The sequence below is a fragment of the Bacillus sp. FSL R5-0523 genome, assembly GCF_037975295.1.
In the GTDB taxonomy this organism is placed as follows: domain Bacteria; phylum Bacillota; class Bacilli; order Bacillales; family Bacillaceae; genus Bacillus; species Bacillus subtilis.
Map to the genome: position 1 here is coordinate 1,573,674 of NZ_CP150251.1, position 57,671 is coordinate 1,631,344.

Below are 57,671 nucleotides of genomic sequence, written 5' to 3' on the forward strand. Positions count from 1 at the left end.
TAATACGTAAATGCTAAATTGGGTGTGACATCATGAAAATTGGAATTATCGGCGGAGGCTCCGTCGGTCTTTTATGCGCCTATTATTTGTCACTTTATCACGACGTGACTGTTGTGACGAGGCGGCAAGAACAGGCTGCGGCCATTCAGTCTGAAGGAATCCGGCTTTATAAAGGCGGGGAGGAATTCAGGGCTGATTGCAGTGCGGACACGAGTATCAATTCGGACTTTGACCTGCTTGTCGTGACAGTGAAGCAGCATCAGCTTCAATCTGTTTTTTCGTCGCTTGAACGGATCGGGAAGACGAATATATTATTTTTGCAAAACGGCATGGGGCATATCCACGACCTAAAAGACTGGCACGTTGGCCATTCCATTTATGTTGGAATCGTTGAGCACGGAGCTGTAAGAAAATCGGATACAGCTGTTGATCATACAGGCCTAGGTGCGATAAAATGGAGCGCGTTCGACGATGCTGAACCAGACCGGCTGAACATCTTGTTTCAGCATAACCATTCGGATTTTCCGATTTATTATGAGACGGATTGGTACCGTCTGCTGACGGGCAAGCTGATTGTAAATGCGTGTGTTAATCCTTTAACTGCGTTATTGCAGGTAAAAAATGGAGAACTGCTGACAACGCCAGCTTATCTGGCTTTTATGAAGCTGGTATTTCAGGAGGCATGCCGCATTTTAAAACTTGAAAACGAAGAAAAGGCTTGGGAGCGGGTTCAGGCCGTTTGTGGGCAAACGAAAGAGAATCGTTCATCAATGCTGGTTGACGTCATTGGAGGCCGGCAGACGGAAGCTGATGCCATTATCGGATACTTATTGAAGGAAGCAAGTCTTCAAGGTCTTGATGCCGTCCACCTAGAGTTTTTATATGGCAGCATCAAAGCATTGGAGCGAAATACAAACAAAGTCTTTTGAGCTTTTTCGGTAACATGCTATACTCATTTCGGATCACTAACTATTTATTGGAGAAAGGAAGTTCTAGAAGATGCAGCTAACTGAACTTTCCATCAAAAATCAGAATGTGTTTGTACAGCACTATATAGATGGCAAAGAAGAAATGTCTTCTTTTTTTGATTACAGTATTCATCATAAGGACATGTGGCGAGAAAGACTGGAAGACTTATCTTCCCGGTTTTTCGCAAGAGAGGAATTGGCGGCGTACTTAACCTCTTACCATAATAAATTCGGTTCAAGTGCGATGCAGTTTGCTATTGAGAAGCTGAAGGACCCGTCAAGTGCCGCTGTAGTCGGCGGACAGCAGGCAGGACTTTTAACAGGACCGCTTTACACCATACATAAAATCATTTCAATCATTGTTTTAGCAAAGCAACAAGAAAAGGAACTGCAAGTGCCTGTCATACCAATCTTCTGGGTGGCTGGAGAAGACCACGATTTGGATGAGATTAATTTTGTTCACACATCTGAAGAGAATGGGCCTGTGAAAAAAAAGCTGCCTCAGTCTTATTGGAAGAAATCATCAGCAGCGAGTACATCGCTTGATCAGGAAAAGTGTGCCGCGTGGATAGATGATGTTTTTGCCGCTTTTGAAGAAACAGACCATACGAATACACTTCTCGACAATGTGAAACGATGTTTAAGGGAATCTGTTACGTTTACTGACTTCTTTGAACTGCTGATCGCGGATTTGTTCCAAGAAGAGGGCTTAGTTTTATTAAATTCTGGAGATCCGGGGATTAAAAAGCTGGAAACGGCCATGTTCCAAAAGATTCTTCGAGAAAATGATGAACTCGCCCGGGCTGTATCAGATCAGCAGGCCTTCATGCGTCAAGCAGGCTACAAACCGATTATCGAGTCCGGAAAAGAGCAGGCGAATCTGTTTTATGAATACGAAGAAGAGCGTTTTTTAATTGAAAAAGATAACGGCCGATTTGTCATCAAAGAGCTTGATCTAGGATGGACGATGGATGAACTTCATACACATATGGAAGAACATCCAGAGCGTTTCAGCAACAATGTTGTAACGAGGCCGTTAATGCAGGAATTTCTCATTCCGACTTTAGCATTTATTGCAGGGCCTGGAGAAATCAATTATTGGGGCGAGCTCAAACAGGCTTTTGCGGTGATGGGCTTCAAAATGCCTCCTGTCATGCCAAGGCTGAACATTACGATACTTGAGCGGCATATTGAGAAAAAACTGGCTGAACGGAATATCTCGTTACAAGACGCGATTGAACGCGGTACGGAGAATCAAAGAGAGACATACTTCGAGCGCCAGATTCCGGAAGAGTTTACGGCGGTGATGGATCAGGCGAAAAGCCAAATTGAAGCGATTCACAAGACGGTCAGGCAGGAGGCGTTAAAGGTTGATCAAAGCATGGAACCTTTACTCCTGAAAAATGCCGCTTTTATTCAGGATCAGCTTCAATTCTTAGAGCGCACGGTGACGAAGCGAATTGAAGAAAAAGAAGGCTACGTCTTGAAGGATTATGAAAGAATTCAAAATAGCATTAAGCCGCTTCTTGCGCCGCAAGAACGGATTTGGAATATCATGTATTATTTGAACAGGTACGGTCCAAAATTCTTCACGACATTCAAGAATCTGCCATTTTCTTTTCAAAATCAACATCAAGTTGTCAAACTTTGAAATAAAGTTTTAAAGAACCCTGACTAGTTCAGGGTTTTTTTTTATGGGTAAACAGTGTAAAATGAAGTTGTGGAGCGAAGTGGTGAATAGTGGTGAGTTAAGGAGAGAAAGTGGGGCAAGAGATCATGTTTATGGGTGAATATCAGCATACCATCGATGCGAAAGGCCGCATGATCGTACCCGCTAAATTCAGAGAAGGCCTAGGTGAGCAATTTGTGCTGACTAGAGGACTTGACCAATGTCTCTTCGGCTACCCTATGCACGAATGGAAACAAATTGAAGAAAAACTAAAAGCTCTTCCTCTCACAAAGAAAGATGCCCGCGCGTTTACCCGTTTCTTCTTTTCAGGGGCGACTGAATGCGAGCTGGACAAGCAAGGCAGGGTAAATATCGCATCATCTCTATTGAATTACGCCAAACTGGAAAAAGAATGTGTTGTTATCGGGGTTTCTAATCGAATTGAATTGTGGAGTAAAGTAATTTGGGAACAATACACAGAAGAGCAAGAAGATTCATTTGCTGAAATTGCTGAAAACATGATTGGGTTTGATATATAATGATTCTTCGTGTATAACACTCTAAAAACAATTTCAATTCATCCTGATAAAAGGTGGGACCAACACAATATGTTTCAACACAAGACAGTACTTCTTCGTGAAACCGTAGACGGACTTAATATTAAACCAGACGGTACATATGTAGACTGCACACTCGGCGGAGCTGGGCATAGTACATACTTATTGCAGCAGTTATCCGAGAAGGGGCGTTTAATCGCTTTTGACCAAGATGATACGGCATTACAGCATGCTAAAGAAGTGTTGTCCGATTATAAAGGACAGCTCATTCTGATTAAAAGCAATTTCAGGTATTTAAAAGAATGTTTGAATGAACAAGGCATTACAGAAGTAGACGGCATTTTATTTGATTTAGGGGTGTCCTCTCCGCAGCTGGATACACCGGAGCGCGGATTCAGTTACCATCATGACGCACCGTTGGACATGAGGATGGACCAGTCGGCTACGCTTTCGGCGAAAGAAGTCGTTAATGAGTGGCGCTATGAGGATCTCGTCCGTATTTTCTTTAAATACGGAGAAGAGAAGTTCAGTAAACAGATCGCCAGAAAAATTGAGGAGGCAAGAATGAAGTCTCCTATTCAAACTACGGGCCAACTGGTCGATCTAATAAAAGACGCGATTCCCGCTCCAGCGAGAAGGAGCGGCGGACATCCCGCTAAACGCGTGTTTCAGGCAATCAGAATTGCCGTAAACGATGAACTTAGGGTGTTTGAAGAAGCTTTGGAGCAGGCAATTGAGGTTCTGAAGCCAGGGGGCAGGGTATCGGTCATTACCTTCCACTCGCTAGAAGACAGAATTTGCAAAACCACTTTTAAAGAAAAGTCGTCGCTTCCGGAACTTCCTCCGGGGCTTCCTGTTATACCGGAAGAGTTTGAACCGGAGCTGAAGCTCATCACACGAAAACCGATTACGGCATCTCAAGAAGAGCTTGAAGAGAACAACCGGGCTCGTTCTGCCAAGCTTCGGATTGCTGAAAAAAGAAAATAACGAAACGCGAACGCAAAATTAAAAGGAGGTCATCAGCCTATGAGCAATTTAGCTTACCAACCAGAGAAACAGCAGCGGCATGCGATCAGTCCTGAGAAAAAAGTGATTGTCAAGAAAAGGGCTTCCATTACTCTCGGAGAAAAAGTGCTTCTTGTCCTCTTTGCTGCGGCGGTGCTCAGCGTATCGCTTTTGATCGTATCGAAGGCGTATGCGGCATATCAAACCAATATTGAGGTGCAAAAGCTTGAGGAGCAAATTTCATCCGAAAATAAGCAAATTGGTGACCTCGAAAAAAGCGTTGCTGATTTAAGCAAACCGCAGCGCATTATGGACATTGCGAAAAAGAACGGCTTGAATTTAAAAGATAAAAAAGTGAAAAACATACAGGAATGATTCAAATGCCAAAAAAGAATAAATTTATGAATAGAGGAGCAGCGATTCTAAGTATTTGTTTCGCTCTCTTTTTCTTTGTCATCCTGGGGAGAATGGCATATATTCAAATAACCGGAAAAGCGAATGGCGAAGTGCTTGCGACGAAAGCGACAGAGCAGCATGAAAAGAAACGGACCATCGAAGCGAGCCGCGGCTCGATTTTAGACCGAAAAGGAAAAGTCATTGCAGAGGACACAGCGACGTATAAACTGATTGCGATTCTCGATAAAAAAATGACCACTGATGTCAAGCATCCTCAGCATGTTGTAAACAAAGAAAAAACGGCGGAAGCATTGTCTAAAGTGATAAACTTGGACAAGGCCGACATCCTTGATATCTTAAATAAAGATGCAAAACAAGTCGAGTTTGGCTCAGCTGGCCGGGATATTACGTATTCACAAAAGCAAAAAATTGAAAAAATGAAACTCCCGGGCATTTCATTTTTGCGGGATACAAAACGCTACTATCCAAATGGTATTTTCGCATCCAATTTAATCGGCTATGCCGAGGTTGATCAAGAAACAAATGAAATTTCCGGCGCGATGGGATTAGAAAAAGTGCTGGATAAGTATTTGAAGGAGCGCGACGGATATGTGACATATGAAAGCGACAAATCCGGCTGGGAGCTCCCGAACAGCAAAAATAAAATTACAGCGCCAAAAAATGGTGACAATGTATATTTAACCATTGACCAGAAAATTCAAACCTTTTTGGAAGACAGCATGACAAAAGTGGCGCAAAAGTATAATCCGAAAAAAATCATGGCCGCAGTCGTCGATCCGAAAACAGGCAAAGTCCTTGCCATGGGACAGCGACCAAGCTTTGATCCGAACAAGCGCGATGTGACAAACTACTATAATGATTTGATTTCATATGCGTATGAACCCGGATCCACGATGAAGATCTTTACACTCGCTGCTGCGATGCAGGAAAACGTGTTTAATGCGAACGAACAATATAAGTCAGGGACATTTGAAGTTGGCGGAGCACCTGTTAGGGACCACAATAACGGTGTTGGCTGGGGTCCGACAACCTATCATGACGGCGTCCTAAGATCGTCGAATGTCGCTTTTGCGAAACTTGCGAAAGAAAAGCTGGGATATGACCGCCTCAATCAATATTTGCACAAATTCAATTTTTACCAGAAAACAGGTATTGATTTGCCAGGAGAAGTCTCCAGTAAAATCAACTTTAAATATGAATTTGATAAGGCGTCAACTGCATACGGACAAGCGTCTGCGGTCACACCAATTCAGCAGCTTCAGGCCGCGACGGCAATTGCGAATGACGGCAAAATGATGAAACCTTATGTCATTGACCATATCGTTGATCCCGATAAAGATAAAACCGTCTATCAAAATAAGCCAGAATCAGCCGGAACTCCGATTTCTGCAAGCACTGCGAAAAAGGTGCGGGATATATTGGGAGAAGTCGTTACATCGAAGATCGGAACAGGGCAAGCTTATAAAATCGAAGGTTTTGATGTTGCGGGGAAAACAGGTACTGCGCAAATAGCCGGTAAAGGCGGATATTTAGACGGCACAGATAACTATATCTTTTCGTTTATGGGTATGGCACCAAAAGATGATCCTGAGCTTTTAATTTATGTTGCTGTACAGCAGCCGCAGTTAAAAGCAGGACAGAGCAGTTCAGAACCAGTATCTGAAATCTTCAACCCAACAATGAAAAACAGCCTGCACTACCTGAACATTGAACCAACTGAAAAATCTGACTCAGATAAGGAAGAAACAAAAGCGCAGACAATGCCTGATTTAACAGATCAAACGGTAGCTGCTGCTCAAAAGAAAGCAAAAGAGGAGAATCTCACACCAATTGTCATCGGCAGTGATGTCGCTGTAAAAGAACAGTATCCGAAAGCGGATGAGGAAGTTCTCACCAATCAAAAGGTCTTCCTGAAAACGGGCGGCAAAATCAAAATGCCTGATATGACAGGCTGGTCGAGAAGAGAGGTTCTTCAGTACGGTGAGCTCGCGGGAATTCATATTGAAGTAAACGGGCAAGGCTACGCTGTCAGCCAAAGTGTTAAGAAAGACAAAGAAATCAAAGACAAAACCGTAATCAAGGTTAAGTTTAAAAATCCTGATTAAAAAGAAAGCCTGCGTTATGCAGGCTTTCTTTTTTTATGCCTTCAGAGGAGCATCGTTCTACCTGTCCAATTTCAGGCATAAAATGAAACAAGCCTAAATAAGGAGTGAACGGTCTCTTGCGCGTCTCGAATGTAACGGTTAGAAAACGTTTATTATTTGTTTTGCTTTTTGGCGTGATCGTGTTTCTGATCATTGATACAAGGCTGGGGTATGTTCAGTTTGTGATGGGCGAAAAACTGACTTCGCTGGCGAAAGATTCCTGGAGCCGGAACTTGCCGTTTGAGCCGGAGAGAGGCGAGATACTGGATCGGAATGGTGTGAAGCTCGCAACAAACAAAAGTGCGCCGACCGTATTCGTCGTGCCGCGCCAAGTTCAGAATCCGATGAAAACGAGCAAGCAGCTTGCGGCGGTGCTCAATATGTCAGAAGAAAAAGTATATAAACATGTGACAAAAAAAGCGTCAATCGAAAAGATCACTCCTGAAGGGAGAAAAATTTCAAATGAGAAGGCGAAAGAAATCAAAGCGCTTGATTTAAAAGGTGTGTATGTTGCGGAGGACAGTATCCGTCATTACCCGTTCGGCAGCTTTTTATCTCATGTGCTTGGATTTGCAGGAATTGACAACCAAGGGCTCCTTGGACTTGAAGCCTATTACGACGATGATTTAAAAGGGGAAAAAGGTTCTGTCAAGTTTTATACAGATGCCAAGGGGAAGAAGATGCCTGATGAAGCGGATGACTATACGCCGCCTAAGGATGGGCTTGATATGAAGCTGACAGTTGATTCAAAGGTTCAGACGATAATGGAAAGAGAGCTTGATAACGCTGAGGCCAAATATCATCCGGACGGCATGATTGCCGTAGCCATGAATCCGAAAAACGGAGAAATTTTGGGGATGTCTAGCAGGCCTGATTTCGACCCTGCTGATTACCAATCTGTTGATCCGTCCGTCTACAATCGAAATCTGCCAGTATGGAGCACGTATGAACCGGGATCTACCTTTAAAATTATTACACTTGCAGCAGCCCTTGAAGAGCAAAAAGTAAATTTGAAACGGGATCAATTTTATGATAAAGGTCATGCGGAAGTGGACGGAGCGAGACTGCGGTGCTGGAAAAGAGGCGGGCACGGGCTGCAGACGTATCTGGAAGTTGTGCAGAACTCCTGCAACCCAGGGTTTGTTGAATTAGGCGAGCGCTTAGGAAAGGAAAAGCTTTTCAAATATATCAAAGACTTTGGTTTTGGACAAAAAACGGGGATTGATCTCCAAGGCGAGGGAACAGGCATCTTATTCCCGCTTGAGAGAGTGGGCCCGGTGGAGCAAGCAACTACGGCTTTCGGACAGGGAGTATCCGTCACGCCGATTCAGCAGGTTGCAGCAGTATCCGCCGCTGTAAACGGAGGAACGCTCTACACACCTTATATTGCAAAGGAATGGATCGATCCTGTTACGAAGAAAACGGTCAAAAAACAATCACCAATCGCAAAGAAACAAGTCATTTCTGAGGAAACATCCAAACAAATCCGCTATGCTCTAGAAAGCGTCGTCGCAGAAGGAACCGGCCGCAATGCATTTGTAGAAGGATATCGTGTCGGAGGAAAAACGGGAACTGCACAAAAGGTTAAAGATGGAAAATACCTTGAAAACAACCATATTGTATCATTTATCGGTTTCGCGCCAGCTGATGATCCGAGTCTAGTCGTCTACGTTGCGGTGGATAACCCGAAAGGCACGATTCAATTTGGGGGAACGGTTGCAGCGCCTATTGTCGGAAATATTATGAGAGACAGTCTGCCGGAACTTGGTGTGAAGCCCCGGAAAAATCAAATCGAGAAAAAATACCAATGGAACGACACAAAAACAATAGAAGTTCCGAATGTTGTAGGGATGTCTGTCTCAGATCTTGAGTCACTATTGGTGAATCTCAATGTGGATGCTTCCGGGAAAGGGAGCAAAATCGTTAAACAATCGCCAGCTGCCGGAACGAAAGTAAAAGAAGGCTCAAAGATACGCGTGTATTTGACTGAAGAAGATGAAAAGGAGGCAGCCGATTGATTCGGGCTGCCTATTCTTTTATTGCAGAAAAAATGCTGATAACTTTCAAGATTAGCTGGATGTATCCTTTTATTTACGCTAAAATATGAACTGTATGCTTAAAATCATTACCACATCATTTGATGTGACTTCAATGATAAAAAGAACGAATTAGAATGTTGAGAGGTTTGATACGATGAAACTTACAAAGCTGCTTACATACTTAACAACCGAACCTTCTGTAAACGACTCACAAGACCCTGAAATAACTTCAATTGAGATGGACTCCAGAGAAGTAAAGAAAGGGAGTCTTTTTGTATGTGTAAAAGGGTATACGGTGGATGGCCACGATTTTGCGCAAAAAGCAGTAGAAAACGGCGCAGCGGCTATTGTGGCAGAAAGAGAGGTCGATGTGAATGTTCCTGTTATTATTGTCCGGCAGTCACTTCGCGCGCTCAGCGTTTTGTCTGATGCGTTTTACGGACAGCCGACGAAGAAGCTTCAGCTGATTGGGATAACAGGGACAAACGGCAAAACATCAACGACCCACATGGTCGATGAGATTCTGAAAAAAGCGGGAAAACGCACAGGCTTGATCGGTACAATGTACATGAAAATCGGAGACGAAACACTTCCTGTTAAAAACACGACTCCGGAAAGCGTCACGCTGCAGAAAACGTTTAAGAAAATGAATGACAAGCACGTTGACACTGCAATCATGGAGGTTTCTTCCCACGCTTTGTCTTTAGGACGCGTCCATGGCTGTGATTATGATATTGCCGTGTTTACGAATTTAACACAGGACCATCTGGACTATCATAAAACGATGGATGAGTACCGGCATGCAAAAAGCTTGCTCTTTTCCCAGCTTGGCGGAGCTTTCAACCACGAACATCCAAAGCGTGCCGTCCTGAATGCTGACGATGAGGCGAGCGCTTATTTTGAAAAGGTAACAGCGGCGCATATCTCTACATATGGAATTAAAAACGATGCTGATGTGATGGCGAAGAACATCAGTATCACTGCACAGGGCACAAGCTTTGATCTCGTGACAAACAAAGGCACGAAGCACATCACGATGTCTCTCGTCGGACAATTTAATGTGTATAACGTGCTGGCCGCTGTTGCGACATGTATTGCAGCAGGCATACCGTTTGAAATCATCACTGAGGCTGTTGAAGAATTGCATGGTGTAAGGGGACGTTTTGAATTGGTCAATCAGCAGCAGGAGTTTCCTGTCATTGTAGACTACGCGCACACACCGGACAGCCTTGAAAATGTGCTGGAGACATGTAGAGATATGACGGAAGGAAAGCTATTTGTCGTTGTCGGCTGCGGAGGAGACAGAGATAAGACGAAGCGCCCGAAAATGGCTAAAATTGCTGTGGAGCTGGCTGACGAGCCGATTTTCACGTCAGATAACCCGAGAAGCGAAGATCCTCGCGCGATTTTAAGAGATATGGAAGCTGGAGTAGAGAACGCATACTATCACAGTATTGCAAACCGCGAGCAGGCGATCTTTTTCGCAATTGCCAATGCCAAAAAAGGCGACGTTGTCCTCATTGCCGGAAAAGGACATGAAACCTATCAGCAGATCGGAAATGAAACTTTCGATTTTGATGATGCTGAAGTAGCGGCGAGAGCCATTGTTGAACTCAATAAGAATAAGACGAATTCATAGGAAAGAGATGTTACTGAATAATGGAGCTTGAAAAGATTTTTCATATGGAAAAAAATCATGAATATGATAACTACGTATGTCGTTTGAAAGAAACAGGAGGAGAAAAGGACAATGCTTGAGCAAGTCATTCTGTTTACAATTTTAATGGGGTTTTTAATTAGTGTTCTGCTCTCTCCGATTCTTATTCCGTTTTTAAGAAGATTAAAATTCGGCCAGAGTATTAGAGAAGAAGGACCGAAATCACATCAGAAAAAATCAGGGACACCGACAATGGGCGGGGTCATGATCATACTTTCTATCATAGTGACAACAATTGTTATGACACAGAAGTTTTCAGAAATAAGCCCCGAAATGGTGCTGCTTTTGTTTGTTACGCTAGGCTACGGTTTGCTTGGCTTTTTAGATGATTACATCAAGGTTGTCATGAAGCGCAATCTTGGGTTGACATCAAAGCAAAAGCTGATCGGACAAATTATTATTGCAGTTGTATTTTACGCCGTGTACCATTACTACAATTTTGCGACTGATATTCGCATTCCTGGAACTGACTTATCATTTGATCTTGGCTGGGCTTACTTTATCCTTGTGCTCTTTATGCTAGTCGGCGGATCAAACGCAGTTAACCTGACTGACGGCCTTGACGGGTTATTATCCGGTACTGCGGCGATTGCCTTTGGCGCCTTTGCCATTCTGGCATGGAATCAGTCTCAATATGACGTAGCGATTTTCTCAGTTGCCGTTGTCGGTGCAGTTCTGGGCTTCCTTGTATTTAATGCTCATCCGGCCAAAGTTTTTATGGGAGATACGGGATCGCTTGCATTGGGAGGAGCCATCGTTACCATTGCCATTTTAACGAAATTAGAGATCCTGCTGGTTATCATCGGCGGTGTATTCGTTATCGAGACATTATCTGTTATTTTGCAGGTCATCAGCTTTAAAACGACAGGTAAACGAATCTTTAAAATGAGTCCGCTTCATCACCATTATGAGCTTGTCGGCTGGTCTGAATGGAGAGTAGTCGTGACGTTTTGGGCTGCGGGACTTTTGCTTGCCGTTTTAGGAATTTACATCGAGGTGTGGTTATAAGTGGAAAATGATCAATTTTTACAGAAACAGCATTTTTTAATCCTTGGGCTTGCGAAAAGCGGATATGCGGCGGCCTCCATTCTTCATGAAAAAGGCATTTATGTTGCAGTCAATGATCAAAAGCCTTTTGAAGAAAATGAACCGGCACAAAAGCTTTCTGAAAAAGGAATCGAAGTTGTTTGCGGAGAGCATCCAGTTTCTCTGTTCGATCAGCATCAAATCACGATTCTGATCAAAAACCCGGGAATTCCTTATGAAAATATTATGGTTCAGGAAGCGGAGAAAAGAGGCATTCCGGTTTGGACGGAAATTGAGCTCGCTTACTACCTGACCAGCGCCAAGTTTATCGGGATTACCGGATCGAACGGTAAAACGACCACGACAACGCTAATTTACGAAATGCTCAAAGCTGACTCGCAAAAAGCACTGATTGCCGGAAACATCGGCACAGTCGCAAGTGAGGTTGCCTATCATGCTGATGGAGATGAATGGATCGTTACTGAACTGTCTTCGTTTCAGCTGATGGGAACACACGCTTTCAGACCGGAAATCAGCCTGATTTTAAATGTATTTGACGCCCATCTGGATTATCACCATACGCGCGAAAACTATGAAAAAGCGAAACAGAAAGTATACCTTCATCAGACTGCTTCAGATAAAGCTATTGTCAACCAGGATGATGAAACCGTCGTGCGTCTTGCTGAAGCCGGAAAAGCCGAAATCGTCCCGTTTTCAGTCAGCAAAACGCTTGAACAGGGCGCATATGTAAAAGACAGTATGATTATGTTTAACGGCGAAGCCATTCTTCCTCTGGAAGAGGTTGTACTGCCCGGTGCTCATAACCTGGAGAACATTTTAGCAGCTATTGCAGTTGTGAAAACGGCAGGAGCTTCCAATGAGGCGGTTAAAAAGGTGCTGACAAGCTTTACTGGTGTGAAGCACCGCCTCCAATATGTCACAACTGTGAATGGCCGCAAATTTTATAACGACAGTAAAGCAACAAACATTCTGGCGACAAGCAAGGCGCTTTCAGCTTTTGATAAGCCGGTCATTCTGCTTGCGGGCGGACTGGATCGCGGAAATGGTTTTGATGACTTGAAACCTTATATGAAGCATGTCAAAGCAGTGCTTACATTTGGCCAGACGGCGCCAAAACTTGAGAAACTCGGCAATGAACTGGGAATACAACATGTCAAACGTGTCGATAATGTTGAACAAGCAGTATCTGCGGCGTTTGCGCTCTCAAATGAAGGAGATGTCATCCTGCTGTCACCCGCGTGTGCGAGCTGGGATCAATTCAAAACATTTGAAGAACGCGGTGACATGTTTATAGATGCCGTGCATATGCTTAAGTAAGGGCTTGTCTTGAAGTAAATCGGCAGCCCTAATGACTTTAAGCTTGGGGTGTCGATTGCTTTGACTACTAAAAAAACATCGCCTGATTTGTTATTGGTCATCATTACGTTAGTATTATTAACAATCGGATTAATTATGGTGTACAGTGCGAGTGCGGTATGGGCGGATTATAAATTTGACGACTCATTCTTTTTCGCGAAACGGCAGCTTTTGTTTGCGGGAATCGGCGTCATTGCTATGTTTTTTATCATGAATGTCGATTATTGGACTTGGAGGACATGGTCCAAATTGCTGATGGTTATCTGCTTTTTCCTTCTGGTGCTTGTTTTGATACCGGGCGTCGGAATGGTGCGGAACGGTTCAAGAAGCTGGATCGGAGTCGGAGCATTCAGCATACAGCCTTCAGAGTTTATGAAGCTTGCGATGATTGCATTCCTTGCTAAATTTCTCTCTGAAAAACAAAAAAACATCACATCGTTCAGACGGGGGTTCGTCCCCGCACTTGGCATCGTGTTTTCAGCATTTTTGATTATCATGTGCCAGCCTGACCTCGGAACGGGGACAGTAATGGTCGGAACTTGTATTGTCATGATTTTTGTAGCCGGCGCACGGATCGCCCATTTCGTCTTTCTCGGGCTGATCGGCCTCAGCGGATTTGTCGGGCTCGTACTATCGGCTCCATATCGGATAAAGCGGATTACCTCATACTTAAATCCATGGGAAGACCCGCTCGGAAGCGGATTTCAGATCATTCAATCGCTTTATGCAGTGGGGCCCGGCGGGTTGTTCGGAATGGGGCTCGGACAAAGCAGACAGAAATTCTTTTATCTGCCTGAGCCGCAAACAGACTTTATTTTCGCCATCTTGTCAGAGGAGCTGGGCTTTATCGGGGGAACACTTATTTTGCTCCTCTTCAGCGTCCTGCTGTGGAGAGGAATCAGAATTGCGCTTGGTGCCCCTGATCTGTACGGAAGCTTTGTCGCAGTCGGCATTATTTCAATGATTGCCATTCAAGTCATGATAAATATCGGCGTAGTCACGGGCCTGATTCCTGTAACAGGCATCACGCTCCCGTTTCTGAGCTACGGAGGCTCTTCATTGACTCTAATGCTGATGGCAGTTGGTGTGCTGCTGAATGTAAGCCGCTACTCGAGGTATTAACGAATGTATGTCCAAGCTTCCTGTCTAACATGAAGCTTGGAAACAATTGATGCGATAACCCTGTCCAACAAAACAGGGTTATCGTTATGTTATAGAGAAACTTAGACTGGGGGAAAAGAAATGCGAATTGCAATAAGCGGAGGCGGTACAGGGGGACATATTTATCCTGCGCTTGCTTTTATTAAAGAAGTGCAAAGACGTCATCCTAATGTGGAATTTTTATATATCGGAACAGAAAACGGGCTGGAGAAAAAAATTGTTGAGCGGGAGAATATACCGTTTCGTTCAATAGAAATTACAGGATTTAAAAGAAAATTGTCATTTGAAAATGTCAAGACTGTGATGCGTTTTCTGAAGGGCGTCAAAAAGAGTAAATCGTATTTAGCGGAATTTAAGCCCGATGCCGTAATTGGAACGGGCGGTTATGTATGCGGGCCGGTTGTCTATGCCGCTGCGAAAATGGGAATTCCGACTATTGTCCATGAACAAAACAGCCTGCCGGGCATCACGAATAAGTTTCTTTCAAAATATGTTAATAAAGTAGCGATTTGTTTTGAAGAAGCGAAATCACATTTTCCTAGCGAGAAAGTTGTATTTACGGGAAACCCGAGAGCTTCTGAAGTCGTCTCAATAAATACGGGACGATCAATGGCTGAATTTGGGCTTTCTGAAGACAAAAAAACGGTCTTAATTTTCGGCGGAAGCCGAGGCGCTGCACCGATTAACCGCGCTGTCATTGACATGCAGGATGCGCTGAAAACAAGAGACTATCAAGTGCTGTATATCACCGGTGAAGTTCACTATGAAAAAGTAATGAATGAGCTGAAAAGCAAGGGTGCCGCTGATAATATGGTCACAAAGCCGTTTCTTCATCAAATGCCTGAGTATTTAAAGGCCATTGATGTCATTGTGGCCAGAGCCGGTGCGACAACGATTGCGGAAATTACTGCTCTTGGAATCCCAAGTGTTTTGATCCCGAGTCCATATGTGACAGCGAATCACCAAGAGGTCAATGCGAGATCTCTTGGCCAGCATGATGCGGCGATTGTACTGAAAGAAACAGAGCTCAGCGGGGAGAAGCTGATTGAAGCGCTAGACCGGATTGTACTGAATGAGCAAACGTTAAAGGAAATGAGCGAAAGAACAAAGTCACTCGGTGTTCCTGACGCGGCTGCCCGTTTATACAGCGTACTCGAGGAATTAAAAAAATAGTAGAAAAGCAAATGGAATGCGGAGGTTTACGATGGAGAAAGTGATACAGGAATTAAAAGAACGCGAAGTCGGCAAGGTTCTTGCAAATGAACCGCTCGCGAATCATACAACGATGAAAATCGGCGGACCTGCGGATGTATTGGTCATTCCAAGCAGTGTAGATGCTGTTAAAGACATCATGGACGTGATTAAAAAATATGATGTGAAGTGGACAGTCATCGGCCGCGGATCAAATCTTCTTGTTTTAGATGAAGGAATTAGAGGCGTAGTAATCAAGCTGGGTGCGGGTCTTGACCATTTGGAGCTTGAAGGGGAGCAAGTAACAGTCGGAGGCGGTTATTCAGTGGTACGCCTTGCTACATCATTGAGCAAAAAAGGCCTGTCCGGTTTGGAATTTGCTGCCGGCATTCCAGGATCAGTCGGCGGAGCGGTTTATATGAATGCCGGCGCTCACGGTTCTGATATGAGCGAGATCCTCGTCAAAGCGCATATTTTGTTTGAAGACGGAACGATTGAGTGGCTGACAAATGAGCAGATGGATTTCAGCTACAGGACATCTGTACTGCAAAAGAAACGCCCGGGCGTTTGCCTTGAAGCTGTTTTGCAGCTGGAGCAGAAGGATAAGGAATCAATCGTTCAGCGAATGCAAAGCAATAAAGACTATAGAAAAAATACACAGCCGTATTCAAGTCCTTGTGCGGGAAGCATATTCAGAAATCCGCTTCCGAATCATGCCGGGAACCTTGTAGAAAAAGCAGGCTTGAAAGGATATCAAATCGGCGGTGCAAAGATATCGGAGATGCACGGAAACTTCATCGTCAATGCGGGGGGAGCATCAGCAAAAGATGTGCTTGATCTCATTGACCATGTGAAAAAGACAATCCGTGAAAAATACGAGATTGATATGCACACAGAGGTTGAAATCATCGGCGGAAATCGCTGATTCAAGTTCTGACTGAAGCTGTTCATATGATATACTGTAAGCAAACGACAAACGGCATCATAGCATGCCGTTTGTTTTGGAATAGACAGACTTTTAACAGCTGTTTCATTTGAATGAGGTGAACAGGCAATGAACCCGGGTCAAGACCGAGAAAAAATCGTTAACATTGAAGAGCGGATCCCTAAAATTAAAGAGCAGAGGAAACAAAAGGCAAACCGCCGTCTCATTTCATTTATTATGCTCTTTTTTATTATGGTGCTGATCATTGTGTACCTGCAAACACCAATCAGTAAAGTATCAACAATCTCTGTTACAGGGAATGAAAATGTATCAAAAAAGGAAATTATCGACCTTTCCGATATTAACAGCGGAGATACTGAGTTTTGGAGTTTGGACAAGCAAAAAACAGAAAAGAAGATTCAGCAAAATAAATTAGTGAAAAAAGCGGAGATCAGCAAATCGCTTCCTAATAAAATCAACATTGCAATCGAAGAATATAAAGCGATTGCTTATTTAGAAAAAGACGATGTGTACTATGAAGTGCTTGAAAACGGCTCAGTTCTGCCAAACGAAGTAACGCCGGATGATGCCGGACCGATTTTAGTGAATTGGACAAACGCGAAGAAGCGGTCTCAAATGGCCAAGCAGCTCGATGCGTTGTCAAATTCGTTAAAACAGTCGATTTCAGAAATTTATTATACGCCTGTAAAAATGGATGAAAACCGTATTAAGTTGTACATGAACGACGGTTATGTTGTCACTGCATCTATTAAAACGTTTGCAGACCGAATGAAGACGTATCCTTCTATCATTTCTCAGCTAAGCAGCAATAAAAAAGGAATCATTCATTTAGAAGTTGCCACCTATTTTGAAGAGTTTGGGAAAAACGATAAAGCTGCTAAAAAGGAAGATGAAAATTGAGGGGCAAATCAGCAGTCCTTCTTTCCTTGATTATGCTTATCGCAGGCTTTTTGATTTCATTTTCTTTTCAAATGACAAAAGAAAACAACAAAAGCGCGGCTGAGACGGAAGAGTGGAAAAAAGAATATGCGCTGAGAGATGAACTTCTGAAACAAGAGAAAGAAAATAAGAAGCTTGAAAAAGAATTATATCAAAAGCAAAACAAAGTCCGCCAGGCGGAAAATAAGCTGAAGAAAGAGAAGTCGGAATACTATAATGTCCTCGAAGATACAGAAAAATACAGGATGTATATTGGGGAAGTCGGTGTGCAGGGAGAAGGCGTTGAGGTGACATTGCAAGATGCGTCATACATACCGGAAGGGGAGAATGTGAATAGTTACATCGTTCACGAAAGCCATATCTTCCAAGTAGTAAACGAACTGTATATCTCAGGAGCGGCGGCTGTCGCCGTTAATGGGCAGCGTTTGACGCATGATTCGTATATCAAATGCAATGGTCCTGTGGTAACGGTAGACGGTGTGCAGCATCCCGCTCCGTTTACGGTATCCGCTATTGGAGATCCAGATGTCCTGCTGCCCTCGTTAAATATCGCTGGAGGCCTAATTGATCAGCTGTCAATGGATCATATTTCTGTTTCGGCAGAAAAAGAGAAAAACGTACAAATGAAACCGATTCTGAAAACGAAGGAATGACTGAAAAAGCGGGTGAAACAGATTGAAAATAAAGCGTTCCTTCATAAGCATCAGTGTGCTTATGGTCATCTTCGGCCTGATGATATCTGTTCAGTTTAATTCGTTAAAACACCCCAAAGTCCGGGATACAAGAGATATGTGGGATATTAGGGAAGAGCTGACATCAGAGCAGAAGAAGCAGGAAAAGCTGCTGGCTGAAATAAACAAATATGACAAACTGCTGAATAGCTATTCGCAAACGAAAGAAATGACAAAAGAAACCGCGCTAAATAATACCTTGCAATCCTTAAAAAAAACAGCCGGCATGACCGATATAACAGGTAGCGGAATTGTCATTACGATTTCCCCGCTTTTTTCTGAAAGCTTAACAGGAGAGCCGATCGAAAATCCGCCTCCGGATTTGCTGAAAAAGCTGATTAATGAACTCAACTCCTACGGTGCAGAGCATATCTCGATTAACGAGCGAAGAGTTGTGAATCATACAGTCATCAGAGATATAAACGGCACTACAAAAATAGACGGATACGCCCTTGACGATTATCCTTTAACAGTAAAAGTGCTTGCCAAAGATCCGGACATGTTACACAGCAGAGTGAAGGGGTCAGGCCTTGAGGATCTTTTTGCATCTGAAAATTTAGCATTAAAAGCCGGTAAATCTGAAAGCAAACTAACATTAAAAGCATATGACAGACCACTGGACGTACAACAGCTGAAACTGCTTAAAGACTGAAAAGGAGGAGAATTGTCATGTGGCTGCCCGTGTTGGGACTGGTGCTCGGAATAGCGATTGGACTAATGACAAACTTAACGATACCGAGTGAATACTCTAACTATTTATCGCTTGCGGTGCTTGCCGCACTTGATACATTAATCGGCGGAATCAGGGCGCATTTACAAGGTACATATGATGAAATGGTATTTGTTTCCGGTTTCTTTTTTAATATTATATTGGCAATAAGTTTAGCTTTTCTGGGAGTCCATCTTGGTGTAGACTTGTATTTAGCAGGTATATTCGCATTTGGAGTCAGATTATTTCAGAATATAGCCGTTATCAGAAGAAATCTACTAACAAAGTGGACTCTTTCTAAAAAAAATAAAAAAAATGTGATATAAAAGAGGATATACATAGGATATAACGAATATTTTCAATAAACATAAAATGTGAAAAGCACATAAAAATATTCTGTTGTTATTTTTTGTTACACACTTGTAAAGCCACATTCATTGTATTGTTGTTCCGCAAATAATAGAATAGAAATGATCGAAATGTGAGGAGGTGCCATAGAATGAACAACAATGAACTTTACGTCAGTCTTGACATCGGTACGTCCAATACAAAAGTGATCGTCGGAGAAATGACAGATGATTCCCTTAATATTATCGGTGTGGGAAATGTACCGTCTGAAGGGTTGAAAAAAGGCTCAATCGTTGATATAGATGAGACCGTTCATTCTATAAGAAAAGCGTTTGACCAAGCTGAAAGAATGGTAGGTTTTCCGCTTAGAAAAGCTATTGTCGGCGTTAATGGAAATTATATCAATATTCAAGATACAAACGGTGTTGTAGCAGTTTCCAGTGAAAATAAAGAAATTCAGGTTGAAGATGTACGCCGTGTCATGGAGGCGGCACAGGTTGTTTCCGTACCGCATGAACAGCTGATTGTTGACGTCATTCCTAAACAGTTTATCGTAGATGGAAGAGATGAAATCACCGACCCGAAAAAAATGCTGGGTGTGCGTTTAGAAGTAGAGGGCACCTTGATCACCGGTTCAAAAACAATCTTACATAACTTACTCCGCTGCGTTGAAAGAGCTGGTATTGAAATAACTGATATTTGCCTTCAGCCGCTGGCAGCCGGTTCTGCTGCATTATCAAAGGACGAGAAAAACCTTGGTGTGGCTCTCATTGATATAGGCGGAGGGTCAACAACCATTGCCGTATTCCAGAACGGACATCTCACTTCTACCCGTGTCATTCCTCTCGGAGGCGAAAATATCACCAAAGATATCTCCATCGGATTGAGAACGTCAACAGAAGAAGCAGAACGCGTGAAAAAGCAATTTGGACATGCCTACTATGACGAAGCCTCGGAAGATGAAATATTTGAGGTAACCGTTATAGGCACCAATCAAAAACAAACATTTACACAGCAAGAAGCAGCGAATATCATTGAAGCGAGAGTAGAAGAAATTCTTGAAATTGTTTCAGAAGAGCTTCGCAGTATGGGAATTACCGATCTGCCGGGAGGCTTCGTGCTGACAGGAGGACAAGCAGCTATGCCGGGTGTCATGTCTTTGGCACAGGATGTGCTGCAAAACAATGTCAGAGTGGCAAGCCCGAATTATATCGGTGTAAGAGATCCTCAATATATGACGGGAGTGGGCCTGATCCAATTCGCCTGCCGGAATGCAAGAATCCAAGGCAGAAAAATAGGCTTTAAGATGCCTGAAGAAGCGATACAGGAAATCGCAGTCTCATCATCTGAGGAACAAGAGCAGCATCATCACCAAAATGAGGTGCAGCAGCGGCCAAAAGGAAAACAAAAAACACAAGCCGAACATAATAAACAGAGCAAAATGAAAAAACTATTAAGCATGTTTTGGGAATAGATAGATAGTCATTCGGCAGATTAGGAGGATTTAGCATGTTGGAGTTCGAAACAAACATAGACGGCTTAGCATCAATTAAAGTAATCGGAGTAGGAGGCGGCGGTAACAACGCCGTTAACCGAATGATTGAAAATGAAGTGCAAGGAGTAGAGTATATCGCGGTAAACACGGACGCTCAAGCTCTTAACCTGTCAAAAGCAGAAGTGAAAATGCAAATCGGCGCAAAGCTGACTAGAGGATTGGGAGCAGGTGCGAATCCGGAAGTCGGGAAAAAAGCCGCTGAAGAAAGCAAAGAGCAGATTGAAGAAGCACTTAAAGGTGCTGACATGGTATTCGTGACAGCTGGTATGGGCGGCGGAACAGGAACAGGTGCCGCACCGGTTATCGCACAAATCGCGAAAGACTTAGGCGCATTAACTGTCGGCGTTGTGACAAGACCGTTTACCTTCGAAGGACGCAAAAGACAGCTTCAGGCTGCAGGTGGAATCTCGGCAATGAAAGAAGCGGTGGATACACTGATCGTGATCCCGAACGACCGTATCCTTGAAATTGTTGATAAAAACACACCGATGCTTGAAGCATTCCGTGAAGCGGATAACGTACTTCGCCAAGGGGTTCAAGGTATTTCTGACTTGATTGCTACACCTGGTCTTATCAACCTTGACTTTGCTGATGTGAAAACAATCATGTCAAACAAAGGATCTGCTTTGATGGGTATCGGTATTGCTACTGGGGAAAATCGCGCGGCAGAGGCAGCAAAAAAAGCAATTTCCAGCCCGCTTCTTGAAGCGGCCATTGACGGTGCGCAAGGCGTCCTCATGAACATCACTGGAGGAACAAACCTCAGCCTATATGAGGTTCAGGAAGCAGCAGACATTGTCGCTTCGGCATCTGATCAAGACGTAAACATGATTTTCGGTTCTGTTATTAATGAAAATCTAAAAGATGAGATTGTGGTGACAGTGATTGCAACCGGCTTTATCGAACAAGAGAAGGACGTGACGAAGCCTCAGCGTCCAAGCTTAAATCAAAGCATCAAAACACACAATCAAAGTGTTCCGAAGCGTGAGCAAAAACGTGAGGAGCCTCAGCAGCAGAACACAGTAAGCCGTCATACTTCACAGCCGGCTGATGATACGCTTGACATCCCGACATTCTTAAGAAACCGTAATAAACGCGGCTAATGTAAAGGACAAAATCGTTTTCGATTTTGTCCTTTTTTGTTTTTCTCTTCACACTTTCCATCTTATAAAGTCTTTTTCCCTATTGCTTCCTTCGCTTAGTAACAAAACAGATAATTAGACCTATTTATTTTTGTGACATTTTTATCATTTTCATATATATGGAAATTGAATGACATGAAACGACAATATCTGTAATTCAAATTGTCTACAGTTAATATACAGCGATGTTCTGACAAACCATTCATTATTAAAAGGAGGGACGACACTTTTTTTAAAAAGCATGTTGAAAAAGGGGGATGAAAATGAAGAAAAAAACGAAAAACAGACTCATCAGCTCTGTTTTAAGTACAGTTGTCATCAGTTCACTGCTGTTTCCGGGAGCAGCCGGGGCAAGCAGTAAAGTCACCTCACCTTCTGTTAAAAAGGAGCTTCAATCTGCGGAATCCATTCAAAACAAGATTGCGAGTTCATTAAAGAAAAGCTTTAAAAAGAAAGAAAAAACGACTTTTCTGATTAAATTTAAAGATCAGGCTAACACAGAAAAAGCGGCAAACGCGGCTGTTAAAAAAGCGAAATCGAAGAAGCTCTCTGCCGCTAAGACGGAATATCAAAAGCGTTCTGCGGTTGTGTCATCTTTAAAAGTCACAGCCGATGAATCCCAGCAAGATGTCCTAAAATACTTGAACACCCAGAAAGATAAAGGAAATGCAGACCAAATTCATTCTTATTATGTGGTGAATGGGATTGCTGTTCATGCCTCAAAAGAGGTTATGGAAAAAGTGGCGCAGTTTCCCGAAGTGGAAAAGGTGCTTCCTAATGAGAAACGGCAGCTTTTTAAGTCATCCTCCCCATTTAATATGAAAAAAGCACAGAAAGCTATTAAAGCAACTGACGGTGTGGAATGGAATGTAGACCAAATCGATGCCCCAAAAGCTTGGGCACTTGGATATGATGGAACTGGCACGGTTGTTGCGTCCATTGATACCGGGGTGGAATGGAATCATCCGGCATTAAAAGAGAAATATCGCGGGTATAATCCGGAAAATCCTAATGAGCCTGAAAATGAAATGAACTGGTATGATGCCGTAGCAGGCGAGGCAAGCCCTTATGATGATTTGGCTCATGGAACCCATGTGACAGGCACGATGGTGGGTTCTGAACCTGATGGAACAAATCAAATCGGTGTAGCGCCTGGCGCAAAATGGATTGCTGTTAAAGCGTTCTCTGAAGATGGCGGCACTGATGCTGACATTTTGGAAGCTGGTGAATGGGTTTTAGCACCAAAGGACGCGGAAGGAAATCCCCACCCAGAAATGGCTCCTGATGTTGTCAATAACTCATGGGGAGGGGGCTCTGGACTTGATGAATGGTACAGAGACATGGTCGATGCCTGGCGTGCGGCCGATATTTTCCCTGAGTTTTCAGCGGGGAATACGGATCTCTTTATTCCCGGCGGGCCTGGTTCTATCGCAAATCCGGCAAACTATCCAGAATCGTTTGCAACTGGAGCGACTGATATCAATAAAAAGCTCGCTGACTTTTCTCTTCAAGGGCCATCTCCATATGATGAAATAAAGCCGGAAATATCTGCACCGGGGGTTAATATTCGTTCATCCGTTCCCGGTCAGACATATGAGGATGGTTGGGACGGCACATCAATGGCAGGGCCGCATGTATCCGCTGTTGCTGCACTGCTGAAACAGGCGAATGCCTCACTTTCTGTTGATGAGATGGAGGATATATTAACCAGCACGGCTGAACCGCTCACGGATTCAACATTTCCTGATTCACCGAATAACGGATATGGCCATGGTCTGGTGAATGCTTTTGATGCTGTATCCGCTGTTACAGATGGTTTAGGGAAAGCGGAAGGACAAGTTTCTGTAGAGGGGGATGACCAAGAGCCTCCTGTCTATCAGCATGAGAAAGTAACTGAAGCTTATGAAGGTGGCAGCCTGCCACTAACTTTGACAGCTGAAGACAATGTGAGTGTGACATCTGTAAAGCTGTCCTACAAGCTTGATCAAGGTGAATGGACAGAAATAACGGCTAAACGAATCAGCGGTGATCATCTAAAAGGAACGTATCAGGCAGAGATCCCAGATATAAAAGGAACTAAACTAAGCTATAAGTGGATGATTCACGATTTTGGCGGTCATGTCGTTTCGTCTGACGTATACGATGTAACAGTGAAACCAAGCATCACGGTGGGATATAAACAGGACTTTGAAACTGCACCCGGCGGCTGGGTTGCGAGCGGAACAAATAATAACTGGGAATGGGGAGTTCCGTCAACTGGTCCAAATACAGCAGCATCCGGAGAAAAAGTATATGGAACGAATTTGACAGGAAATTATGCCAACTCAGCAAACATGAACCTTGTTATGCCTCCTATTAAAGCACCTGATTCAGGAAGTCTGTTCCTTCAATTTAAAAGCTGGCACAATTTAGAGGATGATTTTGATTACGGCTACGTTTTTGTTCTTCCGGAAGGTGAAAAGAATTGGGAGCAGGCTGGTGTCTATAACGGAAAGACATCAAGCTGGACGGACGAAGAAATTGATTTATCGGCTTATAAAGGCCAAAACATTCAAGTGATGTTTAACCTTCAATCTGATGAAAGCATTGCAAAAGAGGGCTGGTATATTGATGATGTAGTGCTTTCTGACAAATCAGCCGGAAAAACAGTCAAAAAGAATAAGCTGGGCGTCGAAAAGCCGTCTGGAAAGCAAAAGAAAAAGCCAGTAAATCCGAAAAAGGCTAAGCCATCTGCAAACACAGCGGTAAAACATCAGAACAAGGCTATACAGCCTCAAGTTTTGCCGCTCAGGGCACAAGTCAGTGTAGTGGAAACAGGAAAATCAACATATTCAGATCAATCCACAGGGCAGTACACGCTGAAGCACAAAGCGGGAGACTATACGCTTATGGCAGAAGCATATGGTTATCAGTCGAAAACACAAAAAGTATCTTTAAAGACGGATCAGACGACACAAGCTAATTTTACGTTAGAAGAGATGAAGAAGGGCACATTAAAAGGCACGGTCATTAATAAAACGACAGGAGAGCCGGTAACAGGCGCTTCCGTTTATGTTGTAGAGGATGCTGCGGTGGAACCGGCTATGACAAACGACAAAGGTGAATATACGCTGGAGGCCTATGAAGGCGCTTATACGATTAAAGTCGCTGCACCGGGTTATTACAGTGATGAATTTTCCGTTGAGTTAAAAGGTGATGTGACAAAAGAAACTGCATTGAAGCCTTTCGTCGGTTATCCGGGTGAAATTGCATATGATGACGGAACAGCGGAGAATGCCAATTCCTATTTTGCTGCCGGTAACGGATGGGCGGTCAAAATGACGCTCGCTGACGGCAAGGACAAAGGCATGCTTACAGGAGGGCTGTTCAGATTCTGGGATACAGAGTTCCCTGATCCCGGCGGCACAGAGTTTAAGGTTGAGGTATACGATGCTACAGGAAAAGACGGAGCACCGGGCAAGAAAATTGCAGGGCCATTTAACGCGGAAGCTCTTCGCAATGGCGAGTGGACTAAAGTAGATCTCAGTTCAAAAGGAATTATGGTCGATAGAGACTTTTATCTCGTGTATATCCAGTCGAAACCTGATCCGTATTCACCTGGACTGGCAATGGATGAAACCGGCCAGAATTCCGGCCGCAACTGGCAGTATATAGGTGGACAATGGGAGCCGGGTGACGAAGCAGACGGCAACTATATGATTCGCGCATTAGTTGATTATGAAGCTGCTGTACCTGAGATTACTTCACCGACAGACAAATCATACACAAATAAGGAGAACGTCACTGTAAAAGGAAACGCTTCTCCTGGCACAACGGTACACATTTATAATGGAGAGAAAGAAGCAGGAGAAACGAAAGCTGCCGCGGACGGCACGTTCCAGACAGGCATCACACTCAACAAGGGTGAAAATGAGCTGACGGCAACTGCATCAACTGACAACGGAACAACAGATGCCTCCAGCCCAATCATGGTCACGCTTGATCAAGAAAAGCCTGAGTTAACGCTGGACACTCCAAAGGATGGCGGGAAAACAAATAAAGAAACGCTGACTGTCAAAGGGGTTGTATCCGATGACAATCTGAAAGACGTCAAGGTGAATGGCAAAAAAGCAACAATAACCGATGGTTCATACTCAGCCCGGATTCTTTTGGAGAATGGAAGCAATGAAATCAAGGTGATTGCTACAGACTTAGCAGGCAACAAAACGACGAAAAAGGCTGTCATTGATGTCAATTTTGATAAGCCTGTCATTTCCGGCTTAATTCCGGGAGAGGATAAAAACTTAAAAGCCGGTGAATCTGTGAAAATCGCTTTCTCAAGCGCTGAGGATTTAGATGCAACGTTTATCATTCGTATGCCGCTGACCAATGCAAGAGCGAGTGTGCAAAACGCCACCGAACTCCCGTTAAGAGAAATTTCTCCGGGAAGATATGAAGGCTATTGGACAGCCACTTCTTCTATTAAAGCAAAAGGAGCAAAAGTAGAAGTGATCGTACGAGATGATTATGGAAATGAAACAAGAAAAACTGCGAATGGAAAACTTAATATCAACACAGAAAATTAAGTGGAAAAAAGCTGCCGTCATTGGCAGCTTTTTTATATATCCTCTCATTACAATTCCTCGACAAATTAAGCAGATTTCCCTGAAAAATTGTATTTTCCTCTCAACATTAATTGACAGACTTTCCCACAGAGCTTGCTTTATACTTATGAAGCAAGAAGGGGAACAGCGTGAGGCAAGAAAGAAAGGAGTCAGATGTGAAAATCTATTTAGATGTCATTTGGCTGTTAAACTTTTGTTTTGATGCACTTTTGCTTTTGCTCACGGCATTTATTTTAAAACGGCATGTAAAAAAAAGAAGACTGGTAGGCGGAGCGTTCATCGGTTCCAGTATTGTCCTTTTGATGTTTACTCCTTTTTCGCCGATTGTTGAACATCCGGCTGGGAAGCTAGCTTTTTCAGTTGTGATTGTGGTGGTGACATTTGGCTTTAAAAGATTTCGTTTTTTCTTTCAAAATTTGTTTTCCTTTTATTTTGCCACTTTTTTAATGGGGGGAGGAATTATCGGAGCCCATTCTTTGCTGCAGTCAAATTCTATTGTTCAAAACGGTGTTATGATTACCAATCAAACAGGGTTTGGAGACCCGATCAGCTGGTTGTTTATTGTTGGGGGCTTTCCAGTATTATGGTTTTTTTCTAAAAGAAGAATTGAAGATATTGAAACAAAAAACATTCAATATGAGGAACGAGTCAGCGTGCAGGCAGATTTGGGCAGCCAAACACTTCATGTCAGAGGCCTGATTGATTCCGGTAACCAGCTGTACGATCCTCTTACAAAAACACCGGTAATGATCATTTACATTGATAAACTGGAGCCGATTTTCGGAACAGCCGAAACGATGATCATTCGAAACACAGACCCATTGGAAGCCATCGAACAGCTCGATGATTCCTTTCGCTTTTTAGATAAAATGAGGTTGATTCCATACAGGGGAGTTGGTCAGCAAAATCAATTTTTATTATGCGTTAAACCGGATCACGTAACGATTATGACAAAAGAAGAAATGATTTCTGCAGATAAATGTTTAATCGGCATCAGCACAACAAAGCTGTCGGCAGATGGAGAGTTTGACGCGATTATTCATCCGAAAATGCTTTCGGGCAAGGCTGTCAAACACGTTTCATAATGTTCGCAAATGTCCGTTACTTATCATACTCAAACGGCGTGACATTTAGAAGGGAGAGGAAGATGAAAAAACTGAAATTACGGTTGACGCACCTCTGGTATAAGCTGCTGATGAAACTTGGGCTGAAAAGTGATGAAGTCTATTACATAGGCGGGAGTGAAGCCCTGCCGCCTCCATTATCTAAAGATGAGGAGCAGGTTTTGTTAATGAAGCTCCCAAACGGCGATCAGGCGGCGCGCGCCATTCTAATTGAACGCAATTTGCGTCTGGTCGTATATATCGCCCGTAAATTTGAAAATACGGGAATTAATATAGAGGATTTAATCAGCATCGGTACCATCGGTCTAATCAAAGCTGTGAATACATTCAATCCAGAAAAGAAAATCAAGCTTGCTACCTATGCCTCCCGGTGTATAGAAAATGAAATCCTGATGTATTTAAGAAGAAATAACAAAATCCGTTCAGAGGTTTCCTTTGATGAACCGCTTAATATTGATTGGGACGGCAATGAGCTTTTGCTTTCTGATGTGCTCGGCACTGACGATGACATCATCACTAAAGACATAGAAGCTAACGTCGATAAAAAGCTTTTGAAAAAAGCGCTTGAACAACTTAATGAGAGAGAAAAGCAAATCATGGAGCTGCGGTTTGGGCTTGTCGGTGAAGAAGAAAAAACCCAAAAGGATGTAGCGGATATGATGGGGATTTCTCAGTCTTATATTTCGCGGCTTGAGAAAAGAATTATAAAAAGGTTGAGAAAAGAGTTCAACAAAATGGTGTAAAAAATTTTATGGTTAGAACCCCTTGATTTTACAGGGATTTCCTGATTTCGACAGTTTTTCGGTCTGAGTGCAGTGCATATTTTTCCCACCCAAGGAGATACTTAACGTTGTACAGCAGCTCCTGTAGGGAGGGAAAAAAGTGTCGAGAAATAAAGTCGAAATCTGCGGGGTGGATACCTCCAAATTACCAGTACTCAAGAATGAAGAGATGAGAAAGCTGTTTAGGCAGCTGCAGGATGAAGGCGATGATTCAGCAAGAGAAAAGCTTGTAAACGGGAACTTGCGTCTTGTCTTAAGTGTCATTCAACGATTTAATAACAGAGGGGAGTATGTTGATGACTTATTTCAAGTCGGCTGCATCGGACTAATGAAATCCATTGATAATTTTGACCTAAGCCACAATGTTAAGTTTTCAACATACGCTGTACCTATGATTATCGGAGAGATCCGCAGGTATTTACGTGATAATAACCCGATCCGTGTCTCAAGATCACTCCGGGACATCGCTTACAAGGCGCTTCAGGTAAGAGAGCGGTTAATCAGTGAGACAAGCAAGGAGCCGACTGCAGAAGACATCGCAAAAGTTCTTGAAGTACCGCATGAGGAAATTGTATTTGCGCTTGATGCCATCCAGGATCCGGTTTCTCTATTTGAACCGATCTATAACGACGGCGGAGACCCGATCTATGTGATGGACCAAATCAGTGATGAGCGTAATACAGATTCACAATGGATTGAAGAGCTGGCTTTAAAAGAGGGCATGAGAAGGCTGAATGATAGGGAAAAAATGATTTTGAGAAAGCGGTTCTTCCAAGGGAAAACCCAAATGGAAGTCGCCGAGGAAATCGGAATTTCTCAAGCGCAGGTGTCCAGACTTGAAAAAGCGGCTATCAAACAAATGAATAAAAATATTCATCAATAATGAAAAGCCTTTAAAACCATGTTGTTTTAAAGGCTTTTCTATTGATTACGGATGGTTTACGTTTTGGAAAAAGTAAGGTATCCTAGTTCGTACAAAGTTTTATGAAAATTAAAACAATTATAAAAGGCAATAAAGAGGAGGACCACGATGATTTTGCAGCTTGACAATGTCTCACTAAAACGGAATGGGAAATGGATACTGAGAGATATTCATTGGAAGGTGGAAGAAAAGGAAAATTGGGTGCTTTACGGCCTAAATGGCGCCGGGAAGACAGCGCTGTTAAATATGCTTTGCTCATATTATTTTCCAACATCAGGCGAGATGCAGGTGCTTGGCCATGAATTTGGCAAAACAGAGCTTGGGGAAAAGCTCAGACGTAAAATTGGCCTCGTCTCAGCAGCTCTTCAGCAAAAATTGTATCCGGCAGATTCAGCCTTTGAAATTGCTTTGAGCGGAGCTTACGCTTCGATTGGGTTATATGAAACGCCAAGTAAGGAAACCAGGGAAAAAGCGATTGGTTTGTTAGAGGACTTGGGAGCAATTGAATATGCCGATCGCCGCTATGAAACCCTTTCTCAAGGGGAAAAACAAAGAGCGTTGATTGCTAGAGCACTAATGGCCGATCCGGAGTTGCTGATACTGGATGAACCAGTCACAGGGCTGGATTTTATTGCCCGGGAAAAGTTGTTAGATACGATTACATACATTGCAAACAAAGAAAATGCACCATCTATCCTTTATGTGACTCATCATGCTGAAGAAATTTTGCCTGTCTTTGATAAAGCCCTTTTATTAAAACAGGGAGAGGTCTTTGGATCCGGAGAAATAAAGGAAATGCTTACTGATCAAGTACTTTCCGCTTTTTTTGATACGCCAATCCATGTATTATGGAATCAGGATCGGCCGTTTTTAACAAGAGCTGAGCCGATAACGAATGCCTGACAAACATATATAGATTCATCCTAGGGGTGCTTTGCGAAGCTGAGAGAGACTTTGTCTCAACCCTTTTGACCTGATCTGGATCATGCCAGCGGAGGGAAGCGGTGAAAAGCGGAGTACATCGGACTCCGTTTGTTTTTATTAAGCCGTTTCATCACATTTGAAACGGCTTTTTTGATTTTAAAGAATAGGAGCGGATTTACATTGGATCAACAAATAGACTCTTTGCAAAAAAAAGTGGAAGAACAAAAGGAGGAGCTTATTCAGCTTGCTAAAACACTGATTTCTTATCAAACACCCGCCCCGCCTGCAAGAAATACAGAGGGCATTCAGTCATGGATTGTGGGATTTTTAAATGAATTGGGATTCTCGATCGACAAATGGGATGTGTACCCTGGAGATCCCAATGTTGTAGGGAAGCTAAAGGGAACAGATTCAGCAGGTTATTACAGCCTGATCATTAATGGTCATATAGATGTGGCAGAGGTAAAAGAGGATGAAGGATGGGAGCACAATCCGTTTCAACCAATTGAAAAAAACGGTCTCTTAATCGGGCGAGGCGCTTCTGATATGAAGGGCGGAATGGCTTGTGTGCTGTTTGCTGTCAAATTAATTCGTGAAGCCGGCATTGAGCTTCCCGGTGATCTGATTCTGCAATCGGTTATTGGAGAGGAAGTTGGAGAAGCTGGCACACTTGAATGCTGCAAGAGGGGCTACCACGCTGATTTTGCAATTGTCGCGGATACGAGCGATATGCATATTCAAGGCCAAGGTGGTGTCATTACAGGCTGGATCGAAATCAAAAGCAGTCAAACATTTCATGATGGAACGAGACGGAATATGATTCACGCAGGCGGAGGAACATTCGGAGCAAGCGCAATTGAAAAAATGGCAAAAATCATTGCGGGGCTCGGTGAACTTGAGCGCCACTGGTCCATTATGAAAAGTTATCCCGGTTTTAAACCAGGCACAAATACGATTAACCCGGCAGTTATAGAAGGCGGCAGACATGCGGCTTTTATAGCGGACGAATGCCGGCTGTGGATCACAGTCCATTTTTATCCGAATGAAACCCATGACCAAGTGGCAGCGGAAATAGAAGATTACGTCAATCGGCTGAGTGACAGTGATATTTGGCTTAGGGAAAACCGCCCTGTATTCAAGTGGGGAGGCTCATCCATGATAGAAGACAGAGGAGAAATTTTTCCGGCATTGGAAGTTGACCTTGGCCACCCAGGCGTCTTAGCGCTAACTGCCTCTCATGAGAAAGTGAAACGGGAGTGTCCAATTATTGACGTTTCTCAATCAGTTACAGATGGCGGATGGCTGTATGATGCCGGTATTCCATGCGTAATATACGGTCCTGGAGATCTGCACAATGCACACTCTGTGAACGAGAAGGTATCCATTGAGCAGCTAGTAGATTATACAAAAATTATACTCGATTTTATCATCAGCTGGTGCAGCCGGAAAAAAGAACAATGACATGAAAATTTCTTCTTGCTGACAAGGTTCAGCCTGCCCGTTCATATACTTGAACAAAAGGACGGAAAAAGGACGTGATGGAATGATCAGCATTTCAGAATTTCAGGTAAAGGATGTCGTCAATGTCTCAAACGGAAAAAAGCTGGGGAGTATTGGTGATATTGATATCAATGTGACCACTGGAAAAATTCAGGCGATCATACTCGGAGGAAATGGGAAAGTTCTCGGATTTTTTGGAAAAGAAGAGGAATTGGTCATTCCATGGCGAAATATAGTAAAAATCGGGGAAGATGTAATCTTAGTCCGATTAAGTGAACCACATGCATAAACCTGCTTGTCTGCCGCAGATTGGCAAATGCCGGAAGTCTCGATTCTTCCGGCACATTTCATTTAGAAATATGCAAATCGGCGCTCAACGAATGCAGTAAGATGTGGTAAAATAAGTGGGAAATTCCGCTTTTTTAAATGTTTGTCGAAAGGTTGGATCATCATGAATACATATCACCCATTCAGTCTTACCACACCCTCGACACTCATGATACAAGACTGGGCTCAAACGAATCAAAACAACAAAGAGGTCATTGCCGGATTTACGACAAAAAACGGCGGTGTCAGCCAAAAGCCTTTTGAATCGTTAAATACAGGATTGCACGTTCATGACAAAGATGCAGATGTAGTTAAAAATCGTGAATATATTGCCGATATGTTTAATACTGATTTGCAGTCTTGGGTATTCGCTGATCAGACACATGATAATCGCGTTCAGAAAGTGACGCAGAGGGATAGGGGAAAAGGCGCCCGTGAGTATCACACGGCTCTAAAAGCAACGGACGGGCTATATACAAATGAAAAAAATGTATTTTTGGCATTATGCTTTGCTGATTGTGTGCCTCTTTTCTTTTATGATCCGGTTAAGTCGCTTGTCGGAGTCGCCCATGCCGGGTGGAAAGGCACCGTCAAACAGATTGGCAGAGAAATGGTGAAGCAATGGACTGAGAAGGAAGGTTCAAATCCCTCAGATATTTACGCTGTTATTGGCCCGTCTATCAGCGGTGCATGCTATACGGTAGACGACCGCGTCATGGATGCTGTCCGCGCAATGCCGGTTTCAGCAGACCTTGCCGTTAATCAGACGGCAAAGGCACAATATCAGCTTGATCTGAAAGAGCTGAACCGTCTTATACTGATGGACAGCGGTTTGGCAAGTGAACAAATTTCTGTCAGCGGTTTATGCACGGAAAGCGAGCCGTCTCTTTTCTATTCTCACCGCCGCGATCAGGGGAAAACTGGACGGATGATGTCCTTTATCGGAATGAAGGAGGCATAAAAGATCTTGCGTGTTGTTGATAATTTACGACATATAAACGAACGAATAAACGAAGCATGTAACAGATCGGGCCGCAGCTCCGATGAAGTTACGGTTATTGCAGTCACTAAATATGTATCGCCTGAAAGAGCACAGGAGGCAGTAGATGCTGGCATCACCTGCCTCGGAGAGAATCGGGATGCGGAACTGCTCCGCAAACAGGAATTGATGAAAGGGAATCCAGAATGGCATTTTATCGGCAGTCTGCAATCAAGAAAAGCAAAATCTGTCGTCAATGCGGTTTCCTATATCCATTCCCTAGACCGGCTCTCATTAGCGAAAGAAATTGAAAAACGGGCTGAAGGTACTGTACGATGCTTTGTGCAGGTCAATACCTCTCTTGAGCCTTCTAAACACGGCATGAAAAAAGAAGAAGTCATTCCATTCATACAGGAGCTTTCCGGTTTTGAACATATCCTTGTTGCCGGGCTGATGACAATGGCTCCGCTGACTGATGATCAAGATCAGATCAGAAGCTGTTTCAGGTCGCTGAGAGAACTCCGTGACCAGGTTCAGAAGCTGAACCAGCCGAACGCTCCGTGTACTGAACTGTCGATGGGCATGTCAAATGATTTTGAAATTGCAATTGAAGAAGGAGCTACTTATATTAGAATCGGCTCATCGTTAGTCGGAAATGAAACAGGGGGTGTACAGCAATGAGTATGAAAAATAAACTGAAAAACTTTTTCTCAATGGAAGATGAAGAATACGAATATGAATATATTGAGACAGAGCGGGAATCTCATGAGGAGCATGAGCAAAAAGAAAAGCCGGCTTATACGGGGAATAAACCTGCGGGCAAACAGAATGTAGTGAGCTTGCAAAGTGTTCAGAAATCCTCTAAAGTGGTGTTGAGTGAGCCGCGCGTTTATGCGGAGGCGCAGGAAATAGCCGACCATTTGAAGAACCGTCGGGCAGTTGTCGTCAATCTTCAGCGGATACAGCATGACCAGGCGAAGCGGATTGTAGACTTTTTAAGCGGAACCGTTTATGCCATTGGCGGCGATATTCAAAGAATCGGCTCAGATATTTTCCTCTGCACGCCTGACAACGTAGATGTATCAGGCACAATTTCTGAGCTCATATCTGAAGACGAACATCAGAGGTGGTAAAGCGAGATGATCCTTTATCAAGTTTTTTCGGTTTTAAGCTTATTAATTACAATATACTCATTTGCCCTGATCATATATATTTTTATGTCATGGGTGCCGAGTACGAGGGAAACAGCAGTCGGGCGTTTTTTGGCTTCGATTTGTGAACCATATCTCGAACCATTTAGAAAAATCATTCCTCCGATTGCAATGCTGGATATTTCACCAATCGTAGCAATACTTGTGCTTCGGTTTGCGACAACCGGCTTGTGGGGGCTTTATCGCATGATTGCGTTTTAATGTGACAGTTTGATAGGGGCTTGGCAGCAGCCAAGCCTCTTTACATAGAAGGGAAAGACGATGAGCGATATATATCAGCACTTCAGAAAAGACGAGCGGGCCTTTATTGATCAGGCGCTCGAATGGAAAAGAATTGTCCAGGAGCAGTACCGGATGAAGCTGACAGACTTTTTAGATCCCCGAGAGCAGGTCATCCTCTCTGCTGTTACGGGACAGGCTGACGTCGGGCTTGCTTTTTCCGGCGGCTATAACAGAGCGGAGCGGAAACGGGCGATTCTGTATCCAGAGTACATTACTCCGGAAGAATCAGATTTTGAACTGCAGGCGTTTAACGTCCGTTATGCTGACAAGTTTGTCTCAGTAGATCATCGTTCTCTGCTTGGTGCATTAATGGGCATAGGGTTAAAGCGGCAAAAATTCGGTGACATCGTGTTTTCTGAGACAGCAGTGCAATTGATTGTCTCAGCCGATACCGCTGATTTTGTGGCTGCACAACTGACCCAAGCAGGCAAAGCGGCGGTTAGCCTAGAGAAAATCGACTTGTCAGACCTTAACATTCCAGCAGTTGATGTCGAAATAAGAGATGACACGGTTTCTTCTTTAAGGCTTGACGCCGTCTGCGCCTCTATGAGCAGGCAATCCCGCCAGAAATCACAGACGCTTGTGAAAAACGGCCTCGTGAAAGTGAACTGGAAGGTGGTTGAAGATCCTTCATACATAGTCGCGGAAGGGGACATGCTGTCTATCAGAGGTTTTGGTCGGTGCAGCTTAACAAAAATCGAAGGGAAAACCAAAAAAGACAAATGGAGAGTTACGTTTGAACGACAAAAATAGTCGGTTTTTCAGTTTTTTTCTCCATCTGTGCGAAATTTGTTTTATAATGTGAACTAGATAACCGTACTGAAATGTAAAAATGGAGGTGGCATCATGCCATTAACGCCAAATGATATTCACAACAAGACGTTTACAAAAAGTTTTCGCGGATATGATGAAGATGAAGTAAATGAATTCCTAGCCCAAGTCAGAAAAGATTACGAAATTGTTCTCCGCAAGAAAACTGAGCTTGAAGCGAAAGTCAATGAGCTTGATGAAAGAATCGGACACTTTGCAAATATTGAGGAAACATTGAATAAATCAATTTTAGTTGCTCAAGAAGCGGCTGAAGACGTAAAACGCAATTCTCAAAAAGAGGCAAAGCTGATTGTTCGGGAAGCGGAGAAAAACGCTGATCGCATTATCAATGAATCGTTATCAAAATCAAGAAAAATTGCAATGGAAATTGAAGAGCTGAAAAAACAGTCTAAAGTGTTCAGAACACGTTTCCAAATGCTGATTGAAGCTCAGCTTGATCTTCTGAAAAATGACGATTGGGATCATCTCCTTGAGTATGAAGTCGACGCTGTATTTGAGGAAAAGGAATAAATTCTCTGATTATCTTGACATTTTCTTAGCTTGTCGAATATAATACGTTCATAAATTCAGATGAAAAAACGGTTGAAAGGGACAGTCATGTTTCCTTCAGGCCTTCATAGCGACCCGGAGATGGTGAGAGTCCGGGATGGCCGGAATCATGTAGATCAGCCCTTTAGTTTCCTTGCTGAACTCACAGTAGGTTAGGACGTTCATCACGTTACGATGCTCAAGAGGAAAAAGTGTATGCTTGCTTTTTCTAAAAGGGTGGTACCGCGAGATAAGCTTTCTCGTCCCTTATGGGATGAGAGGGCTTTTTTTATTTTCTGAAAAAATGCAGTGGAGGAATGAAAATGGATTTTAAAGACACGCTCTTAATGCCGAAAACAGATTTCCCGATGCGGGGAAATTTGCCAAACCGTGAGCCTGACATTCAAAAAAAATGGGAGGAAGAGGATATCTACCGTCTTGTTCAGGAACGGACGAAAGACCGCCCGAAATTTGTTTTACATGACGGACCTCCGTATGCAAACGGCGACATCCATATGGGCCATGCACTTAACAAGATTTTGAAAGACTTCATTGTCCGCTATAAATCAATGAGCGGCTACAACGCACCGTATGTGCCGGGCTGGGATACACACGGATTGCCAATTGAAACAGCTCTGACAAAAAACAAAAAGGTCAACCGCAAAGAAATGTCAGTAGCGGAATTCCGCAAACTATGCGAAGAGTACGCTTGGAAGCAAATCGAGGGACAGCGTGAGCAATTCAAACGTCTTGGTGTCCGCGGTGACTGGGAAAACCCATATGTGACATTAAAACCGGAATACGAAGCGCAGCAAATCCGCGTATTTGGTGAAATGGCAAAACGAGGCTACATTTACAAAGGCCTTAAACCGGTTAACTGGTCACCTTCAAGTGAGTCTGCTCTGGCTGAAGCCGAGATCGAATATCAAGATAAACGTTCAGCATCTATTTACGTCGCTTTTGGTGTAAAAGACGGAAAAGGCGTTCTTGAAAACGGCGAGCGCATCATCATTTGGACAACAACGCCTTGGACAATTCCGGCGAACCTCGGAATCTCAGTGCACCCTGATCTTGAGTACAGCGTGATTGCAGTAGGTGAAGACCGCTTTGTCGTAGCAAGTGCCTTAGTCGAAAATGTTGCATCGGCATGCGGATTTGATCAGTATGAAGTGACAAGAACGGTCAAAGGGAAAGACCTTGAGAACATTATCGCTGAACACCCGCTATATGGCAGAGACTCTCTCGTTATGCTTGGTGAACACGTAACAACTGATGCCGGAACAGGCTGCGTTCATACAGCGCCAGGACATGGGGAAGATGACTTTATCATCGGCCAAAAATACGGTTTAGATGTGCTTTGCCCGGTTGATGAAAAAGGTGTAATGACAAGCGAAGCTCCTGGGTTTGAAGGCATGTTCTATGATGATGCAAACAAAGCAATCACACAGCAGCTTGATGAAAAAGGCGCACTTGTGAAGCTTGAATTCATTACTCACTCTTATCCGCATGATTGGAGAACAAAAAAACCAACCATTTTCAGAGCGACAGCGCAATGGTTTGCGTCTATTAAAGATTTCAGATCAGACCTGCTGGATGCCATTAAAGAAACCAAATGGGTTCCTGAATGGGGCGAGCAGCGTTTGCACAACATGGTTCGGGACCGCGGAGACTGGTGTATTTCCAGACAGCGTGCGTGGGGTGTGCCGATTCCGGTATTTTACGCTGAAAACGGAGAACCGATTATTACAGATGAAACCATTGAACATGTTTCTGAATTGTTCAGACAGCACGGATCAAACATTTGGTTTGAAAAAGAAGCAAAGGATCTTCTTCCGGAAGGCTTTACGCATCCTGGCAGCCCGAACGGCACTTTTACAAAAGAACAGGATATCATGGATGTTTGGTTTGATTCAGGCTCTTCACATCAAGCAGTGCTTGAAGAACGTGAAGACCTCGTTCGCCCGGCTGATTTATACCTAGAGGGATCTGACCAATATCGCGGCTGGTTTAACTCTTCTCTTTCTACAGCAGTAGCCGTAACAGGGAAAGCGCCGTATAAAGGTGTGCTCAGCCATGGGTTCGCACTGGATGGAGAAGGACGCAAGATGAGTAAATCAATCGGTAACGTTGTTGTTCCGGCTAAAGTCATGAAACAGCTTGGTGCCGACATCTTAAGATTATGGGTATCTTCAGTGGATTATCAGGCGGACGTTCGCGTGTCTGACGCCATTCTAAAGCAGGTTGCGGAAGTATATCGTAAAATCCGCAACACGTTCCGTTTCCTTCACGGCAACCTTTTCGATTTTGATCCAAAAACAAATGCGGTGGCTGTCGAAGATCTTCGTGAAGTGGATCAGTATATGCTGATTAAGCTGAACAAGCTGATTGATAAAGTGAAAAAAGCGTATGATGAGTACGAATTTGCGGTTGTGTATCACAGCATTCATAATTTCTGCACAATCGAATTGAGCTCATTCTACCTTGATTTTGCAAAAGATATTGTCTACATTGAGCATGCGGATCATCCGGATAGACGCAGCATGCAGACAGTATTCTACGAAACGCTTCTTGCATTAGTGAAGCTTTCTGCGCCTATCCTTCCACATACGGCAGACGAATTGTGGTCTCATTTAACATTTGTTGAAGAGCAGAGCGTTCAGCTGACCGATATGCCGGAAACAATCGCGGTTCCAAACAGTGAAGCGACTGAAGAAAAATTTGACCGCTTTATGGCTCTTCGTGATGACGTGTTAAAAGCATTAGAAACTGCGCGAAATGAAAAAATTATCGGTAAATCTTTGGAAGCAAACCTGAAATTGTATCCAAACAAAGAAAACAAGGAGCTCTTGGCTTCCATAAAAGAAAACCTTTCTCAGCTGTTTATTGTGTCTGAACTGACAATCAGCGAAGAAAATGATGCGCCGAACGATGCGCAAAGCTTTGCGACGGGTAAAATCGCTGTCGAGAAAGCGGAAGGCGAAATGTGTGAGAGATCACGTGTGATTTCAAAAGATGTAGGTGCAAATCCGAAATATCCTACACTTTCATTACGCAACGCTGAAATCGTTGAAAAATACTATCAAAAATAATAAAAAGGGCCCGGCGTATGGTCTTACCCCTGTCAAGTAGACAGCCATAAAAAGCCTAAGCAACCAGTGTGTTACGGTATTCTACCGGAGCACACTGGTTTAATTTTTTCTGGAATCGTTCGTGATTATAGAACTGGATGTAATCTTTAATGCTTTTGTGGAGCTCTTTTTCAGTTTGGCATGAAGAAAAGTATGTATTCTCTGTTTTGAGGTGCGAGAAAAATGATTCGATACAGGCGTTATCCAGGCAGTTTCCCTTACGGGAATGGCTGCCCTTCAAACCAACGGTTTCAAGTCGCTTTTGATATGCTTTTGTTGTGTATTGGAATCCTTGATCAGAGTGGAGAATGGCCCCTTGGACATCCCGTTGAGTTGTTAAACTTTCCACTGTTTTCATCACCAGTTCAAGATCATTTCGCTTTGACAGTTTCCATGCGACAACCTCATTGTTGTAAAGATCTTGTACTGCAGAAAGATAATAGAATCGTTGTCCGCAAGCAATATAGGTAATATCGGTTACATATAACTGATTAGGCTGATTGGTTTGAAATTCTCGGTTAAGCCGGTTTGGCAGGACAACCGATGCCTTTCTTCCAAAATAACGACGCTTTTTTCGAATAATCGAGTGGATGTTCATCTCTCTCATCAATCTGTAAACACGCTTATGGTTGACGCAGAAACCTTCTTTCTTTAAAGCGACAGTAATCCGAGGATAGCCATAGAAAGGGCGTGAATGATGAATCGCCATGATGTGCTCTTTTATGATCTGATCTCTCTGTTGCCTTGCCATTCGAAACCTTTGAGCCTTGCGCCATTTATAGTACCCTGACCGTGACACTTTGGCGATACATACCAGCCACGTAATCGGATAACGGTCCTTCAATTCGTGAACAGCTTCAAATCGTGCTGCCTTCAAAATCCGTCCTCCCCATGCAGATTTGGATAGCGCTTTTTTAGGTATTCGACCTGTGCCTTTAAATAATCTCGTTCTTCCTCAACACTTTTAAACGTTGTTTTAGGGCGTCCAATAAAAGGATTGTCTGACTTTGTATCTTTTCCCCTTTGATCATCAAAAGACTTGCCTTCCCGATATGTTTTCACCCAATTTTTGAGCTGGGTTGAACTTCGAAGCCCTAATTCTTCAGCTAACGTGTTATAGCTTTTGTTTCCTTCCTCGTACATTTTGACAGCTTTCATCTTAAATTCTTTCGTATAGTTTTGAAAGTGTTGCCCTTTTCTCGCCATAAAAAATCCCCTCCACGTATAGTGTAACAGCCACTTTTGAAAAGCGGGCTTTTTACACTGTCTACTTAGAGGGGATAATATCACGTAAAAGCCGGGCTTTTTTTGTGCCAAGAGTGACATCCTTTAGAACGACAGGAAAAATCTTATGGGCTTTAGATCATCATTCACAGGCAACAATAAAGATACTACGTTAAGAGCAGGAGTTGTGAAGAATGAATGATCAACTGACCGCAATTTATACGGAACTTCTTCTGATGAAAGAAGAATTACAGTCGAGATTATTTGAGTATTCTTGCTTTCAGGTTTCTACAAGCCCGCAAGCAGCAATCAATCAAAAACAAAAAGCAACTCTGATCTACCATATTAAAGAAGAACTTCAAGACGTTCTCCTTGCATTGTCAAAAATCGAAAACGGCACATTCGGATACTGTGAAGAAACCGGGGCCCCCATTCCTCTTTCAAAGCTGGCGGTGCTGCCGACGGCCCGAACAGCAAACGATTTTCTTTATTCTGTCCAATTCGAAAAAAAAACGCTTCCGATATGGAAATCAACGGATATCGAATATGGTCAGGCACTGTATGAATAAACAGTGTCTGACCAGTTAATATGCCTGATATTTCTTTACTCCAGTGCTTTTTATTGATAAAATGCATAATGGATTAAAGTAACCGTAAACTGGAGGAACGTTTGTGCTGTATTATATGATTGCACTACTTATTATTGCAGCCGATCAATTGACAAAATGGCTAGTTGTTAAGAACATGGAACTTGGCCAAAGCATTCCGATCATTGATCAGGTATTCTATATCACCTCCCATCGCAATACGGGTGCTGCATGGGGGATATTAGCGGGTCAGATGTGGTTTTTCTACCTCATTACAACCGCTGTTATTATTGGTATTGTTTATTACATACAGCGTTATACAAAAGGACAAAGGCTTCTTGGCGTTGCCCTCGGACTTATGCTTGGCGGTGCCATCGGCAACTTTATCGATCGGGCTGTCAGACAGGAAGTTGTGGATTTTATCCATGTTATTATTGTCAATTACAATTACCCGATATTTAACATCGCGGACTCTTCATTATGTGTCGGCGTAATGCTTTTATTTATACAAATGCTGTTGGACAGCGGGAAAAAGAAAAAGGAGCAATAGCATGAATCAAATTGATATAACCGCTTCAGAAGAACAAAAAAGTGAGCGGATTGATAAATTTTTGGCATCGACTGAGAATGATTGGTCAAGAACCCAGGTTCAGCAATGGGTAAAAGACGGACAGGTTGTCGTGAACGGAAGCGCGGTGAAAGCGAATTATAAAATTCAGCCGGGTGATCAGGTGACCGTCACTGTACCCGAACCGGAAGCGCTCGACGTCCTGGCAGAGCCTATGGATCTGGATATTTATTATGAGGACCAGGATGTGCTGGTCGTCAACAAACCTCGCGGAATGGTTGTTCACCCAGCACCCGGGCATCTTACGGGCACACTTGTAAACGGCCTTATGGCTCATTGCACAGACCTTTCCGGAATAAATGGCGTGATGCGTCCGGGTATTGTTCACAGAATCGATAAGGACACGTCCGGTTTATTAATGGTGGCGAAAAATGATATGGCGCACGAGTCACTTGTAAACCAATTGGTCAACAAAACGGTCACGCGGAAATATACGGCAGTTGTCCACGGGCTTATTTCTCACGATGATGGCACAATTGACGCGCCGATCGGACGAGATAAGAAAGACCGTCAAAGCATGACTGTGACACGTGATGGCAAAAGCGCTGTCACTCATTTTCATGTACTAGAGCGTTTTCAGGATTTTACGTTAGTGGAATGCCAGCTTGAAACAGGGAGAACCCATCAAATTCGTGTTCATATGAAATATATCGGATTCCCATTAGCAGGCGATCCGAAATACGGCCCAAGAAAAACAATCGACTTTAATGGCCAAGCGCTTCACGCGGGAGTTTTAGGTTTTGACCATCCACGAACAGGAGAATATGTCGAATTTGAAACGCCGCTTCCTGAGGATATGGCAGAATTAATCGAAAACCTCAGAAAAAACGGTTGACAGAGGGTTTCTTTTCTGAAATAATAAACGAAGCTGAATAGATTCTTTAAAACAGTCCAGAGAGGCTGAGAAGGATAACGGATTGACGGGATGCGTGTATAGGCGCGCACCTTGTCCTAAAACCCCTCTATGCTCTGGCAGGAGGGGTTTTTTCTTCTATATGAACTGTGAGGTGTCACACATTGAATCAAAAAGCTGTCATTCTCGACGAACAGGCAATCAGACGGGCGCTGACCAGGATTGCTCACGAAATGATCGAACGCAATAAAGGAATGAATAACTGCATTCTTGTCGGTATTAAGACAAGGGGGATTTACCTGGCAAAACGCCTTGCGGAACGCATTGAACAGATTGAGGGAAATCCTGTTACAGTCGGTGAAATTGATATTACTCTTTACAGAGACGATCTTTCTAAAAAAACGAGCAACGATGAACCGCTTGTAAAAGGTGCAGATATTCCGGTAGATATTACAGATCAAAAAGTCATTCTCGTTGATGATGTTCTGTATACCGGAAGAACAGTCAGAGCAGGAATGGATGCGCTTGTTGATGTAGGCAGACCTTCCTCCATTCAGCTTGCGGTGCTTGTGGACCGAGGACACCGGGAGTTGCCGATCCGAGCGGATTATATCGGGAAAAACATCCCGACATCAAAGTCTGAAAAGGTTATGGTTCAGCTTGATGAGGTAGACCAAAACGATCTCGTCGCCATTTATGAAAACGAATAATAGATCACCTTTTTAAGGGCAATCCAGAGAGGTTGCAAAGAGGTGCACAACAAAGGCCCAAAAAGCATTCGGCAGGTCTTTGTATGCCTCTTTGCGTAAAAAAGCAAAGAGGTTTTTTTATACAGTCATTGAGTCATCCTAAAATGAAAGTCAACAATCAGGGGGAAATCATCATGAGTAAGAAAAAAGTAAATTTAGGGGTCAGGGATGTCCCGACACCTTTCTCTTGGGTTTCATTCAGCCTTCAGCATTTGTTTGCCATGTTTGGCTCAACCATTTTGGTTCCGAAGCTCGTCGGAATGAGTCCTGCTGTGGCGTTGGTGACAAGCGGCATCGGAACACTGGCGTACCTTCTTATTACCAAAGGACAAATTCCGGCGTATCTCGGTTCATCCTTCGCCTTTATTTCTCCGATCATTCTGGTAAAAGCGACCGGCGGGCCGGGAGCGGCAATGGTTGGAGCGTTTCTTGCAGGGCTGGTGTACGGGCTGATTGCCTTATTGATTAGGCAGCTTGGAACAGGATGGCTGATGAAGATTCTCCCGCCTGTAGTCGTAGGGCCTGTTATTATCGTCATCGGGCTGGGACTGGCAAGCACTGCAGTAAACATGGCGATGTATGCTGATCCGAACGCGAGTGAGTTGGTCTACAGCTTAAAGCACTTTAGTGTCGCAGGAGTTACGCTGGCAATTACGATTATTTGTGCGATTTTCTTACGAGGGTTTTTAAGCCTGATTCCGGTTCTGATCGGAATCATCGGCGGATACCTGTTTGCCCTTACTCAAGGGGTTGTCAACTTCCAGCCGGTGCTTGACGCGAAATGGTTTGCAGTGCCTGAATTTATCATTCCGTTCAAAGATTATTCACCGTCAGTTACACTCGGCATCGCAGCCGCAATGGTTCCTGTCGCATTTGTCACAATGTCAGAGCATATCGGCCACCAAATGGTGCTGAGTAAGGTTGTTGGACAAGATTTCATTAAAAAGCCGGGACTGCATCGCTCCATTATGGGTGACAGCGTGGCGACAATTCTTGCTTCTCTGATCGGCGGCCCTCCGACAACGACTTACGGAGAAAACATTGGCGTGCTGGCCATCACAAGAGTATTCAGCGTCTTTGTCATCGGGGGCGCGGCAGTGATTGCCCTTTGCTTCGGCTTTATCGGCAAAATTTCAGCGCTGATCAGTTCAGTGCCGTCAGCGGTTATGGGAGGCGTCTCCTTCCTGCTGTTCGGAATCATTGCTTCAAGCGGCCTGAGAATGCTGATTGACAACAAAATTGATTATGAAAACAACAGAAACCTCATTATTACATCAGTAATCCTTGTCATCGGTGTAGGAGGCGCTTTTATCCAAGTATCTCAAGGCGGATTCCAAGTGTCAGGAATGGCGCTTGCCGCAATTGTCGGTGTCATCTTAAACCTGATTCTTCCGAAGGCGAAGGAAGAGCAGGCAGACACATCTGAACAACATCATATTTAAAACCTTTTAATGAAAGTCCAGAGAGGCTTGGAAGGGTTATGAAGAGAAGGAAGCTTCAATGCTGCCCTCTATTTAACCATACCCCGAGTCTATCTTAGACCGGGGTTTTTTTCAGCCTTAAGTTGAAAAGAGAGGGGAAAGAACATGAAGCATTTAACGACGATGAGTGAACTCAGAGCTGATGAAATCAAAGATTTGCTTCAAACAGCACAAGATCTCAAAAGCGGAAAAACAGACAATCAGCTTACAGGAAAGTTTGCCGCAAACCTGTTTTTCGAACCGAGCACGAGAACGCGGTTCAGCTTTGAGGTCGCAGAAAAAAAGCTGGGCATGAATGTACTAAACCTTGATGGAACAAGCACAAGCGTGCAAAAAGGCGAAACCTTATATGACACGATCCGGACGCTCGAATCAATCGGTGTGGACGTGTGCGTCATCAGGCACAGTGAGGATGAGTATTATGAAGAGCTTGTCAGCCAGGTGAACATTCCGATTCTGAATGCGGGAGACGGATGCGGCCAGCATCCAACACAATCACTGCTTGATTTAATGACGATTTATGAAGAGTTCAATACGTTCAAAGGGCTTACCGTCTCCATTCACGGCGACATCAAGCATAGCAGAGTGGCAAGGTCAAATGCGGAAGTGTTGACAAGATTAGGGGCCCGGGTCCTATTTTCCGGCCCTTCGGAATGGCAGGATGAAGAAAATACATTCGGCACGTATGTCTCAATGGATGAAGCAGTTGAGTCTTCCGATGTTGTCATGCTGCTGCGCATTCAAAATGAACGACATCAGTCAGCTGTCAGCCATGAAGGCTATTTAAACAAATACGGCTTGACCGTAGAACGGGCTGAGCGTATGAAGCGGCATGCGATCATCATGCATCCTGCTCCGGTAAACAGAGGAGTGGAGATTGATGACAGCTTAGTAGAAAGCGAAAAATCAAGAATCTTCAAGCAAATGCAAAATGGCGTATTTATCAGAATGGCAGTGATACAGCGTGCCTTACAAACCAATGTGAAAAGAGGAGAAGCAGCGTATGTCATATCTCATTAAAAACGGCTGGATACTAAACGAAAATGGTGAAAAAACACAAGCGGATATCCGAGTGACTGGAGAAACCATCACCGCAATCGGCAAGCTTGATGCAACGGATAATGAAACGGTAATTGATGCAAAAGGTTTGCTCGTTTCACCTGGGTTTGTTGATCTCCACGTGCATTTCAGAGAGCCGGGCGGAGAGAAAAAAGAAACTATTGAAACCGGGGCAAAAGCAGCGGCACGCGGCGGCTATACTACAGTAGCAGCAATGCCGAATACGCGGCCGGTTCCTGATACAAAGGAGCAGATGGAATGGGTGCAAAACAGAATTAAAGAAACATCATGCGTCAGAGTTCTTCCATATGCATCCATTACGATCAGACAAATCGGCGATGAAATGACAAACTTTGAAGCGTTAAAAGAAGCCGGGGCATTTGCTTTTACAGATGACGGCGTTGGTATACAGACAGCAGGAATGATGTATGAAGCGATGAAACGGGCAGCCGCAATTGACAAAGCGATTGTTGCACATTGCGAGGACAACTCCTTAATTTACGGAGGAAGCGTACATGAGGGGACATTCTCCAAAGCGAACGGGCTAAACGGCATTCCTTCTGTTTGTGAATCGGTTCATATTGCCCGCGATGTGCTGCTGGCTGAGGCGGCAAACTGCCATTATCATGTATGCCATATCAGCACGAAAGAATCTGTCAGAGTTGTACGTGATGCGAAAAAAGCGGGAATCAGAGTGACAGCAGAAGTGTCGCCGCATCATTTGCTGCTTTGTGATGAGGACATCCCGGGGCTGGACACAAACTATAAAATGAATCCTCCGCTCCGCAGCCCAGAAGACAGAGCTGCTTTAATTGAAGGTCTTTTAGACGGAACAATTGATTTTATCGCAACAGACCATGCACCGCATACGGAAGAAGAGAAGAACACAGAAATGAAACAGGCGCCATTCGGAATTGTCGGCTTAGAAACAGCATTCCCGCTTCTTTACACACACTTTGTCAAAAATGGCAGCTGGTCCCTGAAGCAGCTGATTGACTATATGACAATCAAGCCATGCGAAGCATTCGGTCTCCCATTTGGAACATTACAAACGGGGCATGCTGCGGACATTACGTTAATCGATTTAGAAAAAGAAGCAGTTATAGACAAAGAGACATTTTTATCAAAAGGAAAAAATACACCATTCAACGGCATCAGCTGCACCGGCTGGCCGGTCGCTACAATTGCGGCAGGGAAGCTTGCTTATGAAGAGGGGAGACTTGTCAAATGAAGAGACGATTAGTACTGGAAAACGGAGCGGTATTCGAGGGAGAAGCCTTCGGAAGCTTAGAACACAACATGGGAGAAGTCGTTTTTAATACTGGGATGACAGGCTATCAGGAAATTTTATCTGATCCTTCTTACTGCGGACAGATCGTAACATTAACATACCCGCTTATCGGAAATTACGGCATTAACCGTGATGATTTTGAATCCATTACCCCTTTTGTGAAAGGGCTGATCATCAAAGAATTATGTGAGCTGCCTTCCAACTGGCGTTCAGCATACACCTTAGACGAGTATTTAAAAATGAAAAACATTCCCGGACTCCAGGGGCTTGATACAAGGAAGCTGACAAGAATGATCCGCACGGCAGGCGCGCTAAAAGGAACATTCGCTTCATCTGATGAAGATATCGAAGCAGTGCTGAAAAGACTGAACGAAACGGAATTGCCAAGAAATCAAGTATCCCAAGTATCAGCAAAAACAGCATATCCGAGCCCGGGAAGAGGCAAACGCATCGTCTTGGTTGACTTCGGCATGAAACACGGGATTCTAAGAGAGCTGAACAAACGGAAATGTGACGTCATCGTTGTGCCTTACAACATTACAGCGGAAGAGGTGCTTCAGCTGAAACCGGACGGTATCATGCTTTCTAACGGACCTGGAGACCCAAAGGATGTGCCTGAAGCGATTGAAATGATTAAAGGTGTTCTTGGAAAAGTGCCATTATTCGGAATATGTCTTGGCCACCAATTATTCGCGCTGGCGTGCGGGGCGAATACCGAAAAAATGAAATTCGGCCACAGGGGCTCAAACCACCCGGTAAAAGAGCTGGCTACAGGAAAAGTTGCCTTAACATCTCAAAACCATGGATATACAGTTTCGTCTATCAGTAAAACAGAACTGGAAGTGACGCATATCGCAATTAACGACGATACGATTGAAGGGCTGAAGCATAAAACATTGCCGGCATTTACGGTTCAATATCATCCCGAAGCCTCACCTGGTCCTGAGGATGCCAACCATCTATTTGACAGATTCATCGAAATGATCGAAACAACAGAGAAAGAAGGGGAAGCGGTATGCCAAAACGCGTAGACATTAACAAAATTTTAGTAATCGGATCTGGACCGATCATCATCGGTCAAGCAGCAGAATTTGACTATGCGGGAACACAAGCCTGTCTTGCTTTGAAAGAAGAAGGCTATGAAGTCATCCTTGTCAACTCAAACCCTGCCACGATCATGACAGATACAGAAATGGCTGACCGGGTTTATATCGAACCGCTCACACCTGAATTCCTGACACGAATCATCAGAAAAGAGCGCCCAGATGCCATTCTTCCTACACTCGGAGGCCAAACCGGTTTGAATCTTGCGGTTGAGCTTTCTGAAAGAGGTGTTCTGGCAGAATGCGGCGTCGAAGTGCTTGGCACAAAACTGTCTGCGATTCAGCAAGCTGAAGACCGTGACTTGTTCAGAACATTAATGAATGAACTGAACGAACCGGTGCCTGAAAGTGAGATTATCCACTCCCTTGAAGAAGCAGAAAAATTCGTCAGTCAAATTGGATTCCCTGTCATTGTCCGCCCGGCATATACATTAGGCGGAACAGGCGGAGGCATCTGCTCGAATGAGACAGAGTTAAAAGAAATCGTTGAGAACGGCTTGAAATTAAGCCCGGTACACCAATGTCTGCTTGAAAAAAGCATCGCCGGCTATAAAGAAATCGAGTATGAAGTCATGAGAGACAGCCAGGATCACGCCATTGTCGTTTGTAACATGGAAAACATTGATCCGGTTGGAATCCATACTGGAGACAGTATTGTTGTCGCGCCGAGCCAAACGCTCAGCGATCGGGAATATCAGCTTTTGCGGAATGTTTCGTTAAAACTGATTCGCGCGCTTGGCATCGAAGGCGGATGTAACGTCCAGCTTGCCTTAGATCCAGACAGCTTCCAATATTACATTATTGAAGTAAATCCGCGTGTCAGCCGTTCATCTGCCCTTGCATCAAAAGCAACGGGATACCCGATAGCAAAGCTCGCTGCTAAAATTGCAGTCGGCCTTTCATTAGATGAAATGATGAACCCGGTGACAGGTAAAACATATGCAGCATTTGAACCTGCTCTTGACTATGTCGTATCCAAAATTCCGCGCTGGCCGTTTGATAAGTTTGAATCAGCAAACAGAAAGCTTGGCACGCAAATGAAAGCGACAGGTGAGGTCATGGCAATCGGCCGCACGCTTGAAGAGTCATTGCTGAAGGCAGTGAGATCACTGGAAGCGGATGTGTATCATCTTGAATTGAAGGACGCCGCTGACATTTCAGATGAGCTTCTTGAAAAGCGAATTAAAAAGGCCGGGGATGAACGCTTATTCTACTTAGCTGAAGCGTACAGAAGAGGCTACACGGTAGAAGACCTCCATGAATTTTCCGCTATCGATGTCTTCTTCTTGCATAAGCTGTTCGGAATCGTACAGTTTGAAAAAGAATTGAAGGCGAATGCGGGCGATACAGATGTGCTGAGACGGGCAAAAGAACTCGGCTTCTCTGATCAGTACATTAGCCGCGAGTGGAAAATGAAAGAATCCGAGCTTTACAGCTTGAGAAAACAAGCGGGGATTGCGCCGGTATTCAAAATGGTAGATACGTGTGCCGCGGAATTTGAGTCAGAAACGCCATACTTCTATAGCACATATGAAGAAGAAAATGAATCTGTCGTTACAGATAAGAAAAGTGTGATGGTGCTTGGTTCGGGTCCGATTCGAATCGGTCAGGGTGTCGAGTTCGACTATGCGACGGTTCACTCTGTATGGGCAATTAAACAAGCAGGCTATGAAGCCATTATTGTCAACAACAACCCGGAAACCGTTTCAACAGACTTCAGCATCTCAGACAAGCTGTATTTTGAACCGCTTACGATTGAAGATGTTATGCACATCATTGACCTCGAACAGCCAATGGGAGTTGTCGTACAGTTCGGCGGACAAACTGCGATTAACCTTGCTGACGAGCTTTCTGCACGCGGAGTGAAAATCCTTGGAACTTCATTAGAAGATTTAGACCGTGCAGAAGACCGGGATAAATTTGAACAAGCGCTTGGAGAACTTGGTGTTCCTCAGCCGCTTGGCAAAACAGCGACATCAGTTGATCAGGCGGTAAGCATCGCAAATGATATCGGTTACCCGGTATTGGTACGCCCTTCCTATGTACTTGGCGGCCGGGCGATGGAGATTGTGTATCATGAAGAAGAGCTGCTTCATTACATGAAAAACGCAGTTAAAATCAATCCACAGCACCCTGTATTAATTGACAGATACTTGACAGGAAAAGAAATTGAAGTCGATGCAGTATCGGATGGTGAAACAGTCGTCATTCCGGGAATTATGGAGCACATTGAACGTGCGGGCGTTCACTCCGGAGACTCAATCGCTGTTTATCCGCCTCAGTCTCTCACAGAGGACATTAAGAAAAAAATTGAACAATACACGATCGCGCTTGCTAAAGGGCTGAATATTGTCGGTTTGCTCAATATTCAATTCGTCTTGTCGCAAGGCGAGGTGTACGTGCTCGAAGTGAATCCGAGATCAAGCAGAACCGTACCGTTCTTAAGCAAAATTACGGGTATCCCAATGGCAAATCTCGCAACAAAAATCATTCTTGGTCAAAAGCTGGCTGCGTTTGGCTATACAGAGGGCCTTCAGCCTGAACAGCAAGGTGTATTTGTAAAAGCGCCGGTCTTCTCCTTCGCCAAGCTGAGAAGAGTGGATATTACGTTAGGGCCTGAAATGAAATCAACAGGTGAAGTCATGGGGAAAGATTCGACACTTGAAAAGGCGCTCTACAAAGCCTTGATTGCTTCAGGTATTCAAATCCCGAACTACGGTTCCGTGCTTTTAACAGTAGCTGATAAGGACAAAGAAGAAGGGCTTGCCATTGCTAAGCGGTTCCACGCGATCGGCTACAACATTTTAGCGACGGAAGGAACGGCAGGCTACTTGAAAGAAGCTTCCATTCCAGCGAAGGTCGTCGGAAAAATCGGTCAGGATGGCCCGAACCTGCTTGACGTCATCAGAAACGGAGAAGCGCAGTTTGTCATCAATACGCTGACAAAAGGAAAGCAGCCGGCAAGAGACGGTTTTAGAATCAGACGTGAATCAGTAGAAAATGGTGTTGCCTGCCTAACATCTTTAGATACGGCAGAGGCGATATTGCGAGTGCTGGAAAGCATGACATTCCGTGCTGATCAAATGCCGGCAGTCAACACAAATCAGGAGGCGGCAGTCACTATATGAAAAAAGCGTATTTGACAGTATGTTCTAACCAGCAAATTGCAGACCGGGTGTATCAAATGGTTCTGAAAGGGGAGCTTGTCCAAGGGTTTACAATCCCTGGACAGTTCCTTCATATTAAAGTGAGCGAAGCGGTTACGCCTCTTTTGAGAAGACCAATCAGCATCGCAGACGTCAACTTTGAAAAAAATGAAGTCACCATCATTTATCGGGTAGATGGGGAAGGGACAAGACTCTTGTCACTGAAGCAGCAGGGAGAACTTGTGGATGTCCTCGGGCCTTTGGGAAATGGCTTTCCTGTTAATGAAGTTCAACCCGGAAAGACGGCTTTGCTGGTAGGAGGCGGAGTAGGTGTGCCGCCTCTCCAAGAGCTGTCGAAACGCTTGATTGAAAAAGGGGTAAATGTCATCCACGTTTTAGGATTCCAATCGGCAAAGGATGTTTTTTACGAGGAAGAATGCCGGCAGTACGGAGACACGTATGTGGCAACAGCTGACGGAAGCTACGGGGAAACCGGATTTGTCACAGATGTGATTAAACGGAAAAATCTAGAGTTTGATATCCTCCTCAGCTGCGGGCCGACACCGATGCTCAAGGCGTTAAAACAGGAATATGCCCATAAAGAAGTATATCTGTCCATGGAGGAACGAATGGGCTGCGGAATCGGCGCATGCTTCGCGTGTGTGTGCCATACAAACGAAAGTGAGACATCCTATGTAAAAGTATGTCTCGACGGGCCTGTATTTAAAGCTCAGGAGGTGGCGCTGTAATGCTAGAGGTGAAATTGCCGGGACTTAATTTGAAAAACCCAATCATTCCTGCATCAGGCTGCTTCGGTTTTGGAAAAGAATTTTCACGTTTTTATGATTTGTCTTGTCTTGGAGCCATCATGATTAAGGCTACGACAAAGGAGCCGCGCTTTGGGAATCCGACGCCGAGGGTAGCTGAGACTGGTGCTGGAATGCTCAATGCGATCGGTCTCCAAAATCCGGGGCTGGATAGCGTGTTGCATAATGAGCTGCCGTGGCTTGAGCAGTTTGATACACCGATCATTGCCAATGTCGCAGGTTCTCAAGTCGAGGATTATGTTGAAGTCGCAGAGCATATCAGCAAAGCGCCTAATGTCCATGCTCTTGAATTGAATATTTCCTGCCCGAATGTGAAAACAGGCGGAATCGCTTTTGGCACGAATCCTGAAATGGCTGCCGATTTGACAAAAGCGGTGAAAGAGGTTTCGGATGTACCCGTTTATGTGAAGCTTTCCCCGAACGTGGCCAATATCACAGAAATTGCATTAGCGATCGAGGAAGCGGGAGCGGACGGTCTTACGATGATCAACACACTAATCGGCATGAGACTCGATTTAAAAACCGGCAAACCGATATTAGCGAATAAAACAGGGGGACTTTCAGGCCCTGCTGTGAAGCCGGTTGCCATTCGCATGGTGTATGAAGTCAGCCAGATGGTCAACATCCCGATTATTGGAATGGGAGGCGTGCAAACGGCTGAAGATGCCCTGGAATTTCTTCTCGCGGGAGCAAGCGCAGTCGCTGTCGGAACAGTAAACTTTGTGAATCCTTTTGCATGTCCAGAGATTATTGAACAGCTCCCATCTGTTTTGCGCCAATACGGCTATCAATCAATTGAAGAATGCATCGGAAGGAGCTGGAATCATGAAAAACAACCTGCCTATCATCGCGCTTGATTTTGCATCAGCTGAAGAAACACTCGCGTTCTTAGCGCCTTTTCAGCAAGAACCGTTATTTGTAAAGGTTGGAATGGAGCTTTTTTATCAAGAAGGGCCATCGATCGTGAAACAATTAAAAGAAAGAAACTGCGAGCTGTTTTTAGATCTAAAGCTTCATGACATCCCGACTACTGTAAACAAAGCGATGAAGCGCCTTGCCAGTCTTGGAGTAGACCTCGTCAATGTTCATGCGGCCGGGGGCAAAAAAATGATGCAGGCAGCTCTCGAAGGCTTAGAAGAAGGTACGCCGGCTGGAAAAAAACGTCCGTCACTGATCGCGGTAACCCAGCTGACAAGCACATCTGAACAAATCATGAAAGATGAACTGCTAATCGAAAAATCTCTGATTGATACGGTTGTGCACTACAGCAAACAGGCGGAAGAGAGCGGACTGGATGGAGTGGTCTGCTCTGTTCATGAAGCAAAAGCCATTTACCAAGCGGTGTCGCCTTCATTTCTGACTGTCACTCCGGGGATCAGAATGGCAGAGGACGCTGCGAATGACCAAGTCCGCGTAGCGACGCCTGCCATTGCAAGAGAGAAAGGTTCATCAGCGATTGTAGTAGGACGCTCGATTACAAAAGCGGAAGACCCGGTAAAAGCCTATAAGGCTGTCAGACTTGAATGGGAGGGAATCAAATCTTGAAACAAATCATCGCAAAACATCTTTTAGACATCCAAGCTGTATTTTTACGCCCGAACGAGCCGTTCACATGGGCAAGCGGTATTTTATCACCAATCTACTGTGACAACCGCCTTACGCTATCTTTCCCAGAGGTCAGAAACGATGTCGCCTCAGGTATCAGCAAGCTTGTCAAAGAGCATTTTCCTGAAGCTGAAATGATTGCGGGAACAGCAACTGCCGGTATTCCTCATGCTGCTCTTGCGGCTGACCGTTTGAATCTTCCGATGTGTTATGTGAGGAGCAAGCCGAAGGCGCACGGAAAAGGCAATCAGATTGAGGGAGCTGTGCAAGAAGGGCAAAAAACAGTCGTCATTGAAGACTTAATTTCCACAGGAGGCAGCGTGCTTGAAGCTTGTGCAGCTCTACAAGCGGCCGGCTGTGAAGTGCTTGGTGTCGTCTCAATCTTTACGTACGGACTTCCAAAAGCGGAGGAAGCCTTCGCAAAGGCAGAACTGCCATACTACTCATTAACTGATTATGATACGCTCACAGAGGTCGCACTTGAAAACGGAAATATTCATTCAGATGATCTAAAAAAGCTGCAAACATGGAAACGAAATCCCGAGTCAAAAGATTGGTTTAAAAAATAAAAAATAAATTCAAATGATGTAAAGAGGCTTCAAAGCCTTGCTGTACTTGAAAACAGGCTGTGAGGCCTGTTTTTTTATTAATCCTATAAAAAAAGTCGGGTTGACTTATGTTAGAATTGTGCTAAAATTTACTACAAATCTAAAAACTTATCAAGAGCGGCTGAGGGACTGGACCTATGAAGCCCGGCAACCTGCATAGTTTGTAAGGTGCTACTTCCAGCAAAATGAATTCCATTTTGAAAGATAAGGGCTGCATGCTGTTCCTGTCTTTCTTTCCGCCGGATTGAAAGTTTTTTATTTTAAGAGGTAAAAAGGCTGTCTGTATATCAGCAGCCGCGAATCACATTACATGGGAAAAGACAACCGGCAGAAAGCTACTGTTTGTTTGTCTCCGAAAGGAGGAAAGAAGAAATGTTAACGTATGATAATTGGGAAGAACCAACGATTACATTTCCGGAAGACGATCCTTATAAAGGAGCGCTGTCAGTTTTAAAATGGGCATACGGTCATTACGGCAATCAGCTTGTTTATGCCTGCAGTTTCGGAATTGAGGGAATCGTTCTGATTGACTTAATTTATAAAGTGAAAAAAGACGCAGAGATTGTGTTTCTTGATACAGGACTTCATTTTAAAGAAACCTATGAAACAATTGAACGAGTGAAAGAGCGTTATCCGGGTCTTAATATCATCCTGAAAAAACCAGACCTCACCCTTGAGGAACAAGCCGAAGAACATGGTGACAAACTGTGGGAAAGAGAGCCGAATCAGTGTTGCTATCTTAGAAAGGTCGTTCCTTTAAGAGAGGCGCTTTCAGGACATCCAGCCTGGCTTTCCGGCCTGCGCCGTGATCAAGGGCCAAGCCGTGCCAATACGAATTTCTTAAACAAAGATGAAAAATTCAAGTCAGTAAAAGTTTGCCCGCTTATCCATTGGACTTGGAAAGACATTTGGAGATACACATCCCGGAATGAACTGGACTACAATCCGCTTCATGACCAAGGATATCCAAGTATTGGCTGTGCGCCTTGCACTGCTCCCGCTTTTACAGCAGAGGATTTGCGCTCAGGCAGATGGAATGGTATGGCGAAAACAGAATGCGGACTGCATGAATAAGGAGCTGCAAAATGGAATTAGCCGCTATTTTATTTAGCTTGTTTTTCGCGATGAATATTGGTGCAAGCGGCGCTGCAGCTTCGATGGGGGTTGCTTACGGCTCCGGAGCCATCAAAAAGAAAACCTACGCTTTGATCCTATGCGCAGTCGGTGTCTTTGCCGGGGCGGTCATTGGCGGAGGCGAGGTTGTAAAAACAATCAGCTCCGGCATTATTCCTGAGCAGACGATTACACTGACGATTGTTTGCATCATTATTGGAGCTGCTGCCCTGTCGCTCTTTACTGCTAATCTGCTCGGCATTCCTTTGTCGACAAGTGAAGTAACAGTCGGCGCGGTTGTCGGCGTGGGAGTGGCTTATAAAGTATTGTTTGTGAACAATCTTCTGATCATTGTGTCATTTTGGGTTTTTGTCCCGCTGTTCGCTTTCGGCTTCACCTATTTCGTATCTAAGCTGTTTCGTTATTTTAAGATTGAAGTAAAATCTTCTAAAAAGCAAAAAATCCTCGGTATTGTTTTGTTAGTTGCCGGATTTTTCGAAGCATTCTCTGCAGGCATGAATAACGTGGCGAATGCTGTTGGCCCGTTAGTAGCTGCCGGTGTGCTTGATGTCGGAAAAGGAACCTTGTATGGAGGAGCTTTTGTTGCTCTTGGCGCACTGTTATTAGGCCGGCGTGTGCTAGAAACAAACGGGAAGAAAATTACAAGATTCTCCAAAGGAGAAGGCATTCTCTTATCCGGTACAGGAGCGGGACTGGTGATCATCAGTTCTGTATTTGGGATGCCGGTGCCCTTGGCGCAAGTCACGTCATCGTCTATTATCGGAATAGGCATGGCAAAAAACGGGCCGAACGTGTTCCATAAACAAGTTGTTCAAACGATGCTGAAGGTATGGATCGTATCGCCGTTTTTATCTTTATCGATTTCTTATCTGCTTGTATCCTTGTTTTTAAAAGCGGATTATTATTCGATCTTTATCATGGTAAGTGTGCTTTTAGCGGCGGGAGGTGCCGTCAGCCTGACAAAGGCCATTCGTAAAGAGAGACGCTCAGTCCACGAACAAGGCGGGGGAATCTGATCATTAATCTGAGTAATTTTATAAGTTAACTAGGAGGAGATGGATATTATGAGCTTAACACCACACGGAGGAACATTAGTAAACAGAGTAGATGAATCATATGATGTGAGCGGCATCCAAAAAGAAATTGAACTTGATTTAATTTCTTTCGCGGATTTGGAATTGATCGGTATCGGTGCATACAGCCCGATTGAAGGTTTCTTTAATGAAAAAGATTACGTATCTGTAGTCGAAAACATGCGTCTTTCTTCCGGCGTTGTCTGGTCTCTTCCGATCACGCTTCCGGTCGATGCGCAAAAAGCAGCGGAACTGTCACTTGGTGAAACGGTAAAGTTAACGTATGAAGGAGAAACATACGGCGTTATCCAAATCGAAGATCTGTACGTGCCTGACAAACAAAAAGAAGCTGTCAATGTGTACAAAACAGATGAACAGGAGCATCCTGGTGTTAAAAAGCTGTTCAGCCGCGGCAATACATATGTCGGCGGACCGATTACGTTGATTAAAAAAGCTTCAAAACAGTTCCCTGAATTTACATTTGAACCGTCAGAAACGAGACGCCAGTTTGCGGAAAAAGGCTGGGAAACCATTGTCGGTTTCCAAACAAGAAACCCTGTTCACAGAGCACATGAATACATTCAAAAAACGGCTCTTGAAACAGTAGACGGCTTGTTCTTGAATCCGTTAGTAGGTGAAACAAAATCTGATGACATTCCAGCTGATGTACGGATGGAAAGCTACCAAGTGCTTCTTGATCATTATTACCCGAAAGATCGCGTTTTCCTTGGTGTCTTTTTAGCGGCGATGCGTTATGCAGGCCCGAGAGAAGCAATTTTCCACGCGCTTGTCAGAAAGAACTACGGCTGCACACATTTCATCGTCGGCCGTGATCATGCAGGTGTAGGCGACTATTACGGAACATACGAAGCACAGGAACTGTTTGACACATTTAAACCTGAAGAACTCGGAATTACACCGCTGAAATTTGAGCACAGCTTCTTCTGTAAAAAATGCGGAAATATGGGAACAGCGAAAACATGCCCTCATGGCAGAGAGCACCACGTCATTTTATCAGGCACTAAGGTAAGAGGTATGCTGAGAGAAGGTGTGCTGCCGCCTGCTGAATTCAGTCGAAAAGAAGTCGTAGAAGTGTTAATCAAAGGGATGAAGAAAAAAGAAGAAGTAGGCGTATCTTAAGGAGGACTGGCAGTGACAAATCGCGATATTGTATGGCATGAAGCCTCTATCACAAAAGAAGAGTACCAGCAAAAAAACAAGCATAAAAGCTCCATTCTCTGGCTGACAGGGTTAAGCGGCTCAGGCAAATCAACGATTGCCAACGCCGCTGCGAGAGAATTGTTTGAGCAAGGCTACCAAGTGATTGTGCTTGACGGGGATAATATCCGTCACGGCCTAAATAAGGATCTTGGTTTTTCTGATGAAGACCGAAAAGAAAACATCCGCCGGATCGGAGAGGTGGCGAAGCTTTTTGTTCAGCAGGGAACCATTGTGATTACTGCTTTTATCTCTCCTTTCCGCGAGGACAGGCAACAGGTTCGCGAGCTTGTGGAAGCGGG

The 57,671-nt window shown here is 44.1% G+C and carries 51 protein-coding genes, 2 riboswitches and 1 other annotated feature (1 of these 54 only partly in view); of the genes, 50 read left to right on the forward strand and 1 reads right to left on the reverse strand.

Annotated features, from left to right (window positions below):
* Positions 1 to 32 precede the first annotated feature (32 nt).
* From NYE53_RS08215 to ileS, 33 genes are all read left to right on the forward strand, one after another.
* Entirely contained in the window at positions 33 to 929 is an 897-nt protein-coding gene (locus NYE53_RS08215) for a 2-dehydropantoate 2-reductase (RefSeq protein ID WP_339248109.1), read from the forward strand.
* Positions 930 to 999: 70 nt separating this feature from the next.
* Positions 1,000 to 2,619 carry a bacillithiol biosynthesis cysteine-adding enzyme BshC gene (gene bshC, locus NYE53_RS08220; RefSeq protein ID WP_339248111.1) on the forward strand — a complete coding sequence of 540 codons (1,620 nt, stop codon included), beginning with the start codon at positions 1,000 to 1,002 and terminating at the stop codon, positions 2,617 to 2,619.
* Between the two features lie 125 nt (positions 2,620 to 2,744).
* Positions 2,745 to 3,176 carry a division/cell wall cluster transcriptional repressor MraZ gene (mraZ, locus tag NYE53_RS08225; protein WP_003221402.1) on the forward strand — a complete coding sequence of 144 codons (432 nt, stop codon included), beginning with the start codon at positions 2,745 to 2,747 and terminating at the stop codon, positions 3,174 to 3,176.
* A gap of 69 nt (positions 3,177 to 3,245) precedes the next feature.
* Complete coding sequence (gene rsmH / locus NYE53_RS08230; RefSeq protein ID WP_014479723.1) at positions 3,246 to 4,181, forward strand: 16S rRNA (cytosine(1402)-N(4))-methyltransferase RsmH; 936 nt, start codon at positions 3,246 to 3,248, stop codon at positions 4,179 to 4,181.
* Positions 4,182 to 4,220: 39 nt separating this feature from the next.
* Positions 4,221 to 4,574, forward strand: coding sequence for a cell division protein FtsL (gene ftsL, locus NYE53_RS08235; RefSeq protein WP_003232200.1), 354 nt, complete (start codon positions 4,221 to 4,223; stop codon positions 4,572 to 4,574).
* Positions 4,571 to 6,721, forward strand: a complete 2,151-nt coding sequence (pbpB, locus tag NYE53_RS08240; protein ID WP_339248114.1) for a penicillin-binding protein 2B — start codon at positions 4,571 to 4,573, stop codon at positions 6,719 to 6,721. Before ftsL ends, pbpB begins: the two co-directional genes overlap by 4 nt.
* 116 nt (positions 6,722 to 6,837) lie before the next feature.
* On the forward strand, positions 6,838 to 8,778 hold the full coding sequence (locus NYE53_RS08245; protein WP_003245048.1) for a stage V sporulation protein D: 1,941 nt from the start codon (positions 6,838 to 6,840) through the stop codon (positions 8,776 to 8,778).
* Between the two features lie 175 nt (positions 8,779 to 8,953).
* A complete protein-coding gene (locus NYE53_RS08250; protein WP_003245326.1) occupies positions 8,954 to 10,438 on the forward strand; it encodes a UDP-N-acetylmuramoyl-L-alanyl-D-glutamate--2,6-diaminopimelate ligase in 1,485 nt (494 codons plus the stop codon).
* Between the two features lie 111 nt (positions 10,439 to 10,549).
* Positions 10,550 to 11,524, forward strand: coding sequence for a phospho-N-acetylmuramoyl-pentapeptide-transferase (mraY, locus tag NYE53_RS08255; RefSeq protein ID WP_003232192.1), 975 nt, complete (start codon positions 10,550 to 10,552; stop codon positions 11,522 to 11,524).
* Positions 11,525 to 12,880, forward strand: a complete 1,356-nt coding sequence (gene murD / locus NYE53_RS08260) for a UDP-N-acetylmuramoyl-L-alanine--D-glutamate ligase (protein ID WP_003232189.1) — start codon at positions 11,525 to 11,527, stop codon at positions 12,878 to 12,880.
* A 60-nt stretch (positions 12,881 to 12,940) separates the two neighbouring features.
* A complete protein-coding gene (gene spoVE, locus NYE53_RS08265; RefSeq protein WP_335388395.1) occupies positions 12,941 to 14,041 on the forward strand; it encodes a stage V sporulation protein E in 1,101 nt (366 codons plus the stop codon).
* Between the two features lie 120 nt (positions 14,042 to 14,161).
* On the forward strand, positions 14,162 to 15,253 hold the full coding sequence (murG, locus tag NYE53_RS08270) for an undecaprenyldiphospho-muramoylpentapeptide beta-N-acetylglucosaminyltransferase (protein WP_339248119.1): 1,092 nt from the start codon (positions 14,162 to 14,164) through the stop codon (positions 15,251 to 15,253).
* A 31-nt stretch (positions 15,254 to 15,284) separates the two neighbouring features.
* Entirely contained in the window at positions 15,285 to 16,196 is a 912-nt protein-coding gene (gene murB, locus NYE53_RS08275; RefSeq protein WP_021479336.1) for a UDP-N-acetylmuramate dehydrogenase, read from the forward strand.
* A 129-nt stretch (positions 16,197 to 16,325) separates the two neighbouring features.
* Positions 16,326 to 17,117 (forward strand): cell division protein DivIB, encoded by a 792-nt coding sequence (divIB, locus tag NYE53_RS08280; RefSeq protein WP_003232178.1) that lies wholly within the window; start codon positions 16,326 to 16,328, stop codon positions 17,115 to 17,117.
* Positions 17,114 to 17,809 (forward strand): DUF881 domain-containing protein, encoded by a 696-nt coding sequence (locus NYE53_RS08285; RefSeq protein WP_339248122.1) that lies wholly within the window; start codon positions 17,114 to 17,116, stop codon positions 17,807 to 17,809. The genes divIB and NYE53_RS08285 overlap by 4 nt, the downstream gene beginning before the upstream one ends.
* Before the next feature lie 22 nt (positions 17,810 to 17,831).
* The gene (locus NYE53_RS08290) at positions 17,832 to 18,539 is read left to right on the forward strand and encodes a DUF881 domain-containing protein (protein ID WP_009967184.1); all 708 of its coding nucleotides are present in this window, start codon (positions 17,832 to 17,834) and stop codon (positions 18,537 to 18,539) included.
* Positions 18,540 to 18,556: 17 nt separating this feature from the next.
* Positions 18,557 to 18,922 (forward strand): small basic family protein, encoded by a 366-nt coding sequence (locus NYE53_RS08295; protein WP_003238683.1) that lies wholly within the window; start codon positions 18,557 to 18,559, stop codon positions 18,920 to 18,922.
* A gap of 173 nt (positions 18,923 to 19,095) precedes the next feature.
* The gene (gene ftsA, locus NYE53_RS08300) at positions 19,096 to 20,418 is read left to right on the forward strand and encodes a cell division protein FtsA (protein WP_003232169.1); all 1,323 of its coding nucleotides are present in this window, start codon (positions 19,096 to 19,098) and stop codon (positions 20,416 to 20,418) included.
* Between the two features lie 35 nt (positions 20,419 to 20,453).
* Positions 20,454 to 21,602, forward strand: coding sequence for a cell division protein FtsZ (gene ftsZ / locus NYE53_RS08305; RefSeq protein WP_021479331.1), 1,149 nt, complete (start codon positions 20,454 to 20,456; stop codon positions 21,600 to 21,602).
* 302 nt (positions 21,603 to 21,904) lie between these two features.
* The gene (locus NYE53_RS08310) at positions 21,905 to 26,206 is read left to right on the forward strand and encodes a bacillopeptidase F (RefSeq protein ID WP_339248125.1); all 4,302 of its coding nucleotides are present in this window, start codon (positions 21,905 to 21,907) and stop codon (positions 26,204 to 26,206) included.
* A 194-nt stretch (positions 26,207 to 26,400) separates the two neighbouring features.
* Entirely contained in the window at positions 26,401 to 27,330 is a 930-nt protein-coding gene (gene spoIIGA / locus NYE53_RS08315) for a sigma-E processing peptidase SpoIIGA (protein WP_038828183.1), read from the forward strand.
* Positions 27,331 to 27,392: 62 nt separating this feature from the next.
* Entirely contained in the window at positions 27,393 to 28,112 is a 720-nt protein-coding gene (gene sigE / locus NYE53_RS08320; protein WP_003221446.1) for an RNA polymerase sporulation sigma factor SigE, read from the forward strand.
* Positions 28,113 to 28,251: 139 nt separating this feature from the next.
* A complete protein-coding gene (gene sigG, locus NYE53_RS08325) occupies positions 28,252 to 29,034 on the forward strand; it encodes an RNA polymerase sporulation sigma factor SigG (protein ID WP_009967190.1) in 783 nt (260 codons plus the stop codon).
* Between the two features lie 147 nt (positions 29,035 to 29,181).
* Positions 29,182 to 29,976, forward strand: coding sequence for an ABC transporter ATP-binding protein (locus NYE53_RS08330; protein WP_014479731.1), 795 nt, complete (start codon positions 29,182 to 29,184; stop codon positions 29,974 to 29,976).
* A gap of 12 nt (positions 29,977 to 29,988) precedes the next feature.
* A riboswitch (TPP riboswitch) is annotated at positions 29,989 to 30,090 on the forward strand.
* An 87-nt stretch (positions 30,091 to 30,177) separates the two neighbouring features.
* Positions 30,178 to 31,458: an N-formyl-4-amino-5-aminomethyl-2-methylpyrimidine deformylase gene (gene ylmB / locus NYE53_RS08335; protein WP_339248127.1), complete on the forward strand. Its 1,281-nt coding sequence runs from the start codon at positions 30,178 to 30,180 to the stop codon at positions 31,456 to 31,458.
* An 82-nt stretch (positions 31,459 to 31,540) separates the two neighbouring features.
* Positions 31,541 to 31,786 (forward strand): YlmC/YmxH family sporulation protein, encoded by a 246-nt coding sequence (locus NYE53_RS08340; RefSeq protein WP_003232153.1) that lies wholly within the window; start codon positions 31,541 to 31,543, stop codon positions 31,784 to 31,786.
* 162 nt (positions 31,787 to 31,948) lie between these two features.
* A complete protein-coding gene (gene pgeF / locus NYE53_RS08345; protein ID WP_339248129.1) occupies positions 31,949 to 32,785 on the forward strand; it encodes a peptidoglycan editing factor PgeF in 837 nt (278 codons plus the stop codon).
* 6 nt (positions 32,786 to 32,791) lie between these two features.
* Entirely contained in the window at positions 32,792 to 33,484 is a 693-nt protein-coding gene (locus NYE53_RS08350; protein WP_014479734.1) for a YggS family pyridoxal phosphate-dependent enzyme, read from the forward strand.
* A complete protein-coding gene (sepF, locus tag NYE53_RS08355; RefSeq protein WP_014476753.1) occupies positions 33,481 to 33,936 on the forward strand; it encodes a cell division protein SepF in 456 nt (151 codons plus the stop codon). The genes NYE53_RS08350 and sepF overlap by 4 nt, the downstream gene beginning before the upstream one ends.
* A 6-nt stretch (positions 33,937 to 33,942) precedes the next feature.
* A complete protein-coding gene (locus tag NYE53_RS08360) occupies positions 33,943 to 34,215 on the forward strand; it encodes a YggT family protein (protein WP_003221463.1) in 273 nt (90 codons plus the stop codon).
* A 60-nt stretch (positions 34,216 to 34,275) separates the two neighbouring features.
* Entirely contained in the window at positions 34,276 to 35,049 is a 774-nt protein-coding gene (locus tag NYE53_RS08365; RefSeq protein ID WP_015252130.1) for an RNA-binding protein, read from the forward strand.
* A gap of 93 nt (positions 35,050 to 35,142) precedes the next feature.
* Entirely contained in the window at positions 35,143 to 35,637 is a 495-nt protein-coding gene (gene divIVA, locus NYE53_RS08370; RefSeq protein ID WP_003221468.1) for a septum site-determining protein DivIVA, read from the forward strand.
* A 62-nt stretch (positions 35,638 to 35,699) separates the two neighbouring features.
* Positions 35,700 to 35,926: a binding site (T-box leader), on the forward strand.
* A 52-nt stretch (positions 35,927 to 35,978) separates the two neighbouring features.
* A complete protein-coding gene (ileS, locus tag NYE53_RS08375) occupies positions 35,979 to 38,744 on the forward strand; it encodes an isoleucine--tRNA ligase (protein WP_015483209.1) in 2,766 nt (921 codons plus the stop codon).
* A 55-nt stretch (positions 38,745 to 38,799) separates the two neighbouring features.
* On the opposite strand, the gene NYE53_RS08380 is transcribed toward ileS, so the two are convergent.
* Positions 38,800 to 39,989 (reverse strand): IS3 family transposase gene (locus NYE53_RS08380; protein ID WP_339245518.1). Its coding sequence is split into 2 segments (ribosomal slippage): positions 38,800 to 39,689 and positions 39,689 to 39,989, totalling 1,191 coding nucleotides; the frame shifts between segments, so codons are not numbered across the junction.
* 212 nt (positions 39,990 to 40,201) lie between these two features.
* Here NYE53_RS08380 and ylyA point away from each other — a divergent pair.
* From ylyA to cysC, 17 genes are all read left to right on the forward strand, one after another.
* On the forward strand, positions 40,202 to 40,576 hold the full coding sequence (ylyA, locus tag NYE53_RS08385; RefSeq protein ID WP_339248134.1) for a sporulation-related RNA polymerase-binding protein YlyA: 375 nt from the start codon (positions 40,202 to 40,204) through the stop codon (positions 40,574 to 40,576).
* 103 nt (positions 40,577 to 40,679) lie between these two features.
* The gene (gene lspA, locus NYE53_RS08390) at positions 40,680 to 41,144 is read left to right on the forward strand and encodes a signal peptidase II (protein WP_003245047.1); all 465 of its coding nucleotides are present in this window, start codon (positions 40,680 to 40,682) and stop codon (positions 41,142 to 41,144) included.
* Position 41,145: 1 nt separating this feature from the next.
* Entirely contained in the window at positions 41,146 to 42,057 is a 912-nt protein-coding gene (locus NYE53_RS08395; protein WP_339248137.1) for an RluA family pseudouridine synthase, read from the forward strand.
* Positions 42,058 to 42,239: 182 nt separating this feature from the next.
* On the forward strand, positions 42,240 to 42,785 hold the full coding sequence (pyrR, locus tag NYE53_RS08400; RefSeq protein WP_003232127.1) for a bifunctional pyrimidine operon transcriptional regulator/uracil phosphoribosyltransferase: 546 nt from the start codon (positions 42,240 to 42,242) through the stop codon (positions 42,783 to 42,785).
* Positions 42,786 to 42,958: 173 nt separating this feature from the next.
* The gene (gene pyrP / locus NYE53_RS08405; protein WP_339248140.1) at positions 42,959 to 44,266 is read left to right on the forward strand and encodes a uracil permease PyrP; all 1,308 of its coding nucleotides are present in this window, start codon (positions 42,959 to 42,961) and stop codon (positions 44,264 to 44,266) included.
* Between the two features lie 144 nt (positions 44,267 to 44,410).
* The gene (locus NYE53_RS08410; RefSeq protein ID WP_213419705.1) at positions 44,411 to 45,325 is read left to right on the forward strand and encodes an aspartate carbamoyltransferase catalytic subunit; all 915 of its coding nucleotides are present in this window, start codon (positions 44,411 to 44,413) and stop codon (positions 45,323 to 45,325) included.
* The gene (locus NYE53_RS08415) at positions 45,309 to 46,595 is read left to right on the forward strand and encodes a dihydroorotase (RefSeq protein ID WP_339248145.1); all 1,287 of its coding nucleotides are present in this window, start codon (positions 45,309 to 45,311) and stop codon (positions 46,593 to 46,595) included. The genes NYE53_RS08410 and NYE53_RS08415 overlap by 17 nt, the downstream gene beginning before the upstream one ends.
* Positions 46,592 to 47,686: a carbamoyl phosphate synthase small subunit gene (locus NYE53_RS08420; RefSeq protein WP_339248148.1), complete on the forward strand. Its 1,095-nt coding sequence runs from the start codon at positions 46,592 to 46,594 to the stop codon at positions 47,684 to 47,686. Before NYE53_RS08415 ends, NYE53_RS08420 begins: the two co-directional genes overlap by 4 nt.
* Positions 47,671 to 50,886 (forward strand): carbamoyl-phosphate synthase (glutamine-hydrolyzing) large subunit, encoded by a 3,216-nt coding sequence (gene carB / locus NYE53_RS08425; RefSeq protein WP_339248151.1) that lies wholly within the window; start codon positions 47,671 to 47,673, stop codon positions 50,884 to 50,886. Before NYE53_RS08420 ends, carB begins: the two co-directional genes overlap by 16 nt.
* Complete coding sequence (pyrK, locus tag NYE53_RS08430; protein WP_339248154.1) at positions 50,883 to 51,653, forward strand: dihydroorotate oxidase B electron transfer subunit; 771 nt, start codon at positions 50,883 to 50,885, stop codon at positions 51,651 to 51,653. The genes carB and pyrK overlap by 4 nt, the downstream gene beginning before the upstream one ends.
* The gene (locus NYE53_RS08435) at positions 51,653 to 52,588 is read left to right on the forward strand and encodes a dihydroorotate dehydrogenase (protein ID WP_339248157.1); all 936 of its coding nucleotides are present in this window, start codon (positions 51,653 to 51,655) and stop codon (positions 52,586 to 52,588) included. Before pyrK ends, NYE53_RS08435 begins: the two co-directional genes overlap by 1 nt.
* Positions 52,557 to 53,276 carry an orotidine-5'-phosphate decarboxylase gene (gene pyrF, locus NYE53_RS08440; protein ID WP_047182588.1) on the forward strand — a complete coding sequence of 240 codons (720 nt, stop codon included), beginning with the start codon at positions 52,557 to 52,559 and terminating at the stop codon, positions 53,274 to 53,276. Before NYE53_RS08435 ends, pyrF begins: the two co-directional genes overlap by 32 nt.
* The gene (gene pyrE / locus NYE53_RS08445; protein WP_015715860.1) at positions 53,273 to 53,905 is read left to right on the forward strand and encodes an orotate phosphoribosyltransferase; all 633 of its coding nucleotides are present in this window, start codon (positions 53,273 to 53,275) and stop codon (positions 53,903 to 53,905) included. The genes pyrF and pyrE overlap by 4 nt, the downstream gene beginning before the upstream one ends.
* 144 nt (positions 53,906 to 54,049) lie before the next feature.
* Positions 54,050 to 54,155, forward strand: a riboswitch (SAM riboswitch).
* A 161-nt stretch (positions 54,156 to 54,316) separates the two neighbouring features.
* A complete protein-coding gene (locus NYE53_RS08450) occupies positions 54,317 to 55,018 on the forward strand; it encodes a phosphoadenylyl-sulfate reductase (RefSeq protein ID WP_003221498.1) in 702 nt (233 codons plus the stop codon).
* A gap of 11 nt (positions 55,019 to 55,029) precedes the next feature.
* Positions 55,030 to 56,094: a sulfate permease gene (gene cysP, locus NYE53_RS08455; protein WP_029317784.1), complete on the forward strand. Its 1,065-nt coding sequence runs from the start codon at positions 55,030 to 55,032 to the stop codon at positions 56,092 to 56,094.
* A gap of 48 nt (positions 56,095 to 56,142) precedes the next feature.
* Complete coding sequence (gene sat, locus NYE53_RS08460) at positions 56,143 to 57,291, forward strand: sulfate adenylyltransferase (protein ID WP_339248161.1); 1,149 nt, start codon at positions 56,143 to 56,145, stop codon at positions 57,289 to 57,291.
* Between the two features lie 12 nt (positions 57,292 to 57,303).
* On the forward strand, positions 57,304 to 57,671 hold the 5' portion of the coding sequence (gene cysC / locus NYE53_RS08465) for an adenylyl-sulfate kinase (RefSeq protein ID WP_015252120.1). 226 nt of this gene lie beyond the right edge of the window; the window shows 368 of its 594 coding nt (coding positions 1-368); its start codon is at positions 57,304 to 57,306; the stop codon falls past the right edge of the window.

Excerpts from the sequence above, each read along its gene's own strand:
- NYE53_RS08215 (WP_339248109.1), top strand. The coding sequence starts at position 33 with ATGAAAATTGGAATTATCGGCGGAGGCTCCGTCGGTCTTTTATGCGCC.
- bshC (WP_339248111.1), top strand. The coding sequence starts at position 1,000 with ATGCAGCTAACTGAACTTTCCATCAAAAATCAGAATGTGTTTGTACAG.
- mraZ (WP_003221402.1), top strand. The coding sequence starts at position 2,745 with ATGTTTATGGGTGAATATCAGCATACCATCGATGCGAAAGGCCGCATG.
- rsmH (WP_014479723.1), top strand. The coding sequence starts at position 3,246 with ATGTTTCAACACAAGACAGTACTTCTTCGTGAAACCGTAGACGGACTT.
- ftsL (WP_003232200.1), top strand. The coding sequence starts at position 4,221 with ATGAGCAATTTAGCTTACCAACCAGAGAAACAGCAGCGGCATGCGATC.
- pbpB (WP_339248114.1), top strand. The coding sequence starts at position 4,571 with ATGATTCAAATGCCAAAAAAGAATAAATTTATGAATAGAGGAGCAGCG.
- NYE53_RS08250 (WP_003245326.1), top strand. The coding sequence starts at position 8,954 with ATGAAACTTACAAAGCTGCTTACATACTTAACAACCGAACCTTCTGTA.
- mraY (WP_003232192.1), top strand. The coding sequence starts at position 10,550 with ATGCTTGAGCAAGTCATTCTGTTTACAATTTTAATGGGGTTTTTAATT.
- murG (WP_339248119.1), top strand. The coding sequence starts at position 14,162 with ATGCGAATTGCAATAAGCGGAGGCGGTACAGGGGGACATATTTATCCT.
- murB (WP_021479336.1), top strand. The coding sequence starts at position 15,285 with ATGGAGAAAGTGATACAGGAATTAAAAGAACGCGAAGTCGGCAAGGTT.
- divIB (WP_003232178.1), top strand. The coding sequence starts at position 16,326 with ATGAACCCGGGTCAAGACCGAGAAAAAATCGTTAACATTGAAGAGCGG.
- NYE53_RS08295 (WP_003238683.1), top strand. The coding sequence starts at position 18,557 with ATGTGGCTGCCCGTGTTGGGACTGGTGCTCGGAATAGCGATTGGACTA.
- ftsA (WP_003232169.1), top strand. The coding sequence starts at position 19,096 with ATGAACAACAATGAACTTTACGTCAGTCTTGACATCGGTACGTCCAAT.
- ftsZ (WP_021479331.1), top strand. The coding sequence starts at position 20,454 with ATGTTGGAGTTCGAAACAAACATAGACGGCTTAGCATCAATTAAAGTA.
- NYE53_RS08310 (WP_339248125.1), top strand. The coding sequence starts at position 21,905 with ATGAAGAAAAAAACGAAAAACAGACTCATCAGCTCTGTTTTAAGTACA.
- sigE (WP_003221446.1), top strand. The coding sequence starts at position 27,393 with ATGAAAAAACTGAAATTACGGTTGACGCACCTCTGGTATAAGCTGCTG.
- NYE53_RS08330 (WP_014479731.1), top strand. The coding sequence starts at position 29,182 with ATGATTTTGCAGCTTGACAATGTCTCACTAAAACGGAATGGGAAATGG.
- NYE53_RS08340 (WP_003232153.1), top strand. The coding sequence starts at position 31,541 with ATGATCAGCATTTCAGAATTTCAGGTAAAGGATGTCGTCAATGTCTCA.
- pgeF (WP_339248129.1), top strand. The coding sequence starts at position 31,949 with ATGAATACATATCACCCATTCAGTCTTACCACACCCTCGACACTCATG.
- sepF (WP_014476753.1), top strand. The coding sequence starts at position 33,481 with ATGAGTATGAAAAATAAACTGAAAAACTTTTTCTCAATGGAAGATGAA.
- NYE53_RS08360 (WP_003221463.1), top strand. The coding sequence starts at position 33,943 with ATGATCCTTTATCAAGTTTTTTCGGTTTTAAGCTTATTAATTACAATA.
- NYE53_RS08365 (WP_015252130.1), top strand. The coding sequence starts at position 34,276 with ATGAGCGATATATATCAGCACTTCAGAAAAGACGAGCGGGCCTTTATT.
- divIVA (WP_003221468.1), top strand. The coding sequence starts at position 35,143 with ATGCCATTAACGCCAAATGATATTCACAACAAGACGTTTACAAAAAGT.
- ileS (WP_015483209.1), top strand. The coding sequence starts at position 35,979 with ATGGATTTTAAAGACACGCTCTTAATGCCGAAAACAGATTTCCCGATG.
- ylyA (WP_339248134.1), top strand. The coding sequence starts at position 40,202 with ATGAATGATCAACTGACCGCAATTTATACGGAACTTCTTCTGATGAAA.
- NYE53_RS08395 (WP_339248137.1), top strand. The coding sequence starts at position 41,146 with ATGAATCAAATTGATATAACCGCTTCAGAAGAACAAAAAAGTGAGCGG.
- pyrP (WP_339248140.1), top strand. The coding sequence starts at position 42,959 with ATGAGTAAGAAAAAAGTAAATTTAGGGGTCAGGGATGTCCCGACACCT.
- NYE53_RS08410 (WP_213419705.1), top strand. The coding sequence starts at position 44,411 with ATGAAGCATTTAACGACGATGAGTGAACTCAGAGCTGATGAAATCAAA.
- NYE53_RS08415 (WP_339248145.1), top strand. The coding sequence starts at position 45,309 with ATGTCATATCTCATTAAAAACGGCTGGATACTAAACGAAAATGGTGAA.
- NYE53_RS08420 (WP_339248148.1), top strand. The coding sequence starts at position 46,592 with ATGAAGAGACGATTAGTACTGGAAAACGGAGCGGTATTCGAGGGAGAA.
- carB (WP_339248151.1), top strand. The coding sequence starts at position 47,671 with ATGCCAAAACGCGTAGACATTAACAAAATTTTAGTAATCGGATCTGGA.
- pyrK (WP_339248154.1), top strand. The coding sequence starts at position 50,883 with ATGAAAAAAGCGTATTTGACAGTATGTTCTAACCAGCAAATTGCAGAC.
- NYE53_RS08435 (WP_339248157.1), top strand. The coding sequence starts at position 51,653 with ATGCTAGAGGTGAAATTGCCGGGACTTAATTTGAAAAACCCAATCATT.
- pyrF (WP_047182588.1), top strand. The coding sequence starts at position 52,557 with ATGAAAAACAACCTGCCTATCATCGCGCTTGATTTTGCATCAGCTGAA.
- NYE53_RS08450 (WP_003221498.1), top strand. The coding sequence starts at position 54,317 with ATGTTAACGTATGATAATTGGGAAGAACCAACGATTACATTTCCGGAA.
- cysP (WP_029317784.1), top strand. The coding sequence starts at position 55,030 with ATGGAATTAGCCGCTATTTTATTTAGCTTGTTTTTCGCGATGAATATT.
- sat (WP_339248161.1), top strand. The coding sequence starts at position 56,143 with ATGAGCTTAACACCACACGGAGGAACATTAGTAAACAGAGTAGATGAA.